The organism is Streptomyces sp. NPDC003456, from assembly GCF_042878735.1.
Classification (GTDB): domain Bacteria; phylum Actinomycetota; class Actinomycetes; order Streptomycetales; family Streptomycetaceae; genus Streptomyces.
This window is the reverse complement of record NZ_JBIAOK010000003.1, coordinates 800,283-856,191: the sequence shown is the minus strand read 5'-3', so window position 1 is coordinate 856,191 and position 55,909 is coordinate 800,283. Positions and strand designations below refer to the sequence as shown.

The 55,909-nt window shown below is 72.3% G+C and carries 47 protein-coding genes (2 of these 47 only partly in view); 23 read left to right on the top strand and 24 right to left on the bottom strand.

Translation table 11 applies throughout. The annotated features are described in order from the left end of the window. The 5 genes from ACFYWG_RS14765 to ACFYWG_RS14745 form a co-directional block, all read left to right on the top strand. Positions 1 to 113, top strand: the end of a protein-coding gene (locus ACFYWG_RS14765; protein WP_389201529.1) for a winged helix-turn-helix domain-containing protein. Its footprint begins 478 nt before the window's first position; only the last 113 of its 591 coding nucleotides appear in the window; its start codon lies off the left edge, out of view; the stop codon is at positions 111 to 113. Positions 114 to 227: 114 nt separating this feature from the next. Next, on the top strand, positions 228 to 1,229 hold the full coding sequence (locus ACFYWG_RS14760) for an NAD-dependent epimerase/dehydratase family protein (RefSeq protein ID WP_389201527.1): 1,002 nt from the start codon (positions 228 to 230) through the stop codon (positions 1,227 to 1,229). A 98-nt stretch (positions 1,230 to 1,327) separates the two neighbouring features. Further along, a complete protein-coding gene (locus ACFYWG_RS14755; protein WP_383511707.1) occupies positions 1,328 to 2,587 on the top strand; it encodes a sensor histidine kinase in 1,260 nt (419 codons plus the stop codon). After that, the gene (locus ACFYWG_RS14750) at positions 2,578 to 3,231 is read left to right on the top strand and encodes a LuxR C-terminal-related transcriptional regulator (protein WP_389201524.1); all 654 of its coding nucleotides are present in this window, start codon (positions 2,578 to 2,580) and stop codon (positions 3,229 to 3,231) included. The genes ACFYWG_RS14755 and ACFYWG_RS14750 overlap by 10 nt, the downstream gene beginning before the upstream one ends. A 203-nt stretch (positions 3,232 to 3,434) precedes the next feature. Beyond that, the gene (locus tag ACFYWG_RS14745) at positions 3,435 to 4,988 is read left to right on the top strand and encodes a DUF1996 domain-containing protein (protein WP_389201522.1); all 1,554 of its coding nucleotides are present in this window, start codon (positions 3,435 to 3,437) and stop codon (positions 4,986 to 4,988) included. A 74-nt stretch (positions 4,989 to 5,062) separates the two neighbouring features. Here ACFYWG_RS14745 and ACFYWG_RS14740 read toward each other — a convergent pair whose 3' ends face one another. Beyond that, entirely contained in the window at positions 5,063 to 5,494 is a 432-nt protein-coding gene (locus tag ACFYWG_RS14740) for a hypothetical protein (protein ID WP_389201520.1), read from the bottom strand. Positions 5,495 to 5,660: 166 nt separating this feature from the next. On the opposite strand from ACFYWG_RS14740, the gene ACFYWG_RS14735 reads away from it, so the two are divergent. The 3 genes from ACFYWG_RS14735 (at position 5,661) to ACFYWG_RS14725 (ending at position 8,978) form a co-directional block, all read left to right on the top strand. Next, positions 5,661 to 6,188: a tetratricopeptide repeat protein gene (locus ACFYWG_RS14735; protein ID WP_383511850.1), complete on the top strand. Its 528-nt coding sequence runs from the start codon at positions 5,661 to 5,663 to the stop codon at positions 6,186 to 6,188. 48 nt (positions 6,189 to 6,236) lie between these two features. Beyond that, positions 6,237 to 8,198: a hypothetical protein gene (locus tag ACFYWG_RS14730; RefSeq protein ID WP_389201518.1), complete on the top strand. Its 1,962-nt coding sequence runs from the start codon at positions 6,237 to 6,239 to the stop codon at positions 8,196 to 8,198. Positions 8,199 to 8,288: 90 nt separating this feature from the next. Then, on the top strand, positions 8,289 to 8,978 hold the full coding sequence (locus ACFYWG_RS14725) for a TetR/AcrR family transcriptional regulator (RefSeq protein WP_389201516.1): 690 nt from the start codon (positions 8,289 to 8,291) through the stop codon (positions 8,976 to 8,978). 6 nt (positions 8,979 to 8,984) lie between these two features. Here ACFYWG_RS14725 and ACFYWG_RS14720 read toward each other — a convergent pair whose 3' ends face one another. From ACFYWG_RS14720 to ACFYWG_RS14690, 7 genes are all read right to left on the bottom strand, one after another. Further along, complete coding sequence (locus ACFYWG_RS14720) at positions 8,985 to 9,341, bottom strand: 5-carboxymethyl-2-hydroxymuconate Delta-isomerase (protein ID WP_389201514.1); 357 nt, start codon at positions 9,339 to 9,341, stop codon at positions 8,985 to 8,987. An 88-nt stretch (positions 9,342 to 9,429) separates the two neighbouring features. After that, positions 9,430 to 14,823, bottom strand: coding sequence for a pullulanase-type alpha-1,6-glucosidase (pulA, locus tag ACFYWG_RS14715; RefSeq protein ID WP_383511159.1), 5,394 nt, complete (start codon positions 14,821 to 14,823; stop codon positions 9,430 to 9,432). A gap of 196 nt (positions 14,824 to 15,019) precedes the next feature. Next, positions 15,020 to 16,393, bottom strand: coding sequence for an alpha-amylase family protein (locus tag ACFYWG_RS14710; protein ID WP_383511161.1), 1,374 nt, complete (start codon positions 16,391 to 16,393; stop codon positions 15,020 to 15,022). 119 nt (positions 16,394 to 16,512) lie between these two features. Beyond that, positions 16,513 to 18,204 (bottom strand): glycoside hydrolase family 13 protein, encoded by a 1,692-nt coding sequence (locus ACFYWG_RS14705; RefSeq protein ID WP_383511163.1) that lies wholly within the window; start codon positions 18,202 to 18,204, stop codon positions 16,513 to 16,515. Positions 18,205 to 18,341: 137 nt separating this feature from the next. Further along, complete coding sequence (locus ACFYWG_RS14700; protein ID WP_383511165.1) at positions 18,342 to 19,253, bottom strand: sugar ABC transporter permease; 912 nt, start codon at positions 19,251 to 19,253, stop codon at positions 18,342 to 18,344. Between the two features lie 13 nt (positions 19,254 to 19,266). Then, positions 19,267 to 20,271 (bottom strand): carbohydrate ABC transporter permease, encoded by a 1,005-nt coding sequence (locus ACFYWG_RS14695; RefSeq protein WP_376323520.1) that lies wholly within the window; start codon positions 20,269 to 20,271, stop codon positions 19,267 to 19,269. A 101-nt stretch (positions 20,272 to 20,372) separates the two neighbouring features. Next, on the bottom strand, positions 20,373 to 21,638 hold the full coding sequence (locus tag ACFYWG_RS14690) for an extracellular solute-binding protein (RefSeq protein WP_376323518.1): 1,266 nt from the start codon (positions 21,636 to 21,638) through the stop codon (positions 20,373 to 20,375). Between the two features lie 388 nt (positions 21,639 to 22,026). Here ACFYWG_RS14690 and ACFYWG_RS14685 point away from each other — a divergent pair, with 388 nt between their 5' ends. Together ACFYWG_RS14685 and ACFYWG_RS14680 are read left to right on the top strand one after the other, a co-directional pair. Then, positions 22,027 to 23,061 carry a LacI family DNA-binding transcriptional regulator gene (locus tag ACFYWG_RS14685; protein ID WP_376323516.1) on the top strand — a complete coding sequence of 345 codons (1,035 nt, stop codon included), beginning with the start codon at positions 22,027 to 22,029 and terminating at the stop codon, positions 23,059 to 23,061. Positions 23,062 to 23,154: 93 nt separating this feature from the next. Then, positions 23,155 to 24,207 carry a phosphatase PAP2 family protein gene (locus ACFYWG_RS14680; protein WP_389201509.1) on the top strand — a complete coding sequence of 351 codons (1,053 nt, stop codon included), beginning with the start codon at positions 23,155 to 23,157 and terminating at the stop codon, positions 24,205 to 24,207. Between the two features lie 89 nt (positions 24,208 to 24,296). On the opposite strand, the gene ACFYWG_RS14675 is transcribed toward ACFYWG_RS14680, so the two are convergent. Continuing rightward, the gene (locus ACFYWG_RS14675) at positions 24,297 to 27,314 is read right to left on the bottom strand and encodes a bifunctional [glutamine synthetase] adenylyltransferase/[glutamine synthetase]-adenylyl-L-tyrosine phosphorylase (protein ID WP_376323512.1); all 3,018 of its coding nucleotides are present in this window, start codon (positions 27,312 to 27,314) and stop codon (positions 24,297 to 24,299) included. A gap of 348 nt (positions 27,315 to 27,662) precedes the next feature. Here ACFYWG_RS14675 and ACFYWG_RS14670 point away from each other — a divergent pair, with 348 nt between their 5' ends. Continuing rightward, entirely contained in the window at positions 27,663 to 28,112 is a 450-nt protein-coding gene (locus ACFYWG_RS14670) for a VOC family protein (RefSeq protein ID WP_376323510.1), read from the top strand. Between the two features lie 66 nt (positions 28,113 to 28,178). After that, entirely contained in the window at positions 28,179 to 28,805 is a 627-nt protein-coding gene (locus ACFYWG_RS14665; protein ID WP_383510618.1) for a glyoxalase, read from the top strand. 96 nt (positions 28,806 to 28,901) lie between these two features. Here ACFYWG_RS14665 and ACFYWG_RS14660 read toward each other — a convergent pair whose 3' ends face one another. From ACFYWG_RS14660 to ACFYWG_RS14650, 3 genes are read right to left on the bottom strand one after another with little or no spacing between them, the layout of a single operon-like run. After that, positions 28,902 to 30,656, bottom strand: coding sequence for an NAD+ synthase (locus ACFYWG_RS14660; protein WP_385412978.1), 1,755 nt, complete (start codon positions 30,654 to 30,656; stop codon positions 28,902 to 28,904). A 44-nt stretch (positions 30,657 to 30,700) separates the two neighbouring features. Then, entirely contained in the window at positions 30,701 to 31,312 is a 612-nt protein-coding gene (locus ACFYWG_RS14655) for a DUF305 domain-containing protein (RefSeq protein ID WP_383510614.1), read from the bottom strand. Continuing rightward, positions 31,309 to 31,974, bottom strand: a complete 666-nt coding sequence (locus tag ACFYWG_RS14650) for a DUF3105 domain-containing protein (protein WP_383510612.1) — start codon at positions 31,972 to 31,974, stop codon at positions 31,309 to 31,311. The genes ACFYWG_RS14655 and ACFYWG_RS14650 overlap by 4 nt, the downstream gene beginning before the upstream one ends. Positions 31,975 to 32,164: 190 nt before the next feature. Between ACFYWG_RS14650 and ACFYWG_RS14645 the strand changes: the two genes are divergently transcribed. Next, on the top strand, positions 32,165 to 32,602 hold the full coding sequence (locus ACFYWG_RS14645; protein ID WP_383510610.1) for an RrF2 family transcriptional regulator: 438 nt from the start codon (positions 32,165 to 32,167) through the stop codon (positions 32,600 to 32,602). A 192-nt stretch (positions 32,603 to 32,794) separates the two neighbouring features. On the opposite strand, the gene ACFYWG_RS14640 is transcribed toward ACFYWG_RS14645, so the two are convergent. Beyond that, on the bottom strand, positions 32,795 to 33,982 hold the full coding sequence (locus ACFYWG_RS14640; protein ID WP_389201505.1) for a globin domain-containing protein: 1,188 nt from the start codon (positions 33,980 to 33,982) through the stop codon (positions 32,795 to 32,797). Positions 33,983 to 34,274: 292 nt separating this feature from the next. Between ACFYWG_RS14640 and glnA the strand changes: the two genes are divergently transcribed. Next, positions 34,275 to 35,636, top strand: a complete 1,362-nt coding sequence (gene glnA / locus ACFYWG_RS14635; protein ID WP_333931007.1) for a type I glutamate--ammonia ligase — start codon at positions 34,275 to 34,277, stop codon at positions 35,634 to 35,636. A gap of 220 nt (positions 35,637 to 35,856) precedes the next feature. Here glnA and ACFYWG_RS14630 read toward each other — a convergent pair whose 3' ends face one another. The 4 genes from ACFYWG_RS14630 to ACFYWG_RS14615 all read right to left on the bottom strand — a co-directional run bounded on the left by ACFYWG_RS14630 (position 35,857) and on the right by ACFYWG_RS14615 (position 40,775). Beyond that, complete coding sequence (locus ACFYWG_RS14630; protein ID WP_389201503.1) at positions 35,857 to 37,074, bottom strand: MFS transporter; 1,218 nt, start codon at positions 37,072 to 37,074, stop codon at positions 35,857 to 35,859. Positions 37,075 to 37,205: 131 nt separating this feature from the next. Then, positions 37,206 to 38,258, bottom strand: coding sequence for an endonuclease/exonuclease/phosphatase family protein (locus tag ACFYWG_RS14625; protein WP_376323496.1), 1,053 nt, complete (start codon positions 38,256 to 38,258; stop codon positions 37,206 to 37,208). A gap of 187 nt (positions 38,259 to 38,445) precedes the next feature. Continuing rightward, positions 38,446 to 39,087 (bottom strand): TetR/AcrR family transcriptional regulator, encoded by a 642-nt coding sequence (locus ACFYWG_RS14620; protein WP_383502302.1) that lies wholly within the window; start codon positions 39,085 to 39,087, stop codon positions 38,446 to 38,448. Between the two features lie 86 nt (positions 39,088 to 39,173). Next, positions 39,174 to 40,775 (bottom strand): MFS transporter, encoded by a 1,602-nt coding sequence (locus ACFYWG_RS14615; protein ID WP_385412992.1) that lies wholly within the window; start codon positions 40,773 to 40,775, stop codon positions 39,174 to 39,176. A gap of 200 nt (positions 40,776 to 40,975) precedes the next feature. Between ACFYWG_RS14615 and panB the strand changes: the two genes are divergently transcribed. The 3 genes from panB to ACFYWG_RS14600 all read left to right on the top strand — a co-directional run bounded on the left by panB (position 40,976) and on the right by ACFYWG_RS14600 (position 43,850). Next, positions 40,976 to 41,848, top strand: coding sequence for a 3-methyl-2-oxobutanoate hydroxymethyltransferase (gene panB / locus ACFYWG_RS14610; protein WP_376323490.1), 873 nt, complete (start codon positions 40,976 to 40,978; stop codon positions 41,846 to 41,848). 170 nt (positions 41,849 to 42,018) lie between these two features. Further along, a complete protein-coding gene (locus ACFYWG_RS14605) occupies positions 42,019 to 43,038 on the top strand; it encodes an ATP-binding cassette domain-containing protein (protein WP_389201500.1) in 1,020 nt (339 codons plus the stop codon). Further along, on the top strand, positions 43,035 to 43,850 hold the full coding sequence (locus ACFYWG_RS14600; protein WP_376323486.1) for an ABC transporter permease: 816 nt from the start codon (positions 43,035 to 43,037) through the stop codon (positions 43,848 to 43,850). The genes ACFYWG_RS14605 and ACFYWG_RS14600 overlap by 4 nt, the downstream gene beginning before the upstream one ends. Positions 43,851 to 43,921: 71 nt before the next feature. On the opposite strand, the gene ACFYWG_RS14595 is transcribed toward ACFYWG_RS14600, so the two are convergent. After that, positions 43,922 to 47,197 (bottom strand): BTAD domain-containing putative transcriptional regulator, encoded by a 3,276-nt coding sequence (locus tag ACFYWG_RS14595; RefSeq protein ID WP_389201496.1) that lies wholly within the window; start codon positions 47,195 to 47,197, stop codon positions 43,922 to 43,924. A 97-nt stretch (positions 47,198 to 47,294) separates the two neighbouring features. After that, a complete protein-coding gene (locus ACFYWG_RS14590) occupies positions 47,295 to 47,582 on the bottom strand; it encodes a hypothetical protein (RefSeq protein WP_389201494.1) in 288 nt (95 codons plus the stop codon). Positions 47,583 to 47,758: 176 nt separating this feature from the next. Here ACFYWG_RS14590 and ACFYWG_RS14585 point away from each other — a divergent pair, with 176 nt between their 5' ends. Beyond that, positions 47,759 to 48,559: a site-2 protease family protein gene (locus ACFYWG_RS14585; protein WP_376323481.1), complete on the top strand. Its 801-nt coding sequence runs from the start codon at positions 47,759 to 47,761 to the stop codon at positions 48,557 to 48,559. Positions 48,560 to 48,569: 10 nt separating this feature from the next. Here ACFYWG_RS14585 and ACFYWG_RS14580 read toward each other — a convergent pair whose 3' ends face one another. Further along, the gene (locus ACFYWG_RS14580) at positions 48,570 to 48,809 is read right to left on the bottom strand and encodes a hypothetical protein (RefSeq protein WP_376323479.1); all 240 of its coding nucleotides are present in this window, start codon (positions 48,807 to 48,809) and stop codon (positions 48,570 to 48,572) included. A 4-nt stretch (positions 48,810 to 48,813) separates the two neighbouring features. Then, positions 48,814 to 49,533 carry an NADPH-dependent F420 reductase gene (gene npdG / locus ACFYWG_RS14575; protein ID WP_376323477.1) on the bottom strand — a complete coding sequence of 240 codons (720 nt, stop codon included), beginning with the start codon at positions 49,531 to 49,533 and terminating at the stop codon, positions 48,814 to 48,816. Between the two features lie 211 nt (positions 49,534 to 49,744). Here npdG and ACFYWG_RS14570 point away from each other — a divergent pair, with 211 nt between their 5' ends. After that, the gene (locus ACFYWG_RS14570) at positions 49,745 to 50,347 is read left to right on the top strand and encodes a hypothetical protein (RefSeq protein WP_376323475.1); all 603 of its coding nucleotides are present in this window, start codon (positions 49,745 to 49,747) and stop codon (positions 50,345 to 50,347) included. 114 nt (positions 50,348 to 50,461) lie between these two features. Here the strand turns inward: ACFYWG_RS14570 and ACFYWG_RS14565 are convergent, their stop codons facing one another. Further along, entirely contained in the window at positions 50,462 to 50,692 is a 231-nt protein-coding gene (locus tag ACFYWG_RS14565; protein WP_389201491.1) for a hypothetical protein, read from the bottom strand. Positions 50,693 to 50,750: 58 nt separating this feature from the next. On the opposite strand from ACFYWG_RS14565, the gene map reads away from it, so the two are divergent. Then, positions 50,751 to 51,608: a type I methionyl aminopeptidase gene (map, locus tag ACFYWG_RS14560; protein WP_376323471.1), complete on the top strand. Its 858-nt coding sequence runs from the start codon at positions 50,751 to 50,753 to the stop codon at positions 51,606 to 51,608. Between the two features lie 169 nt (positions 51,609 to 51,777). Continuing rightward, on the top strand, positions 51,778 to 52,425 hold the full coding sequence (locus tag ACFYWG_RS14555; RefSeq protein WP_385413011.1) for a heme oxygenase (biliverdin-producing): 648 nt from the start codon (positions 51,778 to 51,780) through the stop codon (positions 52,423 to 52,425). A gap of 126 nt (positions 52,426 to 52,551) precedes the next feature. On the opposite strand, the gene ACFYWG_RS14550 is transcribed toward ACFYWG_RS14555, so the two are convergent. Both ACFYWG_RS14550 and ACFYWG_RS14545 read right to left on the bottom strand, forming a co-directional pair. Beyond that, a complete protein-coding gene (locus ACFYWG_RS14550; RefSeq protein ID WP_376323467.1) occupies positions 52,552 to 52,755 on the bottom strand; it encodes a hypothetical protein in 204 nt (67 codons plus the stop codon). Positions 52,756 to 52,853: 98 nt separating this feature from the next. After that, positions 52,854 to 53,498 carry a PhzF family phenazine biosynthesis protein gene (locus tag ACFYWG_RS14545; RefSeq protein ID WP_376323465.1) on the bottom strand — a complete coding sequence of 215 codons (645 nt, stop codon included), beginning with the start codon at positions 53,496 to 53,498 and terminating at the stop codon, positions 52,854 to 52,856. A 219-nt stretch (positions 53,499 to 53,717) separates the two neighbouring features. Between ACFYWG_RS14545 and efeO the strand changes: the two genes are divergently transcribed. Beyond that, positions 53,718 to 54,869, top strand: coding sequence for an iron uptake system protein EfeO (efeO, locus tag ACFYWG_RS14540; protein WP_383502275.1), 1,152 nt, complete (start codon positions 53,718 to 53,720; stop codon positions 54,867 to 54,869). 11 nt (positions 54,870 to 54,880) lie between these two features. Continuing rightward, positions 54,881 to 55,909, top strand: the 5' portion of a protein-coding gene (gene efeB / locus ACFYWG_RS14535) for an iron uptake transporter deferrochelatase/peroxidase subunit (RefSeq protein ID WP_389201487.1). 210 nt of this gene lie beyond the right edge of the window; 1,029 of the gene's 1,239 nt are visible here — the first part of the coding sequence; the start codon lies at positions 54,881 to 54,883; its stop codon lies beyond the right edge, outside the window.

Genomic DNA, 55,909 nt, shown 5'->3' with positions numbered 1-55,909 from the left:
CGGTCGACGTGCATGTCGCCCGGTTGCGCCGCAAGCTGGGCGCGGAGTACCGCGACACGATCCGCACCGTGCGCCGCGTGGGCTACAAGTACGTTCCGCCGACAGGCCGTTGATGAACCGTTGACGGGCCGTCCCGCGCCCGCCCGGCCCCGCGATCGCCCGTTCCCGCCTCTGCCGACAGCAGACGACCGTTCCCCGGGGCCGACCGTGCGGGCAGAGTGCACGGCATGAGGCTGCTGATGCTGGGTGGTACGGAGTTCGTGGGGCGGGCCGTCGTCGAGGCGGCGCTGGAGCGGGGCTGGGACGTGACCGTGTTCCACCGGGGGCGGCACCAGGCCCCGCCGGGCGCGCGGACGCTGCTCGGCGACCGCACCGCACCCGGGGGGCTCGCCGCCCTGGCCGCGGACACCGGCGAGTGGGACGCCGTCGTGGACACCTGGTCGGCGGCGCCGCGCGCGGTGGCGGACGCGGCGCGGCTGCTGCGGGACCGCGCCGGGCGGTACGTGTACGTGTCGAGCTGCTCGGTGTACGCCTGGGCCCCGCCCGCCGGGTACGGCGAGGACGCTCCCCTGGTGCAGGGGGCCTCGGCCGGGGCGGAGCAGACCGACTACGCGCGGGACAAGCGCGGCGGTGAACTGGCCGTGCTGGACGCCTTCGGCGAGGACCGGTCCGTGCTCGTGCGGTCGGGTCTGATCCTCGGCCCGTACGAGAACATCGGCCGGCTCCCCTGGTGGCTGGAGCGGACCGCGCGCGGCGGACCCGTGCTGGCACCGGGCCCGCGCGAGCTGCCCCTGCAGTACGTCGACGTCCGCGACCTGGCCGCGTGGATCCTGCTCGCGGCGCAGCGGCGGCTGAGCGGGCCCTGGAACCTGATGTCTCCGCAGGGGCACGCCACCATGGGCCGGCTGCTGGAAGCCTGTGCCCGGGTCAGTGGCGGGCGGGCCGAGCTGCGCTGGACCGAACCCGGGGTGATCCTCGACGCGGGCATCGAGCCGTGGACGCAGCTGCCGGTGTGGGTGCCGCCGGGCAGCGACCTGCACGACGCCCTGCACGGCGCGGACGTCTCCCGGGCGGTCGGGGCGGGGCTGGTCTGCCGGCCCGTGGAGGAGACCGTGGCGGACACCTGGAGGTGGCTCCAGGACCGCGGGGGCGCGGCCCCCCGGCGCCCGGACCGTCCCCACCCGGGTCTGGACCCGGAGCTGGAGGCGAAGGTGCTCGGGAGGGCGTGACCCACCGCTCCGGCCGCCCTGGGGGTGTAGGTAGCACCACCCCCGGTCGGGTGGCCCGGCCCCGTGACCGGTCCGCCGCGCTCGGCGAGACTGACGCCATGACCACCGACACGAAGAACGGCAACGGGCGGACCGGCGCACGGCGCGTGGGGCTCACCGCGGTACGCGGGCTGACGCTGGCCCTCGTCGGGCTGCCGGGGGCGGTGCTGTGCTTCTCCCTGTCCCTGCTCTCCCTCGCTCTGATCCCGGTCGGCTTCGGGATCGTCACGACGCCGTACGTGCTGAACGGTGTGCGCGCCTTCGCGAACTGGCGGCGGCTGCTGGCGGCCGAGTGGGGCGGGGTGCGGATCCCGCCGGCGTACCGGCCGCTGCCGAAGGACGCCAACCCGTGGGCGCGCACCTTCGGCATGCTGCGCGACCCGGCGACCTGGCGGGACCTGCGGTGGCTGCCGGTGGACATGACCGCGGGGTTCGTCACCGCGCTGCTCCCGGCCGTGCTGCTGCTCTACCCGCTGGAGGGGTTCGCGCTCGCGCTCGGACTGTGGCGGGTCTTCCCCGACGAGTACTGGTACGGGTTCGTGCCGGTGACGGGGCAGGCGTCGGCCTTCGGCGCGGCGGCCCTGGGACTGGTCCTGCTGTTCTTCGCGCACGTCTTCGCCCCGCGTCTGCTGGACGCCCACTTCCGGCTGACCCGGGCCGTGCTCGGCGGCAACCAGGAGGAACTCGCCGAGCGGGTGCGGGTGCTGACCGAGACCCGGCGCGACGCGGTCGACGCCTCCGCCGCCGAACTGCGGCGCATCGAGCGGGACCTGCACGACGGGGCGCAGGCCCGGCTGGTCGCCGTCGGCATGGACCTGGGCACCATCGAGGCCCTGCTGGACAAGGACCCGGCCCAGGCCAGGGTGCTGGTCGCGCAGGCCCGCGCCTCCTCCGTGGAGGCCCTGGCCGAGCTGCGTGAGCTGGTGCGCGGCATCCACCCGCCGGTGCTCGCCGAACGCGGGCTGGGCGACGCGGTGCGGGCGCTGGCGCTGCGGCTGCCGGTGGCCACCGAGGTGAGCGTGGACCTGCCCGGGCGGGCGGAGGCGCCCGTGGAGTCGGCCGCGTACTTCGCGGTGAGCGAGGTGCTCGCCAACGCCGTGAAGCACTCCGGTGCCGACCGGATCTGGGTCGACCTGCACCGGGCGGACGGCATGCTGCGGGCGACCGTCACGGACAACGGCAGGGGCGGCGCGGTGATCGGGGCCGGTTCGGGGCTGGCCGGGGTGGAGCGGCGGCTCGGTACATTCGACGGCGTCCTGGCCGTCAGCAGCCCCGCGGGCGGTCCCACCATGGTCACCATGGAGATCCCTTGCGCGTAGTCCTGGCCGAAGACCTGTTCCTGCTGCGCGACGGCCTGGTCCGGCTGCTGCAGGCCTACGGCTTCGAGATCGCGGCGGCCGTCGAGTCCGGGCCCGAACTGGCCGCCGCCCTGGCGGAGCTCGACCCGGACGTCGCCGTGGTCGACGTGCGCCTGCCTCCCACGCACACCGACGAGGGCCTGCAGTGCGCGCTCGAGGCCCGCCGCCGGCGGCCCGGGCTGCCGGTGCTGGTGCTCTCCCAGCACGTGGAGCAGCTGTACGCGCGCGAGCTGCTCGCCGACGGCAGCGGCGGGGTCGGGTACCTGCTGAAGGACCGGGTCTTCGACGCGGAGCAGTTCGTGGACGCGGTGCGGCGCGTGGCCGGCGGGGGGACCGTGATGGATCCGCAGGTCATCCAGCAGTTGCTGGCGCGGCAGTCGGGCGAGGACCGGCCGCTGGCGCGGCTGACGCCCCGGGAGCGGGAGGTGCTGGAGCTGATGGCGCAGGGCCGGTCCAACGCGGCGATCGCCGGGAAGCTGGTCGTGACGGAGCGGGCCGTCGCCAAGCACACCGCGAACATCTTCGCCAAGCTGGGCCTGGAGGTCTCCGACGACGACAACCGGCGCGTGCTGGCGGTTCTCGCCCACCTCGACCACGGCCGGTGACTGCGGACGGGCCCCTTCACCCTGGGTACGGGATCAGCAACTACCGGTTTTCCAGAGGCTGTTGAGGGAAGAGTCTTCTCACTGGTCTCGCATCAATTTCCGTTTCCTCTGAACACCAGTGGGGCGTCCTCCGTATGGAAGGGGGCCGCTTCACTCCTGTCGGGCGCCTCGATGCCCCCGAAAAAGGAAGTCAGAGGAGTTCCATGGGACGCAACACAAGAAAACGCCGTACGCCGCTGGCCACCAAGGCCATTGCCGCATCGGCGGCCCTAGCGCTCGGTGGGGGCGGGCTGATCTGGGCGAACTTCTACGCATCGGCGCACGAGCCGAGCTCGGCGAACCGGACGAAGTCCGCCGGCTGGCAGATCGCCACGATCCAGTGCCCGGACGTCGGGCAGAAGCTGACGTCGGTGCCCAAGCGCGCCCGCCGGGGGGTGGACAGGGAGCTGGCGACCCTCGACAAGCAGATCAGCGAGGCGTACTCCCGGCTCGCCTCGACGCGCCGGGCGCAGGCCGGTGACCCCGGCTTCGTCGCCAACGCCATCCTGGGTCCGCTCAAGTCCAAGCGCACCGCGGCCCTGGACCGCATCAGCATCAACATCCGGCGGGTGGGCGGCAATGCCCCGCGCAACCTCGGCCAGCTGGCCAAGTGCCGCGGCATGGCCGCCGACATCAACACCAACGACGGAGCGGCCGGCGGCCAGAACGACGGCGGCCAGAACAACGACGGCGGCCAGGACCAGGGCCAGAACAACGGCGGCCAGAACGACGGCGGCCAGAACAACGACGGCGGTCAGAACGGCGGCCAGAACAACAACGGCGGCCAGGGCGGCAACGGCCCCGTGGCGGACGACTTCATCAAGATCGAGGACGTCCAGCCGAACAGCCGCAACCTGCCCAACGGCCTGCCCGCGAACGGCGACGGCGGCTCCACCGGCACCTTCACCACGTCCTGCGGCACCAACCAGAACGAGAACCGCAACTCGGACAACGTGATCGTCGCGCCGGGTGTGTCCAACGGTGCCAAGCACCAGCACGACTACGTCGGCAACCAGAGCAACAACGCCTTCGCGAGCGACGAGGACCTGGCCAACGCCGAGACCACCTGCCAGAACCAGGGCGACAAGTCCTCGTACTTCTGGCCGGTGCTGCGCATCCAGGACGGTACGCAGGACATCGACCAGGGCCAGCCCGGCGGCGGTCAGGACGGCAACGTCGGCAAGATCGTCGAGCCGGCCGAGGCCCAGCTGAAGTTCGTCGGCAACCGGACGAGCGACGTCGTCGCCATGCCGAAGGCGCTGCGCATCATCACCGGTGACGCCAAGTCCCTCACCAACGGCCTGAACAACGCCAACACCTCCTGGAGCTGCACCGGCTTCGAGGACCGGCAGGTGACCGACAAGTACCCGATCTGCCCCGACGGCAGCTCCGTGGTGCGCACGTCCAACTTCCAGAGCTGCTGGGACGGCCAGAACATCGACAGCGCCAACCACCGCACCCACGTGGACTTCGTGGAGGCGGACGGCAGCTGCTCGAACGGCTTCAAGGCCATCCCCCAGCTCCAGGTCCGCCTGGTCTACGACGTCCAGGCGCCGCAGATCGACAACGGCCAGCTGCAGAACGCCTTCGCGGTGGACTCCTTCCCGGAGCAGCTGCACAAGCCGATCACCGACCACAACGACTTCATCAACTTCTTCGACGAGGACCTGATGAACGAGATGGTCCAGTGCATCAACAGCGGTGAGGACTGCCAGTAGTCCTCGGCACGCGAGAGCCGGCGGTGGGATCTCCCACCGCCGGCTCTCGCTCGTCCCGGCCCTGTACCGCGATGTCAGCCGTGGTGGCCGCCGCGGTTGTGGCTGCCTCCGGGGTTCATGTGCGCGGAGCCCTCCTCCATCGTCCCGCCGAGGGTGCCCTGCAGCGCCGTGACCGTCTTCTGCTGGCCCACGGCGACCCACTTGCGGCCGACCAGGTAGTAGCCGCCGTAGTCCTTGGCGCTGTTGAGCCACTCGCGCTGGCCCCGGTCGGTGGCGAAGGTGGCGAGGACGTACTTCTCCTTGCCCTTCTTGCACAGGGCCTGGCGGATGGTGTCCGCGTCGGTCTGCATGTTCGGCTTGCACTTGGCCTCGGCGGCGATGTGCTCCAGGCTGCCGGTCACCGCCTCCGGGACGGCCGCCTCGTCGTCACCGCCGGATCCGCAGCCGGCCAGCGCCAGTATCGCCACCGCGCCGCTCAGCGCGAGCATCGGTCGGGTCACCCTCATCTGTTCCTCCGGTCCTTGCGACGGCACGGTCCCTGGTCACGGCACGGTCCGGACACATGCCGCACGGAGCCCCGGCACGAGGCTCTCGCCTTCGATACGGCTGCGGAGGCCGAAGCACTCAACAACCCACCTGCCCGCGGCGGCACTCCTGTGCGAGGGTGGCCCGGTGGACCAGGACTGGGAAGAGCGTGTGAGCGCCCTGTGGGGCCGTTTCGACGACTACGCCGAGACGGAGGAGGACGAGGCCCGCTTCCGTGCCGACGTGGACGCCCTCGTCGCCGAACTGCCCGCGGACAGCCCCCTCGGACCGTTCGAGCAGGCCTGTGCCTGGGACTCCACCGGCCGCTCGGACCTGGCGGTGCCGCTGTACCGGGAGGCCCTGCGGCGCGGCCTGGCCGACGTCAGCCCCTACAAGGCCCGCCGGACGAAGATCCAGCTGGCCAGCTCCCTGCGCAACACCGGTCGCGCCGAGGAGGGCGTGGCCCTGCTGACCCCCGAACTGGACGCCCCCTCCGACGAACTGGACGATCCGGTGCGGGCCACTCTCGCCCTGTGCCTGTCGAGTCTGGGCCGTGACCGCGAGGCGCTGTCGCTGGCCCTGGGCGCGCTGGCCCCGCATCTGCCGCGCTACCAGCGGTCGATGGCGAACTACGCCCGGCTGCTCGTGGAGCCCGCGCGGTCCCCCGGGGCGTGACGCTCCGCAGTCAGGTGACCAACCGCCCATTCGCTCGTTCTGCTGAACGTGCAGTCACAGGATGTCGCCCAGCCCCCCGCCCCCTCCTCCCCTGCCGGCCCGGTCGTCGACGTCGAGCAGGCGGAGGCGGCCCTCGTCGAGCACTATCCGCGGCTGGTCCGTCTGGCCTATCTGGTGCTGCCGCCCCGCCTGGGCCGCAGCCGGCGCGTCCTGACCGCACACGCCCTCGCCCAGCGGGCGCTGCCGCGCAACCGCACGGCCTCGCCGGTGATCCCGGCCCAGTCCGCGGGTGCCCACGCGGCGGGCGGAGCGCAGCGCCCGGTGAGCGGCCGGGACGGCGATCCGGGCTACGCCCTCGTCCGGCTCCAGGTGCTGCGCACGGCGCTGGAGGCGGGACGGCCGCTGCGGTTCGGGGCGTGGCCCAGGCGCTCCCAGCTGCCGGCGCTGCTGCCGCAGGTGTGGGGCCTGAAGCTGTTCCCGCACTCCGGCGGAGCCGACGAACTCGCCCTGGACCAGCGGCTGTCCGCCCTGTCCGGGCCGGCCCGGGCGGCGTACGCGCTGCGCGGTCTGGAGCGGCTGGCCGACGAGGGCGTGTGCGAGGTCCTCGCGGCGGCCGGCGCCGCCGACCCGGAGGGCGCCCTGCGGGAGGCCGGCGCGGTCCCCGCGCAGTACGCCCTGCTCGACTCGCCCGAGTTCGACCCCTGCTCGCTGCAGGCCCGCCCCACGGACCTGATGCGCCGCCGCCAGCACCTCAAGGCCGCCCTGGCCGCCGGCGCGGCCCTGCTGGTGTGCGGGGCGCTGCTCGGGCTGCCCGGTGAGGGCTGGGGGCCCGACGGCGCCGCGGCCCCGCCGTACGCACGCAATCCGGCCGCCCAGGCCGCCCTGGACCCGGCGAAGCTGACCAGGGTCTCCCCCGGCGCCTGGCGCAGCTCGGCGCGCACGGACTTCTCCGTGTGGCCCGCCCGCGGCGACCTCACCGGCGACGAGGCCCTGCTGCGCCGCGCGCTCGCCGTGTGGGCCCGCCCGGGCGGGACGGTGCAGGTCTCCGCGACGCCGGGCACCCCGTCCGGCGGCCCGGCGGGACCGCCGCAGCTGTTGTTCGCGGGGACCGTCGACGCGGCCCGGGTGGTGATCCTGCACGACGGGCTGCGCATCGCGCGGTACGCCGAGCCGAAGGACGGCACCCAGGGCGCGGCCCTCGACTTCGCCCGGGTCGACGGGGCGGGCCGCGCCGAGTCGGGCGCGGTGGTCCTCGGCCGGACGGACGGCAACGTGCGCTACCTGACGGCGCCCTGGGTGAGGAAGGCGAGCGAGCGGGACCTGATGAAGCCCGCCGCCGGGGCCATGGACCTCACCCTCACCGACGGGGTGACCGGGCCGCTGGCCGGCCCGGCGCTGCGATCGGGCCCGTGCACGTCGTGGAACGTGCTGCAGCTGGCCGACGGCACCGGCACCCGGCTGCTGACCGACCTGGGCGAGCTGGTCCCGGCGCGGCTCACCGCCGGGCGGCCGGGCTCCCCGGGCGAGGCGTCCCGGCCCGCGGCGCTGCACGGCTGGGCGCCGTTCGCCTGCTCGCTGGGCACGCTGCGTTCCGCCGGGGTGCGCAGCGTCAACGCCTGGGCGTTCAACGAGCAGCGGCTGCCCGACGGGAGCGGCTCGGCGGTGTGGGTGTGCACCCGGGCCGAGACCTGGCGCGGGGGCGGTGCCCGGGTGCTGGCGCAGTTCCACACGCCGGGCGGGGCGTACGGGGCGGTCACGGCGAAGGCGGAGAACGTGCCGGCGTGCGGGGCGCGCGATCCGCACGTGCTGGCCGGGGTGCTGTGGAAGTCGGAGGCGGGCGACTGGTACCTGCTGGCCGCCGGCAGCCGGGACACGGCGTCCGTGCGGGCCTCGGGCGGGGTCGAGGGGTCGGCGCACGGCAGTCTGCTGACCGCGCCCGCCGAGCAGGGCGCGGTGGCCGAACTCAAGGGAACGCTGAAGGACGGGCGTTCCGTCGGCGGGCTGCGCTGACGAGCGGCTCACCGCCGCCGGGGCACGTCGGCGGACATCCGCGCTCGGTCCGGCCCGTTCGAGGCCGGATTCGATCGGTAAGGTGTTCGTATGACTACCGGGGTTCGCCGCAGAATGGGAGTCGAGGAGCGGCGGCAGCAGTTGATCGGCGTCGCCCTCGAACTGTTCAGCCGCCGTTCGCCCGACGACGTCTCCATCGACGAGATCGCGTCGGCCGCGGGTATCTCGCGGCCGCTGGTCTACCACTACTTCCCCGGCAAACTCAGCCTCTACGAGGCCGCGTTGAAGCGCGCCTCGGACGATCTCGCGGGCCGGTTCGTGGAGCCGCACGAGGGTCCGCTCGGGGCCCGGCTGCTGCGCGTGATGCACCGCTACTTCGATTTCGTGGACGAGCACGGGCCCGGTTTCTCGGCCCTGATGCGCGGCGGCCCGGCCGTCGGCTCGTCGACGACCAACGCGCTCGTCGACTCCGTACGGCAGGCCGCGTATGTCCAGATCCTTTCGCACCTGGGCGTGACGGATCCGCCCCCGCGGCTGGAGCTGGTGGTGCGGTCGTGGATCTCGCTGGCCGAGTCGACGGCCCTGATCTGGCTGGACGGGCGGCGCATCCCGCGCGAGGAACTGGAGCCCCAGCTCGTCAACGACTTCGCCGCGCTCGCCGCCGTCAGCGCCGCCTACGACGAGGAGATGGCGCAGGTGCTGCGCACCGTCCTGAAGGACGAGCCGGCCGACGGCCCGTTCGCGGACCTGGTCGGCCGGCTCATCGCCCTGGCGGGCTGAGCGGGCTCAGCTCTCGGACGTGGCGTAGGAGGGGTCGAGGTCGCGGACCTCGGCCGAGGCGTGCAGCGCGAGGCCCGCGGGCTGCTTCAGATGGGTCCGCAGCGCCTCCAGCGCGGCTTCGGTGAGCCGCGCCTTGGTCTTCTCGGTGCGGCCGGCGAGCAGCGCGATGTGGACGTGGACGTGGGCGTGGCCGGCGGCCTCGGGGCCGACCACGATGTCCTCGGTGCGGCGGAAGCGGGTCTTGCAGGCGGACGGCCTGGCGGCCGCGATGTCGACCGTCGCATCGTGCAGCGCCCTGGCGAACCCGGGCCGGTCGAAACCGTCCGCGAGGTCGGCGGAATAGTCGACGGTGATCTGCGGCATCAGCACTCCTGTCCGGGTCGGTGTGCTCACCCTAACGGCGGGTGGGGCGGGCCGCCGGTCGCGGCCCGCCCCACCCGCACGCGGTGCGTTACCCCGCGGTCCGTGTGAAGACCGCGACCGTGCGCGCCGGCACGGTGAAGGTGCCGGAGCCTTCCGCGTAGGCGGCGGACTTCACGGTGGCGTCGGCGCCGGCCGCCTGCACGGGGTGCAGCCGGTAGCCGGTCCCGGCGAGTGCGCTCACGCGCTGCTCCTGCTGCTCGGGCGTGGCGTTGAAGACGACGACGAGGTCACCGAGCCGCATGGTGACGACGCCGGGCGTCTCGTCCTTGCCGGACAGCGGGAAGGACAGCCGGGACTGCACCCGCGCGGCCGTGCCGAGGGAGAAGTCCTTCTCGGTGCTGCGGATGCGCAGCAGGTCGCGGTAGGCGGCGGAGGTGCCCCGGATCTGCTCGCAGCCCACCTCGACCTTGGTCAGCAGCGGCTTGGCGTAGGGCCACTTGTCGGCGTTGTCGGCCGCCATGGGCAGTCCGCGGCCGAAGCCGTTGCCGTCGGCGCAGTTCCAGTGGATGGCGTTGAACCAGTCCCCGCTGTCGTAGGAGTTGCGGTCCAGGGACTTGGAGCGCAGCAGGTCCGTGCCCGCCTGGGAGAGGGCCGGGCCCTGCGAGAGGGTGGCCGTCGCCATGGCGAGGACCTGCATCCGGGCCCGGTCGGACGCCGTGGTGTCCGCCGGGAGCTTGAAGGCGAGGGCGTCGAACAGGGACTCGTTGTCGTGCGCGTCGGCGTAGGCGAGGGCGTCGCCCGGGGCGTCGGCGTATCCGGCGGGGGCGCCGTTGTAGTCGACCTCGGAGCCCTTGACCTCCTTGCCGCTGGTGTCGGTGAACGTGTAGGAGCTCAGGTTGCCGGTCAGGCCGACCTTGAGGAGGTCCTGGTAGTGCAGCAGGCGGGCCTTCTGCTCGGCCTCGGTGCCGTTGCTCTCGGAGGAGTTGGGTTCGGTGTAGAGGCCGGAGGCGAAGCCCTGCACGCCGGGGTCCTCGTCGAAGGGGCCGCCGCCGCGGACGGCGTCACGGGCCCGGTCGGAGAAGGTGGCGATGCCGGTGCCGGCCATGTTCTTCTGCGTGGCCTGGACGAACCGGGCGTCGTCGGCGACCTCGCCGAAGTTCCAGCCCTCGCCGTACAGGATGATCTTCTTGCCGTCGACGCCGTCCTTGTCGAGGGTCAGCGCGTCGAGGGCCTTGCGGACCGCGAGGATGTTGGCCTTCGGGTGGTGGCCCATGAGGTCGAAGCGGAAGCCGTCGACCTTGTACTCCTTGGCCCAGGTGACGATCGAGTCGACGACGAGCTTGCCCATCATGGCGTTCTCGGTCGCGGTGTTGGCGCAGCAGGTGCTGTTGGCGACCGATCCGTCGGCGAGGAGCCGCTGGTAGTAGCCGGGCACGATCCGGTCCAGGACGGAGGTGCCGGCCTGGCCGCTGGCGGCGGTGTGGTTGTAGACGACGTCCATGACGACCCGCAGTCCGTCGTCGTTGAGGGCCTTGACCATCTTGCGGAACTCGACCGTGCGGGCGGTGCCGTCCGGGTCGGTGGCGTAGGAGCCCTCGGGGACCGTGTAGTGGTACGGGTCGTAGCCCCAGTTGTAGGCGTCCTTCGCGGCGATCTTGCCGACGCACTCCTGCTGCTTCTCGGAGTCCGCCGGGTGGGAGGCCAGGTCGCAGTCGGTCCGCGCCTGGTCGGCCTTGCGCTCGGGGATGGTGGCGATGTCGAACGCGGGCAGCAGGTGCACGTACGAGGTGCCGGCCTTCGCCAGCTCGCGCAGGTGCTTGCTGCCGTCGCTGGCCTTGTCGGTGAAGGCGAGGTAGGTGCCGGGGTGCTTCGCCGTGCGGTCCTCGACGGAGAAGTCCCGGACGTGCAGCTCCTGGATCTGCGCGTCCCGCAGCGGCACGGCCCTGGGCTTGGTGTACGACGACCAGCCGGACGGCTTCAGCGCCTTGTCGGCCAGGTCGACGACAAGACTGCGCGCGGAGTCGGTGGTGAGGGCGACGGCGTAGGGGTCGGTGACCTTGTTGGTGACGACCTTGCGGACGCTGGGCGCCCACACCTTCACGGCGTAGCGGTAGGGCTTGCCCTTCCAGGACGCCGGGCCGGTGACGGACCAGACGCCGGTGGCGCTGTCGCGGCGCATGGGGACGGCCTTGCCGTCGAGTTCCAGGGCGACGGACTGCGCGGTCGGCGCCCACACGGACAGGGTGGGGCGGCCCTTGGCGAAGGTCGGTCCCAGGTCGGCCCCGGTGGCGTCGTAGAGGTCGTCGAGGACTCCGGCGATCTGGACGCCGGTCGCCGCGAGCACCGCCCCGTTGGCCGCGTGCTGGGTGGCGACGACCTGGCCGCGCAGGGCCGCGCGGACCCGGTCGCGGTCACGGGGGTCGACGGTCCAGGCGTCGTACTCCTTCAGGTGCGGGAACTTCGCCTTCTGGGCGTCGGTCAGCTCGCCCTTCGCCAGACGCAGCCACTTCGCGTCGCCGGTCAGGACGCCGTCCTCGACCTTGAGGGAGCCGTCGCGGGAGTACTGCAGCTGGGTGGAGGCGGCGGCGTCGGAGCCGTTCCAGGCGAGGGTGTTCCGGTCGATCCAGACCGCCTTGGAGGTGGTCAGGTCGAGGGCGGCGGCACTGCCCGCGGGCTGCGGCAGCAGGTACTTCTCCTGGCCGCTCACCAGCCAGACCTCGTGGCCGTTCGCCTTGAGGTCGAGCGACTGGTCGCTGGGCAGGTCCTTCTCGTCGCCCTTGTGGATGATGTAGCTGAGGCTGGTGGCACCCTCGGTGAGCGGCACCTCGAAGACTGCGCCATAGGAGTCAGTCTTCACCGGCTTCAGGGGGTTCGACCAGTCGGTGGGGTTCGCGGCGCCCGTCCACACGTGCAGGCCCCAGCCGTCGTAGTTCCCGTCGGCCCGGTGGTAGTGCAGGACGGCCTTGCCCTTGTCGGGGGCCGGGTAGTCGGGCCGTTCGGTGGTGACGGTGTCCTTGCCCTGCTCGATCCAGATCTCACCGGTCTTGGTGACGTCGATCGTGCGGTCGGTGGAGACGTCCTTGGTGCCGTCCTTGTCGATGACGAGGAAGCCGACGTTCGAGGCACCGGGCTTGAGCTTGACCCAGGCGAAGGCGCCGTAGGCGTCCCGGCCGGTGAAGGGGTGGCTCTTCGGCCATTCGGTGGCCTCGCCCTCGGCGAGGTCGCCCCAGGCGTACAGGCCCCAGTCGGCGTAGTCGCCGTCGGCGCGCTTGTAGTGGACGATCGCGTAGTCGCGGGACGAGGCGGTGGGCGGCTCGGGCGCCGGCGGGGTGCCGGTGGTGGAGGCGGCCAGGGCGCTCGCGGTGCGGCCGGCCGAGTCCACCACGACGGCCTTGTAGCGCAGGGCCGTGCCCGGTGCCACGTTCTTGCCGATGGTGTGGGTGACCTTGTAGGGGGCGTGGTCGGCGGAGCCGAGGACCCGCCACTTGCCGTTGCCGGTCTGCGCGGCGAAGACGACCCGGTTGAGCTGTCCGCCGTCGACGTCCGCGGTGATGTCCACCGTGCCGGTGGCGCCGGCCGCGGGGGCCTTCAGGGTGAGCTTCGGGGCCGCGGCGGGCTTCGCAAGCTTCCCGGCTGCCTTGAGGACGATCGCGGAGCCGGCCGGGACGGTGACGGTGAGCTTCTTGTCGCCGTCGCTCTTCGCGGAGGCGCCGGTGCCGTGGATGCCCTTGAAGGTCATGCCGGCCGAGCCGGTGGGGAAGGTCGCGGTCTTCTTCTCGCCGGCGTTGTTGAAGGCGACGACGTACTCGGTGCGGGTCTTCGGATCCGTGCGGGAGAAGGCGTAGACGCCCGGTCCGTCGGCCGCGTACCGCTCCTGCTGGACGCCGTCGGTCAGCGCCGGGTTGGCCTTGCGGAGCTTGGCGAGGGCGCTGATCTGCCGGTAGAGGGGCGCCTTGGTGTCGTAGGCGTCCTCGGCGTGGGTGCGGTCGGTGCCGATGCGGTCGTCGTCGAGGTAGTCGGCGGTGCGGGAGGCGAACATGGTCTGCCGGGCGTCCTTGTCGCCGCCGGGGCCGGCGAAGCCCTGCTCGTCGCCGTAGTAGACGACCGGGTTGCCGCGGCTGAGGAACATCAGCTCGTTGGCGAGCTTGTCCTTGGCGAGGATCTCGGCGTCGGTGGCCTTGGGGTTGTCCTGCTCGAGGAACGACCCGATGCGGCCCATGTCGTGGTTGCCGAGGAAGGTGACCTGCTCGTAGGCGTTGGCCTTGCCGGTCGTGTACTTGTAGTCGTCGCCGAAGACGCCGGCGAGCTTGCGGGCGCTGCCGCCCTGGGAGGCGTACTGGCGGGCCGCCTCCTGGAAGGGGAAGTCGAGGGTGGCGTCGAGCCGGCCCTCAGTGACGTACGGGGCGGTGACGTTCGTGTCGGCCGAGTAGACCTCGCCGAACATGAAGAAGTCGTCCCGGCCGCGCTTGGCGGCGTACGCGTCGAGGGCGGTGGCCCACTGGGTCCAGAACTCCATGTTGACGTGCTTCACGGTGTCGATCCGGAAGCCGTCGATGTCGAAGTCCCGCACCCAGCGCTGGTAGATCTTCTCCATGCCGTCGACGACCTCGGGCCGCTCGGTCCACAGGTCGTCGAGGCCGGAGAAGTCGCCGTGGGTGGAGCTCTCACCGGCGAAGGTGGAGTCGCCGCGGTTGTGGTACATCGTCGGGTCGTTGAGCCACGACGGCACCTTGTTCTTCTTGGTGACCACCGGGGTGCGCGGGAAGGAGTCCCGGTCGACCGCGGGGAAGCCGCGCCGCCCGTCGGCGTAGTCGGCGTCGTCGAAGGGCACGCCGTCCTTCGTCAGGTACGGGAAGGCGCCCTTGGCGAGGTAGTCGTAGGACTTCTCCTTGTAGTCGACGACGTCGGCGGTGTGGTTGGTGATGACGTCGAAGTAGACCTTCATGCCCTTGTCGTGGGCTCGGTCGATGAGCTTCTCGAGGTCCTCGTTGGTGCCGAAGTGCGGGTCGACCTGGGTGAAGTCGGTGATCCAGTAGCCGTGGTAGCCGGCGGAGGCGTTGGCCCCGGTGCCCTGCACGGGCTGGTTCTTGAAGATGGGGGCCATCCACAGGGCGGTGGTGCCCAGGCCCTTGATGTAGTCGAGCTTCTTGGTCAGGCCCTTGAGGTCGCCGCCCTGGTAGAAGCCCTTGTCGGTCGGGTCGTAGCCGGTCGACAGGCGTGAACCGGTCAGCCCGCCCTTGTCGTTGCGCGGGTCGCCGTTGGCGAAACGGTCGGGCAGGACGAAGTAGAACTGTTCACGGGTGGCGTCGTGCCGGGCCGGCTGGGCGGCCAGCGCGGCATCGGACGGGGGCGCCGGCGGGGTGGCCGCCCCGGCGGCGAGCGGCTGGACGAGTGTGGCGGCCAGCGCGGCTGCGGTGACCGCGGCGACCCGTCCGGCGCGGGCGGTTCGGCGCCTGGACGGCACCGGCCATCTCGGTATCACAGATGGGCTCCTAGCGATTGCGGCTCTCTCGGGTCCGACCCCGCGCGACCGTATCGCCGCCGAAACCCTTACAGCAAGAGTCTTGAAACCGTTGGAAAGAACTTTCAACAACGGGAGTTGGTCCGGACGAGCGGTCCCGGCCGCCTGCGGGAGGCGGCGGCCGGGGCCGTGGGGCGTCGCGCCGGGAGGGGGGCGACTAGCAGCCGGACTTGCCCGCGTAGAGGGCCAGGGCCGTGTTGGAGCCGAGGGTGGCCGTGAACTGGCCGGCCGAGTTCACCGTCACCGGGGTGTTGTTCTGCACGTTGCAGTACGTGCCGGCGGGGAGCGAGGTCTGGTACGTCCGGGTCAGGGAGCCCGACTCGTGGTTGATGGCCACGAAGCCCTTGCTGCCCCGCCCGAAGGCGATGGCGTCACCGCCGTTGTCCCACCAGTTGGTGACGGCCTGGCCGCGCGTGGCGTTGCGGAAGGCGACCATGGACTTGATCTCCGGCCAGTTGTGCTGGCACTTCCAGCCGTCCTGCCAGCAGGCGTTGACCTGGCCGCCGCCGGGCGGGCCGGCGTCGGGGTCGGTGAACTCGTAGCCGGAGTTGATGTCGGGGGCGCCGTAGGGCCAGGCCAGCATGAAGACGTTGGCCAGGGTGTAGTTGGCGCCGGCCTTGTAGTTGAGCGTGGAGCCGTTGCGCTCGGTGTCGTGGTTGTCGACGAAGACGCCCGAGACGCCGCTGCCCATGTAGCCCCAGCCCTCGCCGAAGTTCTTCAGGTAGGCGAGGTTCTCGTTGTTGAAGACGCGCTTGAGGTCGTAGGCGTAGCGGAACTCCTGGACGTCGCCGTTGCCGGTGTACTCGGTGGGCTGCACGGCCTCGCCGGCGCCGTAGATGGCCTCCTGCTTCCAGTACACCGAGGGGTTGCTCAGCCGGGACTTGATGTTGGCGAGGTCGGCGGCCGGCATGTGCTTGGCCGCGTCCACGCGGAAGCCGTCCACGCCGAGGGAGAGCAGGTCGTTCATGTACCCGGCGATGGTCCTGCGGACGTAGTCCTCGCCGGTGTCGAGGTCGGCGAGGCCCACCAGTTCGCAGTTCTGGACGTTGCCGCGGTCCTGGTAGTTGCTGATCTGCGAGGTGCAGTTGTCGAAGTCGTACGAGGAGTACAGGCCGGGGTAGTTGTATTTCGTGTACGAAGAGCCGCCGGTGCCGGTGCCGTTGCCCGCCGCCATGTGGTTGATGACGGTGTCGACGACGACCTTCACACCGGCCGCGTGACAGGTGTTCACCATGTTCTGGAAGGCGGCGCGGTCCCCGAGCCGTCCGGCGATCTTGTAGCTGACCGGCTGGTACGAGGTCCACCACTGCGGGCCCTGTATGTGCTCGGCGGGCGGGGAGACCTGCACGTACCCGTAGCCCGCCGGGCCGAGGGTGGTGGTGCACTCGCGGGCCACGGAGGCGAACTTCCACTCGAAGAGGACGGCCGTGACGTCCTTGGTGCCCGGTGGGGAGGCCTGCGCGGCGGTCGGGTGCATGACAACCGCGGCCGCGGCGAGCGCGACGGCGGCGGAGAGGTATCTGCGTGCCATGTGGGGTTTCCTTCTCCGTTGAAGGCTCTTGCTGCAAGGTTCAGAAACCTTGCGGTGACGCAGATGTTAAAGGCCCGCCGCCCGAAAGGGCAGCGGGCCGTACGAAATTGACGCGAAAACTAGTCGGCCTGCGCGGTGGTCCACCACACCGTGGTGTCGGCGGGCACCTTCGCCTCGTCGTCCACGAGCACGATCTCACCGCTCGCGACCAGCACCCGGCCGTAGGCCGGCAGCGCCACCGACTCGCCCGTGGTGTTGGCGACGCAGACGAACTCCCCGCGGCGGAAGGCGAGGACGCCCTCGGGCGCCCGCAGCCACTCCACGGACGTGCCGGCGCCGAGGTCGGGGTGCTCGCGCCGCGCGGCGAGAGCGGCCCGGTACAGCTCCAGGGTCGAACCGGGCACCCCCGTCTGCGCCTCGACGCTCAACTCGCCCCAGCTCTCCGGCTGAGGCAGCCAGCTGCCCCCGTCGCCGAAGCCGTACGAGGTACCGGTCCGGGTCCACGGGATGGGCACCCGGCACCCGTCACGGAAGCCGTCCTGGCCGGCCCCCCGGAAGTACGCCGGGTCCTGGCGCACCTCGTCGGGGAGGTCCACCACGTCCGGCAGGCCGAGCTCCTCGCCCTGGTAGACGTAGGCCGAGCCGGGCAGGGCCAGCATCAGCAGGCTCGCCGCGCGGGCGCGGCGCAGGCCGAGCTCGCGGTCGCCGGCCAGGCGGATCTGGGTGCCGAGGCCGGGCGGGTTGGCGAAGCGGGTGGCGTGCCGGGTGACGTCGTGGTTGGACAGCACCCAGGTGGCGGGGGCGCCGACCGGGCGCATGGCCTCAAGCGTGCGGTCGATGACCTCGCGCATCTCGGCGGCGTCCCAGTGGGTGCTCAGGTACTGGAAGTTGAACGCCTGGTGCAGCTCGTCGGGGCGGACGTAGTGCGCGGTCCGCTCGATGGTGGGCGTCCACGCCTCGGCGACGAAGATCCGCTCCCCCGCGTACTCGTCGAGCACGAGCCGCCACTGCCGGTAGATCTCGTGCACGCCCTCCTGGTCGAAGAACGGCATGACATCGTTGCCCAGCAGCTTCACCTGGTCGTGGGATCCCAGGTCGGGCAGGCCCTCCGCCTTCACCAGGCCGTGCGCGACGTCGATGCGGAAGCCGTCGACGCCCATGTCCAGCCAGAAGCGCAGGATGGAGCGGAACTCGTCGCCGACCGCCGGGTGCTCCCAGTTGAAGTCGGGCTGCTCCGGGGCGAACAGGTGCAGGTACCACTCGCCGGGGGTGCCGTCCGGTTCGGTGATCCGGGTCCAGGCCGGGCCGCCGAAGATGGACTCCCAGTCGTTGGGGGGCAGTTCACCGTCGGCGCCCTTGCCGGGGCGGAAGTGGTAACGCTCCCGCAGCGGGGAGCCCGGGCCCTCGGCGACGGCCCGCTTGAACCACTCGTGCTGGTCGGAGGAGTGGTTGGGCACGAGGTCGACGATGACGCGCAGGCCCAGGTGGTGGGCGTCGCGGATCAGGGCGTCGGCGTCCAGCAGGTTGCCGAACATGGGGTCGACGGCGCGGTAGTCGGCGACGTCGTAGCCGGCGTCGGCCTGCGGCGAGGCGTAGAAGGGGCTGAGCCACACGGCGTCCACGCCGAGGTCGCGCAGGTACGGAAGACGGGTGCGGACACCCTCCAGGTCGCCCATGCCGTCGCCGTTGCTGTCGGCGAAGCTGCGCGGGTACACCTGGTAGATCACCGCGTCCCGCCACCAGTCGCCGCGCTTGGCGACGGCCAGGGCGGACGTGGGGCTGGGGGCAGGTGCAGCTGAGTGCTGGCTCATGTCGTCCTTGGGGCGTAACGAGGTGTGGTCATGGGACGTGAGGTGGTGCGAGGCGGCCGCGGCACAGCGGGGTCGGATGGGCACCGCGGCCGCCTCGGGCTCGGGGGGACCGTCCGGCGACGGCCCGGGGGGCAGGGTCAGCCCTTGGTGCCGCCCGCGGTGAGCCCGGTCACCAGGTTCTTCTGCACGAGGTAGAAGAACGCGGACACGGGTATCGCGATCAGCACCGCGGTCGCGGCCATCAGGTGCCGCTGCGCGTCGTGCTCGCTGACGAAGGTCTGCAGGGCGACGGCGAAGGTGTACTTCGTGTCGGAGAGCATGAACGTCGAGGCGAAGGCGACCTCGCCGAAGGCGGTGATGAAGCTGTAGAAGCCGGCGACGGCCAGGCCGGGCTTGGCCAGCGGCAGGATCAGCCGCAGGAACGTGCCGAAGGGGTTCAGTCCGTCGACGCGTCCGGCCTCGTCGATCTCGAACGGGATGGTGTCGAAGTAGCCCTTGAGCAGCCAGGCGCAGTACGGCACCGCGGTCGAGCAGTAGACCAGGATCAGACCGATGTAGGTGTCGACCAGCTCGAGGTCGGAGAGGATCTGGTACATCGGCACGATGAGGACGGCGATGGGGAACATCTGGGTGACCAGCAGGACCCACATGAACTTCCGGTAGCCGGGGAAGCGCATCCGCGAGACGGCGTACCCGGTGGTCGCGGCGATGATGACGCCGATGACCGTGGTGCCGAGCGAGACGATCAGCGTGCTCGCCAGCCAGTGGAAGAAGTTCGTCTCCTGGAGCACGAACGAGTAGTTGTCCAGCGTCATCTTGCCCCAGATGCGACCGGGGTGCAGGTAGTCGTCCTTGTCCGGGCCGAGCGAGAGGAAGATCAGCCAGGCGATCGGGAACAGGGCGACCAGGCTCGCGACGATCAGGATGCCGTGCGAGACGAGCGAGCCCGCGAGGCTGCGCTCACCGCGCCGGGTCACCCTGCCCTGGGTGGGGGCCACACGGATCTCCTTCTTCGCCTCGGCGGAGGTCTCAACGGTAGTGGTGCTCATGGGAACTCCTGCCTCAGATCGCGAGCTGCTGGTCATTGCGGTTCAGCCAGCGGCGGTAGAAGGAGGTGAAGACGATCAGGATGGCGAGCAGCAGCATGCCGTAGGCGGCCGACTGCGCGAAGTCGCGCGGCTGCTGTCCGAAGCCGAGGTAGTAGGCCCACGTGACGAGGATCTGGGCGTCCGGGGCGGTGTCGCCGAACAGCAGGAAGATGATGGCGAACTGGTTGAAGGTCCAGATGATGCCGAGGAGCACGACGGTGGAGCTGACCGAGCGCAGCCCCGGCAGGGTGACGTAGCGGAACTGCTGCCACTTGCTCGCGCCGTCCATCTCGGCCGCCTCGTAGAGGGTGCTGTCGATGGACTGGAGGCCGCCGAGCAGCGAGAGCATCATGAACGGCACACCGCACCAGGTGTTGACCATGATCGCGGCGAACCGCTGCCAGAAGGTGTCCTCCAGCCACAGCGGGGTGGGCAGGTGGAGCGTCTCCAGGAAGGAGTTGATGACGCCGCCGTCGGCGAGCATGAACCGCCAGCCGAAGACGGTGACGAAGGTCGGCACGGCCCACGGCAGGATCAGGATCAGGCGGTACAGGGTGCGCCCGCGCAGCTGCTGGTTGAGCAGCAGGGCGAGCCCGAGGCCGATGGAGTAGTGCAGGGCGACACAGGCGGCCGTCCACACGATCGTCCAGATGAAGTGCGACCAGAACCGGTCGTAGGCGGTCTCGCCCCACAGGATGTCGGCGTAGTTGTCGAAGCCGATGTACTTGTAGGTGGCCTCGATCTCGTTGACGCCGATCGTGCGGCCCGTGTTCAGGCTGTTGGCGTCCGTGAGCGTCAGATAGAAGCCGTAGGCCAGGGGGTACAGCACGAGGACGCCGAGCACGACGATCACCGGGGTGATCATCGCGTAGGCGTACCAGTGCTTGCGGTACGACTGCTTCAGGCGCTGGCCCAGCCCGGGCCGCGGCGCGCGGTCACCGCGGCGCTTGCCGGTGGCGCGGTCGATGGCGACTGTCATGTTCTTCGACACCTTCTGGGAGATCAGGGTTGGGCCGGGCCGCAGGCCGGTGGCCGCCGGGTCCCTCCCTCGGTCGGGCGGGACCCGGCGGCCACGGGCGATCACTTGCTGAAGTCGGGCACCAGCTTGGCGATGGCGGTCTCAGCGCTGCTCAGACCCTCGTCCAGGGACTTCTTGCCACCGGCGATGGCCAGCAGCTCGGTGTCCACCGGGCCCCACAGGGAGCTGTACTCGGGCAGCGCCGGGCGCGGCTGGGCGACGGCCAGGACGTCCTGGTAGCCCGCGATGCCCGGGTCGGCGACGACCTTGACGCTGTAGGCGTCGTCCCGCGTGGGCAGCGTGTTGTTCTTCAGGGCGATGGTCTCCTGGGCCTTGGCCGAGGTCATGAAGTTCACGAACTTCAGCGCGGCCTTCTGCTTGGCCTCGTCGGAGCCGGCGTAGACGGACAGGTTGTGGCCGCCCGTCGGGGCGCCCTGACCGGCGGAGCCGGCCGGGACCTTGGCGATGCCGAGGTTGCTCTTGTCCTTGAACGCCGAACCCTTGTAGAAGTTCGTGATCTCCCACGGGCCCTGGATGATCGAGGCCACCTTGCCGCTGACGAACGCCTCCTGGATGTGGGCGTAGGCGTCGGCGGTGGTGTCGGCCTTGTGCAGGCCCTTGCCGTCGAAGAGGCCCAGCCAGGTGCCGAACGCCTTCTTGGCCTCGGCGGAGTTCACCGTGATCTTCTTGCCCTGGGCGTCGACGGTGTCGGTGCCCTCGCCGTGCAGGAAGGACTGGGCGTAGTAGGCCTGGGTGGAGCCCCAGTAGCCGTCGACGCCGGTCTTGTCCTTGATCTTGGCGGCGGCCTTCTTCAGGTCGCCCCAGGTCTCGGGGGCCTCGACGCCGGCCTTCTCGAACAGTTCCTTGTTGTAGACGAAGGCGAGGGTGTCCGTGGTGAACGGGACGCCGTACGTCTTGCCCTCGTACTTGGCCTGCTCGATCAGGTTGGACTTGAACTTGCTCTGGTCGGCGAGGGCGTCGGTGCCGTCCAGCGGCAGGAAGAAGCCCTTCTTGGCGAAGGCAGGGGTCCAGCCGACCTCGGAGCGCAGCACGTCGGGGGCACCCTTGGAACCGGCGGCGGTGTCGAACTTGTTCTGCGCCTGGTCGAAGGGGACGTTGACGTACTTGACCTTGACGTCCTTGTTGGCGGCCTCGAACTCCTTGACGAGGGCCTTGTAGGTCGGCGCCTCGTTGGTGGCGTTGGAGGTGTCCCACCAGGTGATGGTCACGGGACCGTCGGCCTTGTCGCCACTGTCGCTTCCGCCGCACGCCGTCGCTGCCAGGGCGAGGGACGCCACCAGCGCGGTGGCCGCTATGCCACGCCGCATGAGTTCTCCTTGAGGGTGAAGCCCGTTGTGCTGCCGACTGCGCCGTTGGCCGCCGGGCGTCGGTGACATTAACCTCGCCGCAACGTGTTGCGAAAGACCTTGCAGCAAAAAGTTGCAAGCGGTGCGGAAGGTTATCCCGCCGTGACGTTCCCTAGACCGTTCCGAGGCCCGGGTTTCCTGCTGATCTACGGGGGATCGGACAGTTGTGCAAGACTCTGCAAGCACTTGCCATCCGTTTCCTTCGGGGGAATCATCCGTTGCGGAGCGGACGCCGACCACAAGTTGAGGGACCGCGATGACCAAGCCACCCGCAGTGGGCCGCGCGACCGCGCGCACCAGGCGTCCCGTCGGTGTGCAAGCGGAGGTGCGCCCGCTACAGTCCGGTGCTGTGACCACACGGCTTGCGGACATCGCGTTGCAGGCGGGGGTGAGCGAGGCGACCGTCAGCCGGGTCCTCAACGGGAAGCCGGGCGTCGCCGCCACCACCCGCCAGTCCGTGCTGGCCGCCCTCGACGTCCTGGGCTACGAACGACCGGTGCGGCTGCGCCAGCGCAGCGAGGGCCTGGTCGGCCTGATCACCCCGGAGCTGGAGAACCCGATCTTCCCGGCCCTGGCCCAGGTCATCGGCCAGGCGCTGACGCGGCAGGGCTACACGCCCGTGCTGGCCACCCAGACCCCGGGCGGCTCGACCGAGGACGAGCTGACCGAGATGCTGGTCGACCGCGGCGTCGCCGGCATCATCTACGTCTCCGGACTGCACGCGGACACCACCGCCGACATGCAGCGCTACGACCGGCTGCGCGCCCAGGGCGTGCCCTACGTGCTCGTCGACGGTTTCTCGCCGAAGGTGCAGGCGCCGTTCATCTCCCCCGACGACCGCGCGGCGATGAGCCTGGCGGTGACACACCTGGCGTCCCTCGGCCACACCCGGATCGGCCTGGCGCTCGGGCCGAAGCGGTTCGTGCCGGTGCAGCGCAAGATCGAGGGCTTCGTGCGGGCGATGCAGGACCAGCTGGGACTGGCCGCCGAGGTCGTCGAGACGGAGTTGGTCCAGCACTCGCTGTATACGCTGGAGGGCGGGCAGGCCGCCGCCGTCGCCCTGATGGAGCGGGACTGCACGGCCGTGGTGTGCGCCAGCGACATGATGGCCCTGGGCGCGATCCGGGCGGCCCGGCAGCGCGGTCTGGACGTGCCGAAGGACATCTCCGTGGTCGGCTTCGACGACTCCCCGCTGATCGCCTTCACCGACCCGCCGCTGACCACGATCCGCAAGCCGGTCCCGGCGATGGGCCAGGCCGCCGTGCGCACGCTGCTGGAGGAGATCGGCGGAACGCCCGCTCCGCACAGCGAGTTCGTGTTCATGCCGGAACTGGTGGTGCGCGGCTCTACCGCGTCGGCTCCCGGGGACCGCGCCCGCTTCTGAGGCGTACGGCCTGATTTCGCCGTAGAACATGCGGCTCGGACCGGGCCGCGGGATCATCGGTGGGGAAGTCCTTTTCTGGCAGACTTTGTGCCTATGGGTGACACGACCGTGACGCAGCCGGAGGGCAGGGAAGCGGCCCTCCCGACCCCCGCTGCGTCCGGAAGCCGGCCGGGCCCGCTGCGGCGGCTGCGCGCGCCGCGCAGACCCCGGTTCTGGTTCGAGATCCTGCTGATCGCGGTGAGTTACTGGCTGTACTCCCTCGTCCGCAACGCGGTCCCGGAGCAGAGGGCGCAGGCACTGCGCAACGCCGACTGGATCTGGCAGGCCGAGCAGCGGCTGGGCATCGCCGTCGAGGAGTCGGTCAACCACGCGGTCGACTCGGTGACTTGGCTCATCATCGGGATGAACTACTACTACGCCACCCTGCACTTCGTGGTCACGCTGAGTGTGCTGGTGTGGCTCTTCCGCAGCCATCCCGGCCGCTACGCGGCGGCCCGCCTGGTGCTCTTCGCGACCACCGCCGTCGCCCTGGTCGGCTACTACCTGTACCCGCTGGCGCCCCCGCGGCTGATGAACGGCGGGGACTTCATCGACACGGTCCTGGTCCACCAGACCTGGGGCTCGATGGCGTCCGGCGACCTGAAGCAGATGTCCAACCAGTACGCGGCGATGCCGTCCATGCACATCGGCTGGTCCCTGTGGTGCGGGCTGACGATCTTCGCCCTGGCGAGGGTGCCGTGGGTGCGGGTGCTGGGCCTGCTGTACCCGGCGCTGACGCTGGTGGTCATCGTCGCCACGGCCAACCACTTCTGGCTGGACGCGGTGGGCGGCCTGCTGTGCCTGGCGTTCGGCTTCGCGGTGGCCCGCCTGTGGTACGGCACGCAGCCGTACGCGCTGCCGCGGACGGTGGGACCCGTACGGCGGCCCGCCGGACCGGCGGACGCGCCCCGGCCGGATGCCGCACGGCCGGACGTCCCGCAGCCGCATGCCCCCGGGGCGGGCGCTCCCCGCGCGGCCTCCTCCGGGGCGGGCACCGCGCGGCCGGGCGACCCGCGACCGGACGCCTCACGACCGGGTGCCTCATCACGACCGGGTGCCTCACCTGAGTGCGTCTCGCGGGCGGACGCCTCGCGCGGGCAGGGCTGAGCGCTCGCCGGCACCGCGGGTGACGTCCGGTCGCGCAGGGTCGCCCGCCGGGACCGCCGCGGCGGTCCGCTCCCCGCCGTCCTCGCGCCCTACCGCTCCACCGCTCCATAAAACAGCTCCTCCACGACCCCGCGCGCCCTGCGGGCCGTGCGCCGGTAGGCGTCGAGCATGTCGCCCACGTGACCGGGCCCGTACCCCAAGTAGCGGCCCACCGCGGCCAGTTCCCGCGGGTCCGAGGGGAAGGTGTCGCCGGCCCGGCCGCGCACCAGCATCACCGCGTTGCGCACGCGGGTGGCGAGCACCCAGGCCTCGTCGAGGATCTCCGCGTCCTCGTCGCCGATCAGGCCGGCCGTGCGGGCGGCGGCCAGCGCCTGCCGTGTCCGGGTCGTCCGCAGCCCCGGTTCCTCCGCGCCGTGCCGCAGCTGCATCAGCTGCACGGTCCACTCGACGTCGGACAGGCCGCCCGGGCCCAGCTTGGCGTGGAGCTTGGGATCGGCGCCGCGCGGCAGCCGCTCGGACTCCATCCGGGCCTTCAGCCGCCGGATCTCCCGGACGGCCTCCTCGCCCAGTCCGCCCGCCGGGTAGCGCAGCGGGTCGACCAACTCGATGAAGCGGCGGCCCAGGTCCTCGTCGCCGGCGACCGGTTCGGCCCGCAGCAGCGCGTGCGACTCCCAGGTCAGCGACCACCGGCGGTAGTACGCCCCGTAGGACTTCAGGGTGCGCACCAGGGGGCCGGACTTGCCCTCCGGGCGCAGGTCGGCGTCGATGAGCAGCGGCGGGTCGGCGCTGGGGATCTGCAGCAGGCGGCGCATCTCGGAGACGACCTTGCTGGCCGCCTGCGAGGCCTCCCGTTCGTCGGCGCCCTCGCGGGGCTCGTGCACGAACAGCACGTCCGCGTCGGAGCCGTAGCCCAGCTCGTGACCGCCGAAGCGGCCCATGCCGATGATCGCGAACCGGGTGGGCAGGCTGTCGCCCCAGTGCTCGCGGACCACGGCGCGCAGGGTGCCGGCGAGGGTGGCGGCCGTCAGGTCGGACACCGCTGCCCCCACGAGGTCCACCAGGGCGCCCTGGTCGGCCTCGGCGGGCTGCTCCTCGGTGCCGTAGGAGCCGACGATGTCGGCGGCGGCCGTGCGGAACAGCTCGCGCCGGCGCACCCCGCGGGCGGCCGTGACCGCCTGGGCGGCGCCGTCGGCGCGCCGCACCGCGGCGAGTATCTCCTGCTCCAGGTGGGCCCGGGGGCGCGGCTGGAGTCCGCCGCCGTCCCCGTCGCCGAGCAGCGCCACCGCCTCGGGGGCGCGCATGAGCAGGTCGGGCGCGAGCCGCCCCGCGGACAGCACGCGGGCGAGGTTCTGCGCGGCGGCGCCCTCGTCCCGCAGCAGCCGCAGGTACCAGGGGGTCTTGCCGAGGGCGTCGGAGACCTTGCGGAAGTTCAGCAGGCCCGCGTCCGGATCGGCCGAGTCGGCGAACCAGCCGAGCAGCACGGGCAGCAGGGTGCGCTGGATGGCGGCCTTGCGGGTGACGCCCGAGGCAAGGGCCTCCAGGTGGCGCAGCGCGGCGGCCGGGTCGGCGTAGCCGAGGGCGACCATGCGCTCGCGGGCCGCCTCGGTGCTCAGCCGGGCCTCGCCGGTGGCGAGCTGGGCCACGGCGTCCAGCAGCGGCCGGTAGAACAGCTTCTCGTGCAGCCGGCGTACGGCCGTGGCGTGCCGGCGCCACTCGCGGTGCAGGTCGGCGACCGGGTCCGTGCGCAGGCCGAGGGAACGGCCGATGCGGCGCAGCTCGGCCTCGTCCTCGGGCACCAGATGGGTGCGCCGCAGCCGGAACAGCTGGATGCGGTGCTCCATGAGGCGCAGGAAGCGGTAGGCCTCGTCGAGCTGGGCGGCGTCGGCCCGGCCCACGTAGCCGCCGGCGGCAAGGGCCTCCAGGGCGTCCAGGGTGGTGCCGCTGCGCAGGGAGGTGTCGGTTCTGCCGTGCACCAGCTGGAGCAGCTGCACGGCGAACTCGACGTCCCGGAGGCCGCCCGGGCCCAGCTTGAGCTGGCGGTCGACCTCGGCGGCGGGGATGTTCTCCACGACCCGGCGGCGCATCTTCTGCACGTCGGCGACGAAGTTCTCCCGCTCGGCGGCCTTCCACACCAGCGGCTGCACGGCGGCCACGTACTCCGCGCCGAGGTCGAGGTCGCCGGCCACCGGGCGGGCCTTGAGCAGGGCCTGGAACTCCCAGGTCTTGGCCCAGCGCTGGTAGTAGGCGAGGTGGCTGGCCAGGGTCCGCACCAGGGGGCCGTTGCGGCCCTCGGGGCGCAGGTTGGCGTCCACGGGCCAGATGGAGCCCTCGACCGTGGTCTCCGAGCAGATCCGCATCATGTGCGAGGCGAGCCGGGTCGCGGCCCGCACGGCCTCGGTCTCGTCGGCGCCCTCGGCGCCCTCGGCGGCCTCCCCGACGAAGATGACGTCCACGTCGGAGACGTAGTTCAGCTCGTGGCCGCCGCACTTGCCCATGGCGATCACGGCGAGCCGGCACCGGGCGTCGTCCTCGGGTGCGGCGGCCCGCGCGAGGCCGAGGGCGGCGCGCAGGGTGGCGGTGGCGAGGTCGGCCAGTTCGGCGGCGGACTCGGCGACGCCGGTGGTGCCGCACACGTCCCGGGCGGCAATGGACAGCAGGCAGCGCCGGTAGGCCACGCGCAGGGAGACGGGGTCGGTCGCCCCGGCGAGGCCGGCCTCGAACTCCTCCACTCCGGGGTGCAGGTCCCGCGACTCGTACATCACGAGGGCCTGCCAGTCGCCCGGGTGGCGCACGAGGTGGTCGGCGAGGGCCGTGGAGGCGCCGAGGACGCCGAGGAGCCGGTCGCGCAGCGGCTTGGCCGCGATCAGCGTGTCGAGCAGTTCCCGCCGGGCGGCGGGGTCCGGCTGGGCCTCCAGCAGGCGGACCAGCCCGAGCAGGGCGAGGTCGGGGTCGGCGGTGCCGCCCAGCGCCGCCAGCAGCACGGGGTCGTCGCGCAAGGGGGCCAGCTCGGGGCTGTCGAGCAGGCGCTCGGCGGCGGAGGCGTCGGTGAAGCCGTGCCGCAGCAGCCGTGTGAAGGTGCTGCTCCTGCGCCCCGGCACCGCCGTCATCCGGGCCTCCCTCGCACTGTTCCTCGGACGTCCATCGGATCAAGGTCGTACGGCTTTGAGCGTAACCGCACGCGCCGGGTCGGGTGCCGGTGAGTTCGGCAGGCGGACGGCACCGCACGGGCGGACCGCCCCGGCAGGCGGAGGGCGGCGCCCCGGCGAGCGACCCCGCCGGGCGGGGGCGTCCTGGTGCGGGCCGGCCGTTCGGGAAGGCCGGTCTCCGGTTGCGGGCGGGTGGGGCGGGTCGCCGCGATTCGGTGGCGCCGCGCGTCGTTTTCGGCTTCGGTGAGGAGGAGCCGCCCCGCCGGACGGGGCGGCGGCTCGCCGGACGCCGGACGAAGGAGTCTCGCCGTGGACATCACCCTCGAAGTCATCCCGCTGCCCGTGACCGACATCGACCGGGCCCGGGACTTCTACCGGGACAAGGTCGGCTTCCACGTGGACATCGACCAGGAGGTCATGCCCGGGATGCGCATCGTCCAGCTGACCCCGCCGGGATCCGGCTGCTCGATCGCCCTGGGCGAGTCCATCTGGCAGATGACCCCGGGCCCCACCCCGGCCCCGGGCAGCTACCAGGGCCTGCAACTGTGCGTGGCCGACATCAAGGCGGCGCACGCGGAGCTGGTGGCGCGCGGCCTGGAGATCTCCGAGCCGGTGCAGTACGCCCCGGACGACGGCGCCACGTTCATGCACTTCCAGGACCCGGACGGCAACGGGTGGGCGGTGCAGGAGTACCGCAGGAGGGCCACGGAACCGCTGCACGAGCTGCTGGCGAAGGCCAAGCGCCGGCAGGCGGGCTGAGGCCCCGCGGCGATCCGGTCAGGAATCGAGAAGCCGGTCCGCGCCGCCGTGACTAACGTCGTCGGCATGACCTCTCTCGCACACATCACCCTCGAAGTGACCGACGTCGACGCCGCCGAGGACTTCTACCGCACCGCCTTCGGCCTGGACGGCCGGCTGCGGCTCGCGGCCACCGAGGCGCCGTCCTCCGGCTTCCGCGGCTTCACGCTGTCGCTGGTGGTGGCGCAGCCCGCCGACGTCGACGCCCTCGCCGAGGCGGCCGTCGCCGCCGGTGCCACCACGCTGAAGCCCCCGGCCAAGTCCCTGTGGGGCTACGGCGGCGTCGTCCAGGCCCCGGACGGGACGGTCTGGCAGCTCGCCTCGTCGGCCAAGAAGAACACCGGCCCGGCGTCCCGGAACGTCCAGGAGTTCGTGCTCCTGCTGGGCGTGGAGGACGTGAAGGCCGCCAAGCAGTTCTACGTCGGCCGCGGACTCGCCGTGGCCAAGAGCTTCGGTTCCAAGTACGTCGAGTTCGACGCGGGGACGGGCCCGGTCAAGCTCGCCCTGTACAAGCGGCGCGGTCTGGCCAAGGTCGCCGGCGTCTCCCCCGAGGGGAGCGGCTCCCACCGCGTCCTGATCGGCAGCGACGCCGGGCCGTTCACCGACCCCGACGGGTTCGCCTGGACGGCCGCCGCGGAAGCCGCCTCGCGGTGAGCGGCACCGGGGGCGCGCACCGGGACCGCGCGCCACGCCCCCGGGCGCGGCGCGGGGACGTGCGGCGCGGGGGCCCGGGCCCCCGCGCCGGAGCCGTCAGAGCGACTCGCGCCACCCGTTGGTGATGGGCAGCCGCCGGTCCTTGCCGAAGCCCTTCGGGGAGATCTTCGTGCCCGGCGGGTACTGCCGGCGCTTGTACTCGGCCGTGTCGACCATGCGCAGCGTCCTGGCGACCAGCGCGGCGTCGAAACCGGCCGCGACGATCTCGTCGGCGCCCCGGTCGCGGTCGACGTACAGCTCCAAGATCGCGTCCAGCACCGGGTAGTCGGGCAGGGAGTCGGTGTCGACCTGGCCCGGCCGCAGCTCCGCGCTCGGCGGCTTGCTGATCGAGTTCTCCGGGATGGGCGGGGTCTGGCCGCGCTCCCGTGCGGCGCGGTTGCGCCACTCGGCCAGCCGGAACACCGACGTCTTGTAGACGTCCTTGATGGGGCCGTACGCGCCGACGGAGTCGCCGTAGAGCGTGGAGTAGCCCACCGCCAGCTCCGACTTGTTGCCGGGGGCGAGGACGATGTGGCCCTCCTGGTTCGACAGGGCCATGAGCAGGGTGCCGCGCAGCCGGGACTGGAGGTTCTCCTCCGCCAGCCCGGTGAGGTCCACGGAGCCCATGTAGGCGTCGAACATCGGCTCGATGGCGACCGTGCGGTAGTTCAGGCCCGTGCGGCGGGCGAGCTCGGCCGCGTCGTCCTTGGAGTGGTCCGAGGAGTACTTCGACGGCATGGACACGCCGTACACGTTCCGCGCGCCCAGCGCGTCGCAGGCGATGGCCGCGACCAGCGCCGAGTCGATGCCGCCGGACAGGCCGATGAGGACCGACTCGAAGCCGTTCTTCGCCACGTACGCGCGCAGGCCCACGACGAGCGCCGAGTAGACCTCCTCGTCGTCGTCGAGGCGGTCCGCGTAGCCGCCGGTGTGCTCCGGCTCGTACGCGGGCAGCGGGTCCTCGGACAGGACGACCCGGTCGATGCGCAGGCCGTCGTCCACCACGCCCGTCGGGGCGTCGGGGGACGCGGCCGGCAGGTCGAGGTCGACGACCACGCAGCACTCGGAGAACTGCGGCGCCCGCGCGACGACGGTGCCGTCCTTGTCGACGACGATGGAGTCGCCGTCGAAGACCAGGTCGTCCTGGCCGCCCATCATGGCGAGGTACGCGGTGGTGCAGCCGGCCTCCTGGGCGCGCTTGCGCACCAGCTCCAGGCGCGTGTCGTCCTTGTTGCGCTCGTAGGGGGAGGCGTTGACGGACAGCAGCAGCCCGGCGTGCGCGGAGCGGGCGGCGGGGACGCGGCCGCCGTCCTGCCAGAGGTCCTCGCAGATGGCCAGGGCCACGTCCACGCCGTGGACGCGCAGGACGGGCATGCTGTCGCCGGGCACGAAGTAGCGGAACTCGTCGAAGACGCCGTAGTTCGGCAGGTGGTGCTTGGCGAAGTGCAGGACCACCTCGCCGCCGTACAGGACCGCTCCGGCGTTCTGGGGCGCGCCGGCCGGCTGGCCGTACTTCGGCTGGGCGGTCTCGCTGCGGTCGAGGTAGCCGACGACCACCGGCAGCTCCCCGAAGCCCTCGTCCGCCAGCCGGGCGGCGAGGGCGCGCAGCGCCGACCGGGAGGCCTCCACGAAGGACGACCTCAGGGCGAGGTCCTCGACGGGGTACCCGGTCAGCACCATCTCCGGGAACGCCACCAGGTGCGCTCCCTGCTCGGCGGAGTGCCGGGTCCAGCGGACGATCGACTCGGTGTTGCCGGCGAGGTCGCCGACGCGGGCGTCGATCTGGTTCAGGGCGAGACGTAGTTGAGGCACGCGCCCAGTGTAATCGTCAGAGCGACGCAATAGGGTGGTGCGGGTCACCCCGCGCCGCGCTCCTCGAGCAGGTCCGCCATCAGCTCGATCTCCGACTGCTGGGCGTCCACCATGCCCTGGGCGAGCCGCTTCTCCACGCCGACCGTGCACGCGCGCACACAGCCCTCGGCCATGTGGACGCCGCCGCGGTGATGGTCCGTCATGAGCCGCAGGTAGTAGATCTCGGCCTGCTTGCCGCTGAGCTTCCCGAGCTTGTCCATCTCGGCGTTCGTCGCCATGCCGGGCATCAGCGCGCCGTCCTCGCCGGAGACCGCACCGCCCATGTCCATCCACGTCATGGGCGGTTCGGAGGTGACCTTCGGCAGGCTCCACAGGTCGAGCCAGCCGAGCATCATGCCGCGCTGGTTGGCCTGCGTCTGCGCGATGTCGTAGGCCAGGCGCCGCACGTCCTCGTCCTCGGTGCGGTCGCGCACGATGTACGACATCTCCACGGCCTGCTGGTGGTGCACGGCCATGTCCCGGGCGAACCCGGCGTCCGCGGACTGCGCGGAGGGGACGGTGCTGCCGCCGTCGTCACCGGCGACGGCGTAGGTGATCGCGCCGGCCGCGACGAGCGCCGTCACCGCGGCCGCGGCGACCAGGGGGACGTGCCTCACTGCGACAGCCCGTTGGTGCAGGCGGCGCCCGGCTCGGGGGTCTGCTCGCCCTGGACGAACTTCTCGAAGAACGCGTCGACGTCGGGGTCGTCGGCGCCCGTCACCGTGCGCTGGTGTCCCCACGCCGAGAGCATGATCGGGTCCTTCTGGTCGTCCATCGGGCTCATCAGCGTGTAGGGGGTCTTCTTGACCTTGGCCGCGAGCGCGTCGACGTCCGCCTTCTTCGCGTCGGCGTTGTACGTCACCCAGACCGCGCCGTGCTCCAGGGAGTGCACGGCGTTGGTGTTGTTCAGTTCCTTGGTGTAGACGTCGCCGTTGCAGTTCATCCAGGCCTGGCTGTGGTCACCGCCGACGGGCGGCTGGGAGGCGTACTTCACGGCCGTGGTGACGTGGTTGCGCGCCAGCTTCCCCTCCCACTTCTTCACCCCGTCCTCGCCGGTGACGAACCTGCCCTTGCCCGAGGAGTCGCTCGCCGCGGTGCTGCTGCCGCCGTCGTCCTGGGAGCGCACGAGCACCACACCGCCGGCGACGAGGCCGCCGACGACGACCACAGCGGCCACGGCGGCGAGGATCCGGTTGCGGCGCTCGCGTGCCCGCTCCGCGCGCCGCATCTCCTCTATGCGCGCTTGGCGTCCGGTGCTGCTCTTCTTGGCGGAGCCCATGGGGTGTCCTTCGGGAAAAGTGACGGTCGGGTGGGCTGATCGTAAGGGGGAGGACGGGGTCAGCCGTAGGGCGAGGGCCGGGATGGGCCGAATCGATACGGCACCGACAGCGGACCGACAGCCGCGGGCCCTGGAAACCGGCCCGGTCCGGAAATTTGAACCGGAAACTCACCTTACCTACGCTGCCTGCATGCGGCTCCTGCGCTCCACCGACCTGGCCCTGCGGGTCCTGATGCGGCTCGCCGTCGCGAGCGGGGCGAGTCCGACGACCCGGCAGGTCGCGCAGGACATGGCCGTGCCGTACACGCACCTGGCCAAGGTCGTCGCCGAGCTGCAGCACATGGGGCTGCTGGCGGCCCGCCGCGGCCGGGGCGGCGGACTCACCCTGACCGAGCGGGGCCGGACGGCGTCGGTGGGCGCGGTCGTGCGCTCCTTCGAGGGCGACGGGGACGTCGTCGACTGCGAGAACTCCGCCGCCCCCTGCCCGCTGAGTTCCGGATGCCGGCTGCGCGGGGCGCTGCGCCGCGCCCAGGAGGCGTTCTTCGCCTCGCTGGACGCGGTGACCATGGAGGACATCGTGGCGGAGCCGACGGCGGCGCTGCTCCTCGGCATCCCCCGGGTGCCCTAGGGCCGACCGGCCGCGGCCGCTGCCCGTTGCCGCTGCCGCTGCCGCTGCCGGCATCTTTCCGGGTGCCTTCGGCGGGTGGGCCGCCGCACCGGCCCCGGCATCCCCCGGGTCCGCTCCGGGCGGGCCGCCGCGCCGCCTCGGGCCGCCCCCGGCGTCCAGCAGGTCCGGGGGGACGGTGGCGGGCGCCGGTGGCTATGCCTGTCCGGCCAGCCAGAGGTCCGGCCCGAAGACCTCGTAGTGCACGTCCGCCGGGGCCACTCCCCTGGCCAGCAGCCCGGCCCGCACCGCCCGCATGAACGGCAGCGGCCCGCACAGGTACGCGCGCGTGCCCGGGGCGACGCGTACGCCGGCGAGGTCGACGAGGCCGGAGCGGGTGCCCGCGGGGGCGTCCTGCTCGTACCAGAGGTGCAAGGAGGAGTCGGCCAGCTTGGCCGTGTACGCCTCGTGGTCCGCGCGCAGGGCGTGGTCGGCGGGTGAGCGGTCGCCGTGCACGACGGTGACCGGGGCGCCGTGGCCGGAGTCGGCGAGGTGGGCCAGCATCGCGACGATCGGCGTGACGCCGATGCCCGCCGAGGCCAGCAGCAGGGGCGTGCCGGGGCCGGCGTCCAGGACGAGGTCGCCGTACGGCTCGGACAGCTCCAGCACGTCACCCGCCTCCACGCGCGCGTGCAGGTGGTGCGAGACCTCGCCCTCGGGCGTGCCTCCGCCGTGGACGCGCTTGACGCTGATCTGGCGCAGCCCGGCGCCCGGGGTTCCGGAGAGGCTGTACTGCCGTATCTGCCGTGCGCCGTCGGGGAGGGCGACGCGGACGGAGACGTACTGGCCCGGGAGGAAGGCGCGCACCGGGCCGCCGTCGGCGGGGCGCAGCCGGAACGTGACGACGTCGGCGGTCTCGGTGACGCGCTCGACGACCTCCCAGGGCCGCCAGGAGTGTCCGCCGCGCTCCTCGGTCAGCCGCTTCTCCACGGCGACGAGGGCGTTGGCCATCAGCCAGTAGACCTCGTCCCAGGCGGCGGCGACCTCGGGCGTGACGGCGTCGCCGAGCACGTCGGCGATGGCGGCGAAGAGGTGCTCGTGGACGATCGCGTACTGCTCGGGCGTGACGCCGAGGGAGGCGTGCTTGTGGGCGATGCGGCGCAGCATGGCGTCCGGCCGCTGCCCGGGGTGCTCCAGCAGGTGCGTGGCGAACGCGGCGATGGAGCCGGCCAGGGCCCGGCGCTGGGTGCCGGCGGCCTGGTTGCCCCGGTTGAACAGGTCGCGCAGGAGCGCGGGGCGAGCCTCGAACAGGCCGGCGTAGAAGCGCTCGGTGATCGCGCCGAGGGCGGCGCCGACGGCGGGGAGCGTGGCGCGGACGGTGGCGGCGGACGGCTCGGACAGCATCTGGGCTCCTCTGGGCTCGACTGCCCGCACGCTATTTAAAGTTGCATCTTGGATGCAACTTATCGGCGTGGCGCGGGAAGCGGACCGGCCGTTACGCACACCGGTGCGAGCAGGCACTATGGGCTGTGGAGCAGTCCACCCGGCGTACGCGGGTCGTCCGGTCCCCGCCGGTCGGGCGATCATGGTCCGCAACGCGTACGAAATGGTCGTGTGGTGGGATGCTCAGGTGCCCGACCGCCTCCCGTGGTACGGAAGACAGGCGGCCTGACCAGCAAGGATGGGGAAGCGGAAGATGGACAAGCAGCAGGAGTTCGTGCTCCGGACACTGGAGGAGCGCGACATCCGGTTCGTACGCCTGTGGTTCACGGACGTGCTGGGCTTCCTCAAGTCCGTCGCGGTGGCCCCGGCCGAGCTGGAGCAGGCCTTCGACGAGGGCATCGGCTTCGACGGCTCCGCGATCGAGGGCTTCGCCCGGGTCTACGAGTCCGACATGATCGCCAAGCCGGACCCCTCGACGTTCCAGATCCTGCCCTGGCGCGCGGAGGCCCCCGGCACGGCCCGCATGTTCTGCGACATCCTCATGCCGGACGGCTCCCCGTCCTTCGCCGACCCGCGCTACGTGCTCAAGCGCGCCCTGGCCCGCGCCTCCGACCTGGGGTTCACCTTCTACACCCACCCCGAGATCGAGTTCTTCCTGCTGAAGGACCGTCCGCTGGACGGCTCCCGGCCCACCCCGGCCGACAACTCCGGCTACTTCGACCACACCCCGACCAACGTCGGCATGGACTTCCGCCGCCAGGCGATCACCATGCTGGAGTCGATGGGCATCTCCGTGGAGTTCTCCCACCACGAGGGCGCGCCGGGCCAGCAGGAGATCGACCTGCGGTACGCGGACGCGCTGTCCACGGCCGACAACGTCATGACGTTCCGTCTGGTCATGAAGCAGGTGGCGCTGGAGCAGGGCGTGCAGGCCACGTTCATGCCCAAGCCGTTCTCGGAGCACCCCGGTTCGGGCATGCACACCCACCTCTCCCTCTTCGAGGGCGACCGCAACGCCTTCTACGAGTCGGGCTCGGAGTACCAGCTGTCCAAGGTGGGCCGCTCCTTCATCGCGGGCCTGCTGCGGCACGCGGCGGAGATCTCCGCGGTCACCAACCAGTGGGTCAACTCCTACAAGCGCATCTGGGGCGGCGCGGAGCGCACGGCGGGCGCGGGCGGCGAGGCGCCGTCCTACATCTGCTGGGGCCACAACAACCGCTCGGCGCTGGTCCGGGTCCCGATGTACAAGCCGGGCAAGACGGGTTCGGCCCGCGTCGAGGTCCGCTCGCTCGACTCCGGCGCGAACCCGTACCTGGCGTACGCGGTGCTGCTGGCCGCCGGCCTCAAGGGCATCGAGGAGGGCTACGAACTGCCGCCGGGCGCCGAGGACGACGTCTGGGCCCTCTCCGACGCGGAGCGCCGCGCGATGGGCATCGAGCCGCTCCCCCAGAACCTGGGCGAGGCCCTGACCCTGATGGAACGCAGCGACCTCGTCGCCGAGACCCTGGGCGAGCACGTCTTCGACTTCTTCCTGCGCAACAAGAAGTCGGAGTGGGAGGAGTACCGCAGCGAGGTCACGGCCTTCGAACTGAGGAAGAGCCTGCCGGTGCTGTGAGGAGGGGCCGGGGGTCCCCCGGTCTCCACGGCGAGGAAGGGCCGACGGCGGCGAACCGTCGGCCCTTCGGCGTTTCACCGCCCCCCGGGCCGCCCCCCGGGCCGCCCCCGGGCCGTCCCCGGTCCGTCCGGCACCGGCGGTGGCCGGAGCGGGCCCTGACGCACGGAAGCCCCACGGGGATGTCCCCGGGGGCTGCCGTGCCGGTGTTCCTGGCGGGGTGTCAGGAGTGGAGTGCCCGGCTCTCCTGCGGGACGTGGCTCGCCACCACCCGTTCGCGGCCCGCGGCCGGCACCCGGCGGCGGTCCACCGCCGCCGCCAGCGCGGCGACTCCCAGGCCGAGCACGGCCAGGGCCGCACCCGCGAGGGCCGGGGCCGTGACGCCGAAGCCCGCGGCCAGGGCGAGGCCGCCGATCCAGGCGCCGCCGGCGTTGGCCAGGTTGAAGGCCGCCTGGTTGGCCGAGGAGGCCAGGGACGGGGCCGACGCGGCCTTCTCCATGACCATCAGCTGCAGCGGCGATCCGGTGACGAACGCCGCCGTGCCCAGGAGCGTCACCGCCACCGCGGCCGTGACCTCGGTGCGCATCAGCAGCGGGAACAGGGCCAGGACCGCCACCAGCGAGGTGAGACCTCCGAACAGCGTGCCGCGCAGCGAGTGGTCGGCCAGGCGGCCGCCGAGCAGGTTGCCGGCGGTGGCGCCGACGCCGAACAGCGCCAGCAGCAGGGTGACGCTGGCAGCGCCGTACCCGGCGGCGTCCGTGAGCATCGGGGTGATGTAGCTGTAGGCCGCGAACAGGGCGCCGAAGCCCGCCACCGTCGTGCCGAGCGACAGCCAGACCGGGACGGAGCGCAGGGCGGCGAGTTCGCCGCGCAGGCCCGTGGCGGTGGCGTGCTCGCGGTCGTGCGGGATGAGCGACGCGAGCGCGGCGATCGCCGCCAGGCCGATGGCGCTGACGCCGAGGAAGGTCGCGCGCCAGCCGAGGTGCTGTCCCATGAGGGTCGCGACCGGCACCCCGGCGACGTTCGCGACCGTCAGGCCGAGGAACATCAAGGACACCGAGCGGGCCTTGCGTTCGGGGGCGACCATGTTCGTGGCCACGACGGCTCCCACGCCGAAGAAGGCGCCGTGCGGCAGTCCGCTCAGGAACCGGGCGGCCAGCAGCCAGCCGTTGCCGGGCGCGAGCGCCGACAGGGCGTTGCCCACGACGAAGAGTCCCATCAGGCCGATGAGGACCGTGCGGCGGGACATCTTCGCGGTGACGGCGGCCAGCAGCGGGGCGCCGATGACGACGCCCAGCGCGTAGGCGGAGACCAGGTGGCCAGCGCTGGGGATCGAGATGTCCAGGTCGTCCGCGACGTCGGGCAGCAGCCCCATCATCACGAACTCGGTCGTGCCGATGCCGAAGGCACCCACGGCGAGGGCGAGCAGGGCCAGGGGCATGAAGAACCTTTCGAGACGTGCTGAGCATCCGTGCTTATGTTCAAGTACGGAACAAAGTCTCGCAGGCGCAGCATTCCAGCTGGGGAAGCCCCGGTGGCCGTTTCCTGTCGACGCGTCGCTGACCTGCGGGTTCAGGATCCCGCTGTGGTGACCTTCACACGGGCCGCGACCGGCAGATGGTCGCTTCCGGTCCGCGGCAGGGTCCAGGAGCTCTGCGGAACGACTCCGCGGACCATGATCTGGTCGATGCGCGCCATGGGGAACGAGGCGGGCCAGCTGAAGCCGAAGCCGCTGCCGGCCGCACCCTGCGTGGAACGCATCTGGGACGTCACGGCGTTGAGGGCGCGGTCGTTCATGGTGCCGTTCAGGTCGCCGAGCAGGACGACGTCGGGCAGCGGTTCGTCGGCGATGGCCTCACCGAGGTAGTCGGCGCTGCGGTCGCGCTGGCGGGCCGTGAAGCCGGCCTCCATCTTGACGCGCACGGACGGCAGGTGGGCGACGTAGACGGCGACCTGGCCGGCGGGCGCGGTCACCGTGGCGCGCATCGCCCGGGTCCAACCCATGTCGAGGTCGACGGCCCGCACCCCGCTCAGCGGGTACTTGCTCCACACCCCGACGGTGCCCTGCACGGAGTGGTGGCGGTAGGTCGGCGCCAGCGCCTTCTCGTACACCGGGACCGCGTCCGGGGTGAGTTCCTCCAGGGCGAGGATGTCGGCGCCGGAGGCGGCCACGTCGCGGGCGGTGCTCTCCGGGTCGGGGTTCTCGGCGTTGACGTTGTGCGTCACCACGGTCAGGTCGCCGCCGGTGGCCGTCTTGTCGCTGACCTGGCCGCCGAAGAGGTTCAGCCAGACCACGGCGGGCAGCAGCACCGCGATCAGCGCGGTCGCGGACCTGCGGACCACCGCGAGCAGCAGCAGCACCGGGACGAACAGGCCCAGCCAGGGCAGGAAGGTCTCGGTGAGGCTGCCCAGGTTGCCGATGCTGTTGGGGATCTGGGCGTGCAGCAGCATGACCACGGCCAGCAGCACCGCGCACCCGGCCACGACCAGCCCGCGCCGCCAGATGCGCGGATCACCCCGCCAGCCGCGGGTCAGCCGTCCGAACAGGCGCCGAAGCCGGGTTCCCCGGTGCTCGGGCCCCGAGCCGCCGTTGTCCGTCTCCGTCATGTACGCCTGCTGCGCCATACCGTCGCCTCACTGCCTGCCGTGCACACCATCGCCCCCGTGCCTCACGACCCTAGGGGATGATCCGTTCCGTTCCTGCCGTCCGTCGACGGCCGTACGGGGGCGAGGACGTCCGAGTTCCGCCGAGGAGTTCCGATCACACCCGCCGAACGTGTGCTCTGTGACGAAACGCGCACATTACGGCCGGTCAGGAGGCGGCTCGGCCGGGAGGCGGGCCGGCGGGGCGCAGGCCCTCCAGCAGGGTGTCGACGACCCGTTCGGCGAGGTCCTCGGGCAGGTCGGCGTCCGGGCTCAGGACGGAGCGGACCAGGACCGGGCCGACGAACAGGTCGTTGAGCAGCTCCGGGTCGACGTCGGTGCGCAGTTCGCCGTTCGCCTGCCCGCGGCGCAGCACCTCCAGGCCGAGCCGGCGGCGCGGGGCGACCACGGTGGAGTGGTACGCCGCCCAGAGCTTGGGGCTGCTCTTCATCTGCGCCTGCACGCTGTGCAGGATCGCCGAGGAGCGCTGGGCGAGGCCGCGGCGGCGCACCTGCTCCAGCAGCACCACGAGGTCGTCGCGCACGGAGGTGCCGGGCAGCTCCGGGTCGGGGAGTTCGGCGCCGCGCACGATGTCGACGAAGAGCTCCTCCTTGCCGCTCCAGCGGCGGTAGATGGTGGCCTTGCCGACGCCGGCGGTGCGGGCGATGCGCTCGACGGACAGCTCCGCCAGGGGCACGCCCTCCTCCAGCAGCCTCATCACGGCGTCGAAGATGGCGCGTTCGACGGCCTCGCTGCGGGGACGGCCCCTGGCGGGTCCGTCCTGCGGGGTCTGCCGTTCGGCGAGGCTCACGTCGCTGCGTCCTTTCCTGACACCGGGCGCTTCTCCGACACCGGGTGGAGGCGGCTCCTTGCCGCGGGAGGGATTGTCCCGCAGGGTCAGGACCCGGCGTGCGTCAACTCCTCTTCCTGGCCGGGCTGCCGGGTCTCCCGCCGCCTGCCGGGCAGGAACAGCGCCACGACGACCGCGCCGAGCACCGCGATGCCCGCGCCCATCAGGGCGGTGACGTGCATGGCGTGCAGGAACGCGTCGTAGGCCGGGGCGACCAGGGCCTTCCCCTCGGGGCCCAGCTGCGCGGCGACGCCGAGCGTGGCCTCGATGGACTCCCCCGCGGTGTGGCGCAGGCCCGGCGGCAGCCGCCCCAGGTCGCCTTCGATGCCGTTGCGGTACGCCGCGGAGAGCACCGAGCCGAGGACGGCGATGCCGAGGGCGCCGCCGACCTGCCGGAAGGTGTTGCTGAGGGCGGAGGCGGAGCCGGCCTTCTCGCGGGGCAGGGCCTGCATGATGACGACGCTGACCGGCGTCATGATGTGGGCCATGCCGGCGCCCATGAGGAAGAAGATCACTTCCAGCAGCCAGATGGGCGTGTCCGCGTCCAGGACGGCGAAGGCGGCCAGCGTCGCGGCCAGGACGAGCATGCCGGCCGTGGTGGTGGCGCGGTTGCCGAAGCGGTCGACCACCAGCCGGGCGCGCGGCGCGAAGAACAGCTGGGCGGCGGCCAGCGGCAGCATGAGCAGACCGGTCTGCAGCGGCGAGTAGCCGCGCACGCTCTGCGTGTAGAAAACCGCGAAGAAGGTCACGCCCATCAGGGCGAAGAACACCAGCGCTATGGCGGCGACGGCGGCCGAGAAGACCTTGTTCTTGAAGTACGTGACGTCGATCGAGGGGTGGTCGCTGCGCTTCTCGAACACCACGAAGGCCACGAGCACGGCGAGACCGGCGCCGATCGTCGCCAGCACGGTGGCGTCCATGAAGTCCGCGAGCTGGCCGCCCTTGATGATGCCGTAGACCAGCAGGACCAGGCCGACGACGGACAGCACCACGCCGACGGGGTCGATGCGGCCCGGGTTCGGGTCGCGGGAGTCGGGGACGAGCCAGAGCATCAGGGCGAGCGCGAGCAGCACGATCGGCACGTTGACCAGGAAGACCGAGCCCCACCAGAAGTGGTCGAGCAGCAGCCCGCCGGTGATCGGGCCGATGGCGATGGCCAGCCCGACGCCGCCCGCCCACACGCCGATGGCCTTGGGCTGCTCGTCGCGCTCGAAGACGTTCATGAGGACGGCAAGGGTGGCGGGCATGACGAACGCGGCGCCCAGGCCCATCACGGCGCGGAAGGTGATCAGCTGGCCGGGTGAGCCGGAGAACGCGGCGAGCGCCGAGCCGATGCCGAACACGGCGAGGCCGCCGAGCAGCACCTTCTTGCGGCCGAGCCGGTCGCCGAGCAGTCCGGCGGTGAACAGCAGGCCGGCGAAGACGAGGGTGTAGGCGTTGATCGCCCACTCCAGCTCGCTCTGCGTCGCGCCCAGGCCGGTGGGGGCGGGGGTGGAGATCGTCTTGATGGCGACGTTCAGGATGGAGTTGTCCAGGACGACGATCAGCAGGCTCAGCATCAGCACGCCGAGGATCGCCCAGCGGCGCCGGTGCACCGCTTCCGGTACGCGCGGGCCTGTGGGGGCGGCCTGATCGGCAGGTGTGGTCATGAGTCCAGCGTAGGCCATTTTCGATACGAGACCGTCTCGTATCGAAACACTCTCACCGGGTTCTTACCGCGGATTCCGCTTGTGGGGCGGGGTGGAACTCACAGGGGCTCCTCTAGCCCAACCTGGCACGAGGTGCCACCATGGACGTGGTCCGGGGACGCCGTCAGGGCGCCTCGAGATGACGTGTTAGGAGCCGTGCCATGACGCAGCTTCCGGCTGCCCAGACTGCTCGAGCGACCGCCGACGGCGGGAAGACGCTGTACGGCGGCAAGGGAAACCGCCGCATCACCGTCCGCGACATCGCCGCCGCCAAGGAGCGCGGCGAGAAGTGGCCGATGCTCACCGCGTACGACGCGATGACCGCATCCGTGTTCGACGAGGCCGGCATCCCGGTGATGCTCGTCGGCGACTCGGCGGGCAACTGCCACCTCGGGTACGAGACGACCGTGCCCGTGACCCTCGACGAGATGACCATGCTGTCCGCGGCGGTCGTACGGGGCACCTCGCGCGCCCTGATCGTCGGCGACCTGCCCTTCGGCTCCTACCAGGAGGGTCCGGTGCAGGCGCTGCGCTCGGCCACCCGCCTGGTGAAGGAGGCCGGCGTGCAGGCGGTGAAGCTGGAGGGCGGGGAGCGCTCGCACGAGCAGATCCGGCTGCTCGTCGAGTCCGGCATCCCGGTGATGGCCCACATCGGCCTGACCCCGCAGTCGGTCAACGCCATGGGCTACCGGGTGCAGGGGCGCGGCGAGGAGGCCGCCCAGCAGCTGCTGCGCGACGCCAAGGCCGTGCAGGACGCCGGGGCCTTCGCGGTGGTCCTGGAGCTGGTCCCGGCGGAGCTCGCCGCCGAGGTGACCCGGGTGCTGCACATCCCGACGGTGGGCATCGGGGCGGGCCCCGAGACGGACGCGCAGGTCCTCGTGTGGACCGACATGCTGGGCCTGACCGGCGGGCGCGTGCCGAAGTTCGTGAAGCAGTACGCGAACCTGCGCGAGGTCATGGGCGACGCGGTGCGGGCGTTCGCCGAGGACGTCGTCGGCGGAACGTTCCCGCAGGAGGAGCACTCCGTCCACTAGCCACTGCCGCACCACCCCCGGACAGCCCGTCGATCGTCCCCCGTCGACGGGCTGTCCCCTTGTGCGGCCGGCCCGGGGCGGCCCGGCACCCGCGAGGGCCGCGGTGCCTGTCGGGGCGGTGTCGGCGGCCTGTCGGTGATGTGTCGGTGGGCGCTGACACCGTCTGTGCCATGACGCGCATCGACGAACGAACCAGCGGCGCCGCTGTCACCGTGCGGGGGCTGGTCAAGCACTACGGGGAGACCAAGGCCCTGGACGGGGTCGACCTGGACGTGCGGGCGGGCACCGTGATGGGGGTGCTCGGACCGAACGGGGCCGGGAAGACGACCCTGGTACGCATCCTGTCCACCCTCCTCGCCCCCGACGCCGGCCGGGCCACCGTCGCCGGCTACGACGCCGTACGGCAGCCCCGGCAGCTGCGGCGGGTGATCGGCCTGACGGGGCAGTACGCCTCCGTGGACGAGAAGCTGTCCGGCTGGGAGAACCTGTACATGATCGGGCGGCTGCTCGACCTGTCCCGCAAGGAAGCGCGCGCCCGGGCCGACGAGCTGCTGGAGCGCTTCTCGCTCACCGAGGCGGCCAAGCGCCACGCGGCCACCTACTCCGGCGGCATGCGGCGGCGGCTGGACCTGGCCGCGTCGATGATCGGCCGGCCGTCCGTGCTCTTCCTGGACGAGCCCACCACCGGGCTCGACCCGCGCACCCGCAACGAGGTGTGGGACGAGGTCAAGCGCATGGTCGGCGAGGGGGTCACCGTGCTGCTCACCACCCAGTACATGGAGGAGGCCGAGCAGCTCGCCTCCGAGCTGACCGTCGTCGACCGCGGTCAGGTCATCGCGGGCGGGGCCATCGAGGAGCTGAAGGCGAAGGTCGGCGGCCGCACGCTGCGGGTCCGCCCGGCCGACGCCGCGCACCTGCGGCCGCTCGCCGCCGCGCTCGACGACCTCGGCATCACCGGCCTGGCCACCACGACCGTGGACCCCGACCGCGGTGACGTCCTCGTGCCGATCCTCAGCGACGAGCAGCTGACCGCGGTGGTCGGCGCGGTCACCGCGCGCGGCATCACCCTCGCCTCCCTCACCACCGAACTGCCCAGCCTGGACGAGGTGTTCCTGTCCCTCACCGGCCACCGTGCCGGTGCCCCGCAGGACACCCTGCCCGCCGACGAGCTTCAGGAGGCCGCCGCATGAGCGCCGTCACCCTCGACGACACCGTGGCCGACGCCCGTATCCCGCTGCGCGGCCACCTGCGCCACACCGGCGCCCTGATCCGGCGCAATCTGCTGTGGATCCGCAAGGACCCGGAGTCGATGGCCGACGCGGTGCTGATGCCGGTCGTCTTCACCCTGCTGTTCGTGTTCGTCTTCGGCGGCTCCATCGGGCAGTCCCTGGGCGGCGGGCAGGACCGCTACGTGCAGTACGTGATCCCGGGCATGATCGCGATGATGAGCATGACGCTGTCCCAGGGCGTCGGCACGGGCTTCAGCCAGGACTTCAACTCCGGCGTCATGGACCGCTTCCGGTCCATGCCGATCGGGCGGGGTTCGGTGCTGCTCGCGAAGATCCTCGTGGAGCTGCTGCGGATGCTGTTCGCCACCGCCGTCCTGATGGGCGTGGCCGTCGCCGTCGGCTTCGACATCACCAACTGGCCGGGCCTGGCGGCGTCCGTGGCGCTGTCCGCGGTGTTCGCCTCGTCGATCATGTGGGTGTTCCTCACCCTGGGCGTGATCCTCAAGGACGCGCAGTCCGTGCAGGCGATGGGCTTCCTGGTGCTGTTCCCGCTGCAGTTCGGCTCGTCGATCTTCGCCCCGCCGACGTCGATGCCGGGCTGGCTGCAGGCCTTCACCGACTACAACCCGCTGTCGACGCTGGCGGACGCCGCACGCGGGCTGATGGTGGGCGGACCGGTCGCCCACGACCTGTGGGTGACGCTCGGCTGGTCGGTGGCGATCACGGCCGTGATGGCACCCGTCGCGATCCACAAGTTCCGCACCAAGACCTGACCGGCCGGGGCCGCGTCCCGGCGGAGCGGGGCGACGGCCCCCTTCGGCCGACCGGCCGCGGCCCTGCGCCGTCAGAGCAGGGCGGCGGCCTCCTCGGCGGTGAGGGCGCGGCCCTGCGCGTAGGCGGTCTCGTACGCCGTGTCGCCCAGCGCGGCCCGGGCCTGCCGTTCGGCCGCCTCGCGGGTCTCGCGCTCCTGCCGCTGCGGGAGGTGGCCCGGCGGCAGCAGGGCGTCGGCGGCGCCGAGGCAGCGGGCCGCGTCCGCGGCGCGCCGGCCCCCGTCGACGGCGGACAGCGCTCTGGCGCCGGTGGTGAGGTAGACCGCCCGCATCTGGGGGGCGATCGCCTCGGACACGGGGTCGCCCGCCCGCTCCAGCGCCCCGCGGGTGCGGTCCAGGCAGTCCTCGTACCGGCCCTCCATGACGTCCAGCCACGCCTCGGCGCCGAGGATGAACGCGTCGAAGACGATGAAGTGGGAGATCCGGAAGTCCTGGCGCAGCCGCCGCAGTTGCTCGCGGGCGTCGGAGAAGCGGCCGGTCATGCCGAGCCGGCCGGACAGGAAGAGCCGGGCGGCGGGCATGGCCTCGCTGTGCGAGTCCTCGTGCTCGTCGATCACCTCGCGCAGCAGCCGCTCGCCGCGCTCGGACTCGCCGGACTCCAGCAGGGCGCTGCCGAGCCGGGCGGTGAGGACGGCCGCCTGGGCGCGGGCGCCGAGCTGCTCGGCGTGGGCGATGGCGGCCTCGTAGTCGGCGGCGGCCAGGGCGTGGAAGCCCCTGCGCTCGTGGGCCTCGGCGCGGGCGGAGAGCGCCTCGGCGGTGCCCCAGGAGTCTCCGAGGCGGCGGTATATCTCCAGCGACTCGTCGGCGTCCCGCCCGGCGTCGCCGGCCCAGTCGGTGCGGTTGGCGAGGAAGTTGGCCCGCATCTGCAGACCGGAGGCCAGTTCCCACTCGAAGCCCGGGGTGGCGCGGCAGGTGCGGATGGAGGCGTCCATGATGATCCGCAGCCGGTCCATGTCGCCGGTCAGCATCACGGCGAAGAACCACAGCAGGCCGGGCAGGCGGCAGTTCTGCGGCAGGCCGGGCTCGTAGGTGGCGGCGATGGTCCGCAGCTTCTGCTGGGAGCTCGGGTTCTGCCAGGCGTCCAGCTCGGTGTCCATGCAGGCCAGGTGCGCCAGGTGGAGGCCGCGCCGGGCCTCCCACAGGACCTCGCCGGTCATCGGCGGCGGGGCGTCGGTGCAGCGCTGCCAGACCGGGGCGGCCGGGCGGACGGGCTCGGTGAACGGGTCGGGTCCGAGGGCCATGACCTCGCGGCACCAGGTGCGGGCCTCGATGCGCAGGTCGCGCATCTGCCAGTACCAGACCAGGGACAGGACCAGGCACAGCGCCTCCTGCTCGTCGCGCAGGGCGACGGCGTGCCGCAGGGCGGTGCGCAGGTTCTCGTACTCGCGCTCCAGCCGGCGGATGGCGCCGCTCTGCTCCGGGCCGCGCAGCAACGGGTCGGTCAGGCGGGCGAGTTCGCGGAACCAGGTGAGGTGCGCCCGCTCCGCCTCGGCGCGCTGCCCGGACTCGTCCAGCCGCTCGGCCGCGTACTCGGCGACGGTCTCCAGCAGCCGGTAGCGCATCTCGCCGTCGGCCGGGGCCGCCACGACCAGGGAGCGGTCGACGAGTGAGCCGAGCGCCTCCAGGGCGGCCGGACCGCACACGGCCTCGGCGGCGGGCAGGTCGCAGCCGCCCGCGAACACCGACAGCCGCCGCAGGACGTCGCGTTCGTCCTGGTCGAGGAGCTCCCAGGACCAGTCGACGACGGCCCGCAGGGTCTGCTGGCGGGGCAGGACGGTGCGGCTGCCCGAGGTGAGGAGGCGGAAGCGGTCGTCGAGCCGGTCGGCGATCTGGCGGGGGGTGAGCATCCGCAGCCGGGCCGCGGCGAGTTCGATGGCCAGGGGCAGTCCGTCCAGGCGCCGGCAGATCTCCGCGCACGCCACGGGGTCGTCCTCGACGCGGAATCCGGGCCGGGCCGCGGCACCCCGCTCGGCGAGCAGCCGCAGCGCCACCGGCTCGGGCAGGGGCTCCACCGGGCGCAGCAACTCGCCCGGGACACCGAGGGGTTCCCGGCTGGTGGCCAGGACGGTGAGGCCGGGGCAGCGCTGGAGCAGTTCCTCGGCGAGCCGGGCGGCCGCGCCGGCGACGTGCTCGCAGTTGTCCAGGATGAGCAGCATGCCGGGACGGGAGCAGTGCTCGGCGAGACGGTCGACCGGGTCGTCGAGCCGGTCGGCGACGGCGGCACGGATGCCCTCGGCGCCGGCTCCGTACAGCACGGTCTCGCGGGCGCCGACGGCGGTGAGCACGGCCTCCGGCACGGCGGCGGGGTCGTCGACCGGGGCGAGTTCCGCCAGCCACACCCCGCCGGGCATCGTGTCCCGCACGCTCTCGCCGGCCTCCTGCGACAGGCGGGTCTTCCCGGCGCCGCCGGGACCGAGCAGGGTGACCAGACGGGCCGCCTTGAGGTCCTGGCGGAGGGTGTCGATGTCGGCCTCGCGGCCGATGAAGGAGGTGAGGCGGGCCCGGAGGTTCCCGGCCGGCCGGCCCGGCCTCGGGGCGGCGGGTACGGGCCCGGGGTCGTCGCCCGCTCTGAGCAACTCGGCGTGCAGGGCGCGCAGTTCGGGGCCGGGGTCGGTGCCCAGGCGGTCGGCGAGCAGGCGCCGCACCTCGTCGTAGGCGTCCAGTGCCTCCGCGGTGCGGCCCGCCTCGCGCAGGGCGCGCAGCCGCAGCGCCTGGAAGGGCTCGTCCAGGGGGTGGCCGTCGCACAGGGCGGTCAGCTCGGGCAGCGACTGCTCGGCCCGGCCGAGGGCGAGGGCGGCGGTGTGGCGGGCGCGCAGCACGTCCAGGCGGCGGGCCTCGACGCGGGCCGCCTCGGCGGTGCGGTCGGGCAGGTCGGCGAGCGCGGGGTCGCGCCACAGGGCGAGGGCGTCGTCGAGGACGGCGGCGGCCTCGGCGGGATCGTCGTCGGCCAGGGCACGCTGCCCCTCGCCGGCCAGCCGTTCGAAGCGGTGCAGGTCGATGTCGTCGGGCGCGGCGGTGAGCCGGTAGCCGCCCTCCGCGGAGGCCACGGCGTCCGCTCCCAGGGCCCGCCGCAGCCGTCCGACGAGCGCCTGCAGGGCGGCCGGGGCGTCGGCGGGAGGCTCGGCGCCCCACACCTCGTCGACGAGCAGGCCGACGGACACGGTCCGCCCGGCCCGCAGGGCCAGCACGGTCAGCAGCGCACGCAGCCGCGCCCCGCCCACCGGAACGGCCGAGCCGTCGGTGCGGAGCGCCTGGGTGGTGCCGAGGATGCGGTAGCGCACGGGGTCCATTGTCTCCGGTGGTGCGGGGGCGGGGCGCGGCGGTCGACGGCGCGGCGGGTGCCGGGGCCCGCCCGCACGGGCCGCACGCCGCGTCGGCGCTCCGCGGTCAGGCACGCCCGTCACCCCGCCGTCCGCCGTCGGGGCGGTGGTGCCGGGGCCCGCCGACCGCCGGGGCGGTCGTGCTGAGACCCACCAGCAGGGCGGCGAGATCTTCGGCGGAACGCCGGTACCGCCCGCCGCCGTGGCCCGCTCCCGGCGCGACGACGAGGCCGGACTCCTCGCGCAGCAGCCGGACGCCGCCCTCCTCCGTACGGCCCGCGACCCGGGTGAGCTGGTCGTGCCAGCCACCGCCGTACACCGCCTCCGGGTCCTGGAGCAGCAGGGGGCAGCTCACCTCGTCGCCCAGGGCGAAGGGTGTGCCGCAGCACTCCTGCTGCCGGTCCTGTGGATCACGTGCCAGAGCCCCATGGCCCCACCCTCCCCGGAACCGGGCACCCGGCGCGAGGCGTTTTCCGCGTGTGCCCGGTAGCGTCGGGCCGTCCCACCGGGTGTTCGAGAGCAGGGAGTCCGATGACCACCGCCACCAGCCGCCACAGCGAGCGGCGGATCAGTCCCGTCTTCGTCGGGATCCTGGCCGTGACGGGGGTCACGGGATGGGCGACGTGGACCGGGTTCGCGGAGCAGCCCGGGGTCGCCGTGTTCCTGTTCGTGACGGCGGCGTGGATCGTCTCGCTGTGCCTGCACGAGTACGCGCACGCCCGCACCGCCCTGCACAGCGGCGACATCTCGGTCGGCGCGAAGGGCTACCTGACGCTGAACCCGCTGAAGTACACGCACGCGCTGCTCAGCATCGTGCTGCCGGTGATCTTCGTGATCATGGGCGGGATCGGTCTGCCCGGCGGGGCGGTGTTCATCGAGCGCGGGCGGATCCGCGGGCGCTGGAGGCACAGCCTGATCTCGGCGGCGGGCCCGCTGACCAACGTGCTGTTCGCCGTCGTGTGCACCGCCCCGTTCTGGCTGGACGCGCTGGACGGCGTGCCGAGCGACTTCCGCTTCGCGCTGGCGTTCCTGGCGCTGCTCCAGGTGACGGCCGCGCTGCTGAACTTCCTGCCGGTGCCGGGCCTGGACGGCTACGGCGTGATCGAGCCGTGGCTGTCGTACAAGGTGCGGCGGCAGGTGGAGCCGTTCGCGCCGTTCGGCCTGCTGTTCGTGTTCGCGCTGCTGTGGCTGCCCGCGGTGAACGGCGTCTTCTTCGACGTGATCGACGCGCTGCTGAAGTCCCTCGGGATCAGCGACTTCGAGACGTACTGCGGTCAGGAGCTGTACCGCTTCTGGCAGGGCTCGAACGACTTCTGCTCGTCGGCGCCCTGAGCGGACCGGGTCAGCCGGTGACGGACTTCTGCTGCCTGGCGCGCTTGACGTAGTACCAGCACATGTTGGACGACAGGCCCGCCAGCAGCACCCACACGATGCCCAGCCAGCTGCCCTGGACGAAGGAGACGACGGCGGCGGTCACGGACAGAAGGCAGACGATGAGGGCGTAGAGGGCGAGGCGGGGCATGTCGGGTGGCTCCTGTCGGGGGACACTGCGGGCACTGCTGGTCCCTCCAGTGTCCCCCACGCGGTCATACGTCCGTGACCCGGAGCCCGGCGTGGGCCTTGTAGCGGCGGTTCACGGAAATCAGGTTCGCCACCAGGGACTCCACCTGGTGGGCGTTGCGCAGCCGCCCGGCGAAGACGCCGCGCATGCCGGGGATGCGGCCGGCCAGGGCCTGGACGATCTCCACGTCCGCCCGCTCCTCGCCGAGGACCATGACGTCGGTGTCGATCCGCTCGATCTCCGGGTCCTGGAGCAGGACGGCCGACAGGTGGTGGAAGGCGGCCGTGACGCGGGAGTCGGGCAGCAGGGCGGCGGCCTGCTCGGCGGCGCTTCCCTCCTCCGGCTTGAGGGCGTAGGCGCCCTTCTTGTCGAAGCCGAGCGGGTTGACGCAGTCGACCACCAGCTTGCCGGCCAGTTCCCCGCGCAGGGACTCCAGGGTCTCGGCGTGGCCGTCCCAGGGCACGGCGACGATCACGACGTCGCTGCGGCGGGCGGTCTCGGCGTTGTCGGCGCCCTCGACGCCGTGGCCGATCTCCTCGGCGGCGGCCCGCGCGCGGTCGGCGGCCCGGGAGCCGAGGATCACCTTCTGTCCGGCCTCGGCGAGCCGGCGGGCGAGGCCCTTGCCCTGCGGCCCGGTCCCGCCGAGCACGCCGACGACGAGTCCGGAGACGTCGGGCAGATCCCAGGGATCCTTGGCGGGGGCCTTCTGCGCGGTTCCGGTGGCGGCACTGTCGGTAGAGGTCATGGCCCCGACTCTACGGCCGCCCCGCGACGCCGACCGGTTCAGGTGGGGGTGCCGGGCGGCCGCTGGGCCTGCCGGACGCACAGCCCGCCGCGTCCGGGGCGCTCCCCCGCGCGTTCGGTCGTGGAACAGCCGTCCTGGTCCCGTGCCCGGGGCGGGCTAATCCCCGGGGAAGCGCGTCCCCTGCCGGGGGCGCCGGGGCAGGATCGGGGCCATGGATGCCGTACGGGTCGCGCTGCTGCGGGAAGTGCTCGCCGGGACGGAGTGGCTGGGGGCCACCCGGCGGTTCGCGGGGGCCCTGCGGGGGTCGGTGGTGTCACACGGCGGTGGACTGCTGCTGGTGGGCACGGAGCGGTACGAGCCCTGGCACCTGGCGGCGCACCTCGTGGACGAGGCCGCCTGGTCGGGCACGCCGGAGCTGGCCCCGACGCTGGTGCGGCACGACGCCCGGCCCTCGGACCCGGCGCACCTGGCGGTCGGTCTCGGCCGGCTGGAGGCGGCCCGGCGCGGCGAGACCCTGCTGGTGGTGACGCCCGAGGCGCCGGCCGCCGCGCTGCTGGAGCGCGTCTTCGACGCCCGCCGCGCCGGGGCGACGGTCCTGGCCCTCGGCCAGGGCGGCGGCGAGCTGCCGTCGATGTCGCACGAGGTGCTGGCGGTCCCGGACGGGGCCGAGCTGGACCTCGACACCGTGCAGCACCTGGTCAGCGCAGCGGCGGGTGAGAACGCGCTGCCGGCACCGCGCGGCCGTCGCCGCCTGCGGGACCGGATGTCCTGGCTGGCGGAACACCTGACGGCACCGCCCCCGGCACGCTGGTGAGGCCACGGCCCCACCCCTGGTGCACGAGGCGCGGAGCCCTCCGGACACGACACGGCGCCCGGGGCGGTGGGACCGCCGTGCCGGGCGTCGTGTCGTGACGGGTCACGTGACGGGTCAGTCGTCCTCTCGGCCGCCCGCCGCGGCGTCGTGCCACTTCGGGTCGTTCTCCCACTGGAGATTGCGCTCGCGGGCGGTCGCCATCGCGTGTTCGGCCTCGGTACGGCTCGCGTACGGGCCGAAGCGGTCCTTGTTGGGGCACTCGGGCCCCTCTTCGACCTTCTTGTGCTCCAGGCAGTAGTACCACTCGCCCGGCTTGCCGACCGTCCGCTTCTTGAACAGGGCCATGACCAGCTCCTCTCGCCACCGACATGTTCCCCCGTCGCCGCTGGTTAGACTCGCTGGCATGTCTGGCCAGTCGCTGCTCGTCCCGGGGGAGCTGTCCCCCACCCGTTCCGTGCCCGGAAACATCCGCCGCCCCGAGTACGTCGGCAAGCCCGCGCCGAAGCCGTACACCGGACCGGAGGTGCAGACGCCCGAGACGATCGAGGCGATGCGCGTCGCCGGCCGGATCGCGGCCCGGGCGATGGCGGAGGCCGCGAAGCTCATCGCCCCCGGCGTGACGACCGACGAACTCGACAGGGTGGCGCACGAGTACATGTGCGACCACGGCGCCTACCCCTCGACGCTCGGCTACCGCGGCTTCCCCAAGTCGCTGTGCACGAGCGTCAACGAGGTGATCTGCCACGGCATCCCGGACTCGACCGTGCTGCGCGACGGCGACATCGTCAACCTGGACGTCACCGCGTACATCGGCGGGGTGCACGGCGACAACAACGCCACCTACCTGGTCGGCGAGGTCGACGAGGAGTCGCGGCTGCTGGTGGAGCGGACCCGGGAGTCGCTGGAGCGGGCCATCAAGGCGGTCAAGCCGGGCCGGCAGATCAACATCATCGGCCGCGTCATCGAGTCGTACGCCAAGCGCTTCGGGTACGGGGTGGTGCGGGACTTCACCGGTCACGGCATCAACTCGTCGTTCCACTCGGGCCTGATCGTCCCGCACTACGACAGCCCGCACGCGACCACGGTCATCCGGCCCGGGATGACGTTCACGATCGAGCCGATGCTGACCCTCGGGACGCACGAGTACGACATGTGGGACGACGGCTGGACGGTCGTGACCAAGGACCGCAGGCGCACGGCCCAGTTCGAGCACACGCTGGTCGTCACGGACTCCGGCGCGGAGATCCTGACACTGCCGTAGCACGCGGCCGGCGCCCGCCCGGCGTGGACCCGACGACGGCCCGCCCTCCCCGGAGGGCGGGCCGTCGTGCTGTCCGGCGCGGTTTTTGCCGACCGCACGTCGGGAAGTTTACCGACAGCGAGTCGGCAACCCGTCGACTCGGGGTCACCCGACCACAGAGAGTGGGCCCATGGACTCCTTCTCGACCGTCATCCGGACCGCGTCCCGCGAGCAGCACGAGGAGGTCAGGGGCTCTACGTTCCTCAGCGACCTGCTGGGAAGCAGGCTGGGGGTCGAGGCGTTCGCCCGGTACACCGAGCAGCTCTGGTTCGTGTACGACGCACTGGAGTCCGCCGCCGAGCGGCTGGCCGGGGATCCGGTGGCCGGCCCCTTCGTCCGCCCGGAGCTGTTCCGCAGGGCGGCCCTGGAGCGGGATCTGGAGCATCTGCGCGGCCCCGGCTGGCGCGCGTCGGCCGGGGCACTGCCGGCCACGCGGGAGTACACCGGGCGGATCACCGACTGCGCGCGCACCTGGCCGGCCGGCTACATCGCCCACCACTACACGCGCTACCTCGGCGACCTCGCCGGCGGGCAGGTCATCCGCGCCACGGCCGAGCGGACCTGGGGCTTCACCAGCAAGGGTGACGGGGTCCGCTTCTACGTCTTCGACGAGGTCCCCAACCCGGCGGCGTTCCGGCGGGGTTACTGGGAGCTGCTGGACGCGGTGCCCGCGGACGAGCTGGAGCGGCAGCGGATCGTGGCCGAGTGCAAGCGGGCCTACGAGCTGAACAACGGGGTGTTCCGGGCCCTGGGCGAGGAGTTCCCCCTGTCGGCGTGACGCGGCGCCGACAAAGACGCCGGCCCGGACGGGGGCGACGGCGCGGAGGGGGACGGTGACGGAACGGACCGGGGCCCCTCGCACGCGGCGAGGGGCCCCGGTCCGTTCGAGCGCGGCCGGTCCGGCTCAGATGTCGAACGGGCCGTTGTGGCAGACGGCGCCGCCCCACTCGATCTCGGCGGTCTCGGCCTCGAGCTCACCGAAGTACGGGCTGCACGCCACGTGGTCGCGGTGGTCCGGGCCCTCGTCGTTGGCCGCGGCGGTCGCCGCACCCGTGGCGGTCACGGCGGCGGTCAGGGCGATGACGGCCAGAGCGGAACGAATGCGCATGGGATTCCTCTCGCGGTGGTGCTCGGTCACGCCCAGTGGTCCCCGCTCACCGCCGCTTGCACACGCTGTTCCACCCGTACGGCCGCGGGCCGCCCGGGTCAGCGTTCCAGATGCACCCGGCCGCCGACCTCGGTCCACCCGCCCGGCTGGGGCGCGGTGAGGATCTGGGACCCGGCCCCCTGGGTGATGTTGAGGGCCCGGCCCAGCCGGTCCGTGAGCAGCAGGGCGGCGGCCCCGGTCGCCTCGTCCTCGTCGATGCCGTCGCCCCGGCCGGGGAAGGCACGGGCCCGGATCCGCCCGGCGGGCTCGTCCTCCCAGGCCCAGGCGTACACCCACTCTCCCGGCGGCGGCACGTCCAGGTCGTCGACCTCGGCGGCGCTGCCGTACCGGCGCAGGGTGCGCGGCGGGACCCAGTCCGCCCGGGCCTCGATCCAGCAGAACTCCCCGTCCTGGCGCGCCCCCGCCACCCCGGCCGGGGTGACCAGTTCCGGCACGTCCAGCAACCAGGCCGTGCCGACGCAGGGGTGCCCGGCGAAGGGCAGCCGCACGGTGGGGGTGTAGATGTCGATCACTCCGCGCTCGGGGTCGTCGACGAACACCGTCTCGCTGAACCCGACCTTCGCGGCGAACGCCTGCCGGTCCTCGCGCTCCGGCAGCACGGACCCCTCGCGCACGACCGCGAGCTCGTTGCCGTATCCGCCGTTCGGTCCGCAGAAGACGCGGAGCACGTCGTAGTCAGTCACGGGGGCATTCAAGCACCGGACGATCACCCGGCGGACCCCGGGCGGGAGAGAGGGGAGGACGGGCGGGTCCGCAACCCGGCGCCGCAGTCTTGACCGGTCCTTGACCGATTCATGAAGTCGATTTGATGACGCTTACGCGATTCTTATGCGTTAGGTGAGCCTCACCTTCCCAGACGGAGGCTCACCGCACTCATGTTTCGGCCACGTACTGGAGCCCTCATGCGACCCGCGAGACCTTCCCTCGCCCTCACCGCCGTCACGGTGGCGGCCCTGACCGCCGTCACCGGCTGCACCGAGAAGAGCGACGCCGAGGGCGGCGACCGCGTGATCAAGGTGACCGCGACCGACGACAAGTGCGAGGTGTCGAAGAAGGAGTTCCCGGCCGGGCACGTCGAGCTGGCCGTCGAGAACAAGGGCTCCAAGGTCACCGAGGTCTACGTCCTCTTCCCCGACGACCGCGTGGTCACCGAACGGGAGAACATAGGCCCCGGCACCAAGCAGCGCGTCACCGCCGAGGTGAAGGCCGGCGACTACCAGATCGCCTGCAAGCCCGGCATGAAGGGCGACGGCATCCGCCAGTCCGTGAAGGCCACCGGCGGCAAGGCCGTCCGGCGCGACCCGCGCCTGGACAAGGCCGTGGCCGCCTACCGGTCCTACGTCCAGCAGCAGGCCGACGAGACCCTGCCGAAGGCCGAGGCCTTCGCGCGGGCGGTCGAGGACGGTGACCTCGCGGCCGCGAAGAAGGCGTACGCCCCGTCCCGGATCGGCTGGGAGCGCACCGAGCCCGTCGCCGAGTCCTTCGGCGACATCGACCCCAAGGTCGACGTCCGCGAGGACGGGCTGGAGGACGGCCAGGACCCGGCCACCGACTGGACCGGCTGGCACCGCCTGGAGAAGGCCCTGTGGCAGGACAAGAAGATCGGCACGCGGGAGAAGGACCTCGCCGGCCTGCTGATCAAGGACCTGAAGGACTGGCAGAACCGGGTCGGCAAGGCCGAGATCACCCCCACCTCCATGGCCAACGGCGCCAAGGAGCTCCTCGACGAGGTCGCCACCGGCAAGGTCACCGGCGAGGAGGAGCGCTATTCGCACACCGACCTGGTCGACTTCAAGGCCAACGTCGAGGGCGCGCAGAAGTCCTACGACCTGCTGAAGCCGGTCGCGCGGGAGAACGACCCGGCGCTGGCCCGCGAACTGGACCGGCAGTTCGCAGCCCTGAACGCCCTGCTCGACAAGTACCGCCCCGACAGCGGCTCCTACGAGTTCACCTCCTACGACAAGGTCGGCAAGGCCGACCGCAAGGAGCTGTCGGACGCGGTCAACGCCCTGGCGGAGCCGCTGTCGAAGCTCGCCGCCTCGGTCGTGAAGTAGCGGGACCCGCCATGACGGACAGCAACACGCCCTCCCCCAGCCGCCGTTCCCTGCTCGGCTGGGGCGGCGCGGGCCTGGCGCTCGGCGCCGCCGCGGCCGGCGGCGCCGTGGCGATGGCCCGCACGGACGAGGAACCGGCGCCGCAGGCCGGCACGGCGATCGCCTTCCACGGTCCCCACCAGGCGGGCATCGCCACCCCGGTCCAGGACCGCCTGCACTTCGCCGCGTTCGACGTGACGACGGACGACCGCGCCTCGCTCGTCCAGCTCCTCAAGGACTGGACGGAGGCGGCCCGCCGTATGACGGCCGGGCGCCCGGTGGGCGAGGGCGCCCACGGCGGGCTGCCCGAGGCACCCCCCGACGACACGGGCGAGGCCCTCGGCCTCAAGCCCTCGCGCCTCACCCTGACGATCGGCTTCGGCCCGTCGCTGTTCGACAGGTTCGACCTCGCGGACCGGCGGCCGGAGGCCCTGGTCGACCTGCCGAAGTTCGCCGGCGACAACCTGGACCGGGCCCGCAGCGGCGGCGACCTGTGCATCCAGGCCTGCGCCGACGACCCGCAGGTGGCGGTCCACGCCATCCGCAACCTGGCCCGCATCGGCTTCGGCAAGGTCGTCATCCGCTGGTCGCAGCTCGGCTTCGGCAAGACGTCCTCGACGACGCCCGACGGGCAGACCCCGCGCAACCTGTTCGGCTTCAAGGACGGCACGCGCAACATCGCGGGCACGGAGACGGCCCGGCTGCGCGAGCACGTCTGGGTCGGCGAGAAGGACGGCCCGGCCTGGATGACGGGCGGCAGCTACCTCGTCGCCCGCCGCATCCGCATGCACATCGAGACCTGGGACCGCACCTCGCTGCAGGAGCAGGAGGACATCTTCGGCCGGGACAAGGGCGAGGGCGCGCCGGTCGGCAAGGCCAAGGAGCGCGACGAGCCGTTCCTGAAGGCGATGAAGCCCGACGCGCACGTACGGCTCGCGCACCCCGACGCCAACCACGGGGCGACGATCCTGCGCCGCGGCTACTCCTTCACCGACGGCACC

Excerpts from the sequence above, each read along its gene's own strand:
- ACFYWG_RS14760 (WP_389201527.1), top strand. The coding sequence starts at position 228 with ATGAGGCTGCTGATGCTGGGTGGTACGGAGTTCGTGGGGCGGGCCGTC.
- ACFYWG_RS14755 (WP_383511707.1), top strand. The coding sequence starts at position 1,328 with ATGACCACCGACACGAAGAACGGCAACGGGCGGACCGGCGCACGGCGC.
- ACFYWG_RS14745 (WP_389201522.1), top strand. The coding sequence starts at position 3,435 with ATGGGACGCAACACAAGAAAACGCCGTACGCCGCTGGCCACCAAGGCC.
- ACFYWG_RS14740 (WP_389201520.1), bottom strand. The coding sequence starts at position 5,494 with ATGAGGGTGACCCGACCGATGCTCGCGCTGAGCGGCGCGGTGGCGATA.
- ACFYWG_RS14725 (WP_389201516.1), top strand. The coding sequence starts at position 8,289 with ATGACTACCGGGGTTCGCCGCAGAATGGGAGTCGAGGAGCGGCGGCAG.
- ACFYWG_RS14720 (WP_389201514.1), bottom strand. The coding sequence starts at position 9,341 with ATGCCGCAGATCACCGTCGACTATTCCGCCGACCTCGCGGACGGTTTC.
- ACFYWG_RS14710 (WP_383511161.1), bottom strand. The coding sequence starts at position 16,393 with ATGGCACGCAGATACCTCTCCGCCGCCGTCGCGCTCGCCGCGGCCGCG.
- ACFYWG_RS14705 (WP_383511163.1), bottom strand. The coding sequence starts at position 18,204 with ATGAGCCAGCACTCAGCTGCACCTGCCCCCAGCCCCACGTCCGCCCTG.
- ACFYWG_RS14700 (WP_383511165.1), bottom strand. The coding sequence starts at position 19,253 with ATGAGCACCACTACCGTTGAGACCTCCGCCGAGGCGAAGAAGGAGATC.
- ACFYWG_RS14695 (WP_376323520.1), bottom strand. The coding sequence starts at position 20,271 with ATGACAGTCGCCATCGACCGCGCCACCGGCAAGCGCCGCGGTGACCGC.
- ACFYWG_RS14690 (WP_376323518.1), bottom strand. The coding sequence starts at position 21,638 with ATGCGGCGTGGCATAGCGGCCACCGCGCTGGTGGCGTCCCTCGCCCTG.
- ACFYWG_RS14680 (WP_389201509.1), top strand. The coding sequence starts at position 23,155 with ATGGGTGACACGACCGTGACGCAGCCGGAGGGCAGGGAAGCGGCCCTC.
- ACFYWG_RS14675 (WP_376323512.1), bottom strand. The coding sequence starts at position 27,314 with ATGACGGCGGTGCCGGGGCGCAGGAGCAGCACCTTCACACGGCTGCTG.
- ACFYWG_RS14665 (WP_383510618.1), top strand. The coding sequence starts at position 28,179 with ATGACCTCTCTCGCACACATCACCCTCGAAGTGACCGACGTCGACGCC.
- ACFYWG_RS14650 (WP_383510612.1), bottom strand. The coding sequence starts at position 31,974 with ATGGGCTCCGCCAAGAAGAGCAGCACCGGACGCCAAGCGCGCATAGAG.
- ACFYWG_RS14645 (WP_383510610.1), top strand. The coding sequence starts at position 32,165 with ATGCGGCTCCTGCGCTCCACCGACCTGGCCCTGCGGGTCCTGATGCGG.
- ACFYWG_RS14640 (WP_389201505.1), bottom strand. The coding sequence starts at position 33,982 with ATGCTGTCCGAGCCGTCCGCCGCCACCGTCCGCGCCACGCTCCCCGCC.
- glnA (WP_333931007.1), top strand. The coding sequence starts at position 34,275 with ATGGACAAGCAGCAGGAGTTCGTGCTCCGGACACTGGAGGAGCGCGAC.
- ACFYWG_RS14630 (WP_389201503.1), bottom strand. The coding sequence starts at position 37,074 with ATGCCCCTGGCCCTGCTCGCCCTCGCCGTGGGTGCCTTCGGCATCGGC.
- ACFYWG_RS14625 (WP_376323496.1), bottom strand. The coding sequence starts at position 38,258 with ATGGCGCAGCAGGCGTACATGACGGAGACGGACAACGGCGGCTCGGGG.
- ACFYWG_RS14615 (WP_385412992.1), bottom strand. The coding sequence starts at position 40,775 with ATGACCACACCTGCCGATCAGGCCGCCCCCACAGGCCCGCGCGTACCG.
- panB (WP_376323490.1), top strand. The coding sequence starts at position 40,976 with ATGACGCAGCTTCCGGCTGCCCAGACTGCTCGAGCGACCGCCGACGGC.
- ACFYWG_RS14605 (WP_389201500.1), top strand. The coding sequence starts at position 42,019 with ATGACGCGCATCGACGAACGAACCAGCGGCGCCGCTGTCACCGTGCGG.
- ACFYWG_RS14600 (WP_376323486.1), top strand. The coding sequence starts at position 43,035 with ATGAGCGCCGTCACCCTCGACGACACCGTGGCCGACGCCCGTATCCCG.
- ACFYWG_RS14595 (WP_389201496.1), bottom strand. The coding sequence starts at position 47,197 with ATGGACCCCGTGCGCTACCGCATCCTCGGCACCACCCAGGCGCTCCGC.
- ACFYWG_RS14585 (WP_376323481.1), top strand. The coding sequence starts at position 47,759 with ATGACCACCGCCACCAGCCGCCACAGCGAGCGGCGGATCAGTCCCGTC.
- npdG (WP_376323477.1), bottom strand. The coding sequence starts at position 49,533 with ATGACCTCTACCGACAGTGCCGCCACCGGAACCGCGCAGAAGGCCCCC.
- ACFYWG_RS14570 (WP_376323475.1), top strand. The coding sequence starts at position 49,745 with ATGGATGCCGTACGGGTCGCGCTGCTGCGGGAAGTGCTCGCCGGGACG.
- ACFYWG_RS14565 (WP_389201491.1), bottom strand. The coding sequence starts at position 50,692 with ATGGCCCTGTTCAAGAAGCGGACGGTCGGCAAGCCGGGCGAGTGGTAC.
- map (WP_376323471.1), top strand. The coding sequence starts at position 50,751 with ATGTCTGGCCAGTCGCTGCTCGTCCCGGGGGAGCTGTCCCCCACCCGT.
- ACFYWG_RS14555 (WP_385413011.1), top strand. The coding sequence starts at position 51,778 with ATGGACTCCTTCTCGACCGTCATCCGGACCGCGTCCCGCGAGCAGCAC.
- ACFYWG_RS14550 (WP_376323467.1), bottom strand. The coding sequence starts at position 52,755 with ATGCGCATTCGTTCCGCTCTGGCCGTCATCGCCCTGACCGCCGCCGTG.
- efeO (WP_383502275.1), top strand. The coding sequence starts at position 53,718 with ATGCGACCCGCGAGACCTTCCCTCGCCCTCACCGCCGTCACGGTGGCG.